General features: G+C 67.7%; 50 protein-coding genes, 1 tRNA gene and 1 pseudogene (2 of these 52 cut by a window edge). 32 read left to right on the top strand and 20 right to left on the bottom strand.

The features are described from left to right. Positions 1 to 26: the beginning of a formate--tetrahydrofolate ligase gene (locus tag AC50YM_RS04120; protein WP_494955728.1), read on the bottom strand. It extends 1735 nt beyond the left edge of the window; 26 of the gene's 1761 nt are visible here — the first part of the coding sequence; it begins with the start codon at positions 24 to 26; its stop codon lies off the left edge, out of view. Positions 27 to 73: 47 nt separating this feature from the next. Then, positions 74 to 1375: a D-inositol-3-phosphate glycosyltransferase gene (gene mshA / locus AC50YM_RS04115; protein WP_494955727.1), complete on the bottom strand. Its 1302-nt coding sequence runs from the start codon at positions 1373 to 1375 to the stop codon at positions 74 to 76. 202 nt (positions 1376 to 1577) lie between these two features. Here mshA and AC50YM_RS04110 point away from each other — a divergent pair, with 202 nt between their 5' ends. Further along, positions 1578 to 2123, top strand: coding sequence for a GNAT family N-acetyltransferase (locus AC50YM_RS04110; RefSeq protein WP_494955726.1), 546 nt, complete (start codon positions 1578 to 1580; stop codon positions 2121 to 2123). A gap of 40 nt (positions 2124 to 2163) precedes the next feature. Here AC50YM_RS04110 and AC50YM_RS04105 read toward each other — a convergent pair whose 3' ends face one another. Continuing rightward, positions 2164 to 3600 (bottom strand): family 4 glycosyl hydrolase, encoded by a 1437-nt coding sequence (locus tag AC50YM_RS04105; protein ID WP_494955725.1) that lies wholly within the window; start codon positions 3598 to 3600, stop codon positions 2164 to 2166. An 81-nt stretch (positions 3601 to 3681) separates the two neighbouring features. Between AC50YM_RS04105 and AC50YM_RS04100 the strand changes: the two genes are divergently transcribed. The 6 genes and pseudogenes from AC50YM_RS04100 to tsaD all read left to right on the top strand — a co-directional run bounded on the left by AC50YM_RS04100 (position 3682) and on the right by tsaD (position 9760). Then, positions 3682 to 4773 carry a PfkB family carbohydrate kinase gene (locus AC50YM_RS04100; protein WP_494955724.1) on the top strand — a complete coding sequence of 364 codons (1092 nt, stop codon included), beginning with the start codon at positions 3682 to 3684 and terminating at the stop codon, positions 4771 to 4773. Positions 4774 to 5366: 593 nt separating this feature from the next. Beyond that, positions 5367 to 6587 carry an alanine racemase gene (gene alr / locus AC50YM_RS04095; protein WP_494955723.1) on the top strand — a complete coding sequence of 407 codons (1221 nt, stop codon included), beginning with the start codon at positions 5367 to 5369 and terminating at the stop codon, positions 6585 to 6587. Next, complete coding sequence (gene tsaE, locus AC50YM_RS04090; protein WP_494955722.1) at positions 6584 to 7219, top strand: tRNA (adenosine(37)-N6)-threonylcarbamoyltransferase complex ATPase subunit type 1 TsaE; 636 nt, start codon at positions 6584 to 6586, stop codon at positions 7217 to 7219. Before alr ends, tsaE begins: the two co-directional genes overlap by 4 nt. Next, on the top strand, positions 7219 to 7890 hold the full coding sequence (gene tsaB / locus AC50YM_RS04085) for a tRNA (adenosine(37)-N6)-threonylcarbamoyltransferase complex dimerization subunit type 1 TsaB (protein WP_494955721.1): 672 nt from the start codon (positions 7219 to 7221) through the stop codon (positions 7888 to 7890). Before tsaE ends, tsaB begins: the two co-directional genes overlap by 1 nt. 137 nt (positions 7891 to 8027) lie before the next feature. Beyond that, positions 8028 to 8447: pseudogene (gene rimI / locus AC50YM_RS04080) on the top strand (ribosomal protein S18-alanine N-acetyltransferase); the annotation flags it as partial. Between the two features lie 164 nt (positions 8448 to 8611). Further along, the gene (tsaD, locus tag AC50YM_RS04075) at positions 8612 to 9760 is read left to right on the top strand and encodes a tRNA (adenosine(37)-N6)-threonylcarbamoyltransferase complex transferase subunit TsaD (protein ID WP_494955720.1); all 1149 of its coding nucleotides are present in this window, start codon (positions 8612 to 8614) and stop codon (positions 9758 to 9760) included. Between the two features lie 55 nt (positions 9761 to 9815). On the opposite strand, the gene AC50YM_RS04070 is transcribed toward tsaD, so the two are convergent. Continuing rightward, positions 9816 to 10967: a glutamate--cysteine ligase gene (locus AC50YM_RS04070; protein ID WP_494955719.1), complete on the bottom strand. Its 1152-nt coding sequence runs from the start codon at positions 10965 to 10967 to the stop codon at positions 9816 to 9818. A gap of 194 nt (positions 10968 to 11161) precedes the next feature. Between AC50YM_RS04070 and AC50YM_RS04065 the strand changes: the two genes are divergently transcribed. Next, a complete protein-coding gene (locus AC50YM_RS04065; protein ID WP_494955718.1) occupies positions 11162 to 11989 on the top strand; it encodes a shikimate 5-dehydrogenase in 828 nt (275 codons plus the stop codon). Between the two features lie 25 nt (positions 11990 to 12014). Here AC50YM_RS04065 and AC50YM_RS04060 read toward each other — a convergent pair whose 3' ends face one another. Further along, positions 12015 to 13256 (bottom strand): THUMP-like domain-containing protein, encoded by a 1242-nt coding sequence (locus AC50YM_RS04060; protein WP_494955717.1) that lies wholly within the window; start codon positions 13254 to 13256, stop codon positions 12015 to 12017. Between the two features lie 57 nt (positions 13257 to 13313). On the opposite strand from AC50YM_RS04060, the gene AC50YM_RS04055 reads away from it, so the two are divergent. From AC50YM_RS04055 to AC50YM_RS04040, 4 genes are all read left to right on the top strand, one after another. Next, positions 13314 to 13799, top strand: coding sequence for a hypothetical protein (locus AC50YM_RS04055; protein WP_494955716.1), 486 nt, complete (start codon positions 13314 to 13316; stop codon positions 13797 to 13799). 218 nt (positions 13800 to 14017) lie between these two features. After that, positions 14018 to 14311: a co-chaperone GroES gene (gene groES / locus AC50YM_RS04050; RefSeq protein WP_377992281.1), complete on the top strand. Its 294-nt coding sequence runs from the start codon at positions 14018 to 14020 to the stop codon at positions 14309 to 14311. A gap of 77 nt (positions 14312 to 14388) precedes the next feature. After that, positions 14389 to 15999 carry a chaperonin GroEL gene (gene groL / locus AC50YM_RS04045; protein WP_494955715.1) on the top strand — a complete coding sequence of 537 codons (1611 nt, stop codon included), beginning with the start codon at positions 14389 to 14391 and terminating at the stop codon, positions 15997 to 15999. 151 nt (positions 16000 to 16150) lie between these two features. Then, a complete protein-coding gene (locus tag AC50YM_RS04040) occupies positions 16151 to 17674 on the top strand; it encodes an ATP-dependent DNA ligase (protein ID WP_494955714.1) in 1524 nt (507 codons plus the stop codon). A 6-nt stretch (positions 17675 to 17680) separates the two neighbouring features. Here the strand turns inward: AC50YM_RS04040 and AC50YM_RS04035 are convergent, their stop codons facing one another. Both AC50YM_RS04035 and AC50YM_RS04030 read right to left on the bottom strand, forming a co-directional pair. Continuing rightward, entirely contained in the window at positions 17681 to 18649 is a 969-nt protein-coding gene (locus AC50YM_RS04035; RefSeq protein ID WP_494955713.1) for a DUF389 domain-containing protein, read from the bottom strand. A 44-nt stretch (positions 18650 to 18693) separates the two neighbouring features. Further along, positions 18694 to 18954 (bottom strand): hypothetical protein, encoded by a 261-nt coding sequence (locus tag AC50YM_RS04030; protein ID WP_494955712.1) that lies wholly within the window; start codon positions 18952 to 18954, stop codon positions 18694 to 18696. A 185-nt stretch (positions 18955 to 19139) separates the two neighbouring features. Between AC50YM_RS04030 and guaB the strand changes: the two genes are divergently transcribed. After that, positions 19140 to 20651: an IMP dehydrogenase gene (guaB, locus tag AC50YM_RS04025; RefSeq protein ID WP_494955711.1), complete on the top strand. Its 1512-nt coding sequence runs from the start codon at positions 19140 to 19142 to the stop codon at positions 20649 to 20651. Positions 20652 to 21132: 481 nt separating this feature from the next. After that, positions 21133 to 22974 carry an ABC transporter ATP-binding protein gene (locus AC50YM_RS04020; protein WP_494955710.1) on the top strand — a complete coding sequence of 614 codons (1842 nt, stop codon included), beginning with the start codon at positions 21133 to 21135 and terminating at the stop codon, positions 22972 to 22974. Between the two features lie 21 nt (positions 22975 to 22995). Here the strand turns inward: AC50YM_RS04020 and AC50YM_RS04015 are convergent, their stop codons facing one another. The 3 genes from AC50YM_RS04015 to AC50YM_RS04005 form a co-directional block, all read right to left on the bottom strand. Then, the gene (locus AC50YM_RS04015) at positions 22996 to 23418 is read right to left on the bottom strand and encodes a hypothetical protein (RefSeq protein WP_494955709.1); all 423 of its coding nucleotides are present in this window, start codon (positions 23416 to 23418) and stop codon (positions 22996 to 22998) included. Between the two features lie 194 nt (positions 23419 to 23612). After that, the gene (locus AC50YM_RS04010; protein ID WP_494955708.1) at positions 23613 to 24251 is read right to left on the bottom strand and encodes a hypothetical protein; all 639 of its coding nucleotides are present in this window, start codon (positions 24249 to 24251) and stop codon (positions 23613 to 23615) included. A 65-nt stretch (positions 24252 to 24316) separates the two neighbouring features. Then, complete coding sequence (locus tag AC50YM_RS04005; protein WP_494955707.1) at positions 24317 to 24859, bottom strand: hypothetical protein; 543 nt, start codon at positions 24857 to 24859, stop codon at positions 24317 to 24319. A 398-nt stretch (positions 24860 to 25257) separates the two neighbouring features. Between AC50YM_RS04005 and AC50YM_RS04000 the strand changes: the two genes are divergently transcribed. The 7 genes from AC50YM_RS04000 (at position 25258) to AC50YM_RS03970 (ending at position 36506) form a co-directional block, all read left to right on the top strand. Further along, complete coding sequence (locus tag AC50YM_RS04000; RefSeq protein ID WP_494955706.1) at positions 25258 to 26394, top strand: GuaB3 family IMP dehydrogenase-related protein; 1137 nt, start codon at positions 25258 to 25260, stop codon at positions 26392 to 26394. Positions 26395 to 26467: 73 nt separating this feature from the next. Continuing rightward, entirely contained in the window at positions 26468 to 28219 is a 1752-nt protein-coding gene (locus AC50YM_RS03995) for a glycerol-3-phosphate dehydrogenase/oxidase (RefSeq protein ID WP_494955705.1), read from the top strand. A gap of 69 nt (positions 28220 to 28288) precedes the next feature. After that, on the top strand, positions 28289 to 28777 hold the full coding sequence (locus AC50YM_RS03990; protein ID WP_494893106.1) for a PTS sugar transporter subunit IIA: 489 nt from the start codon (positions 28289 to 28291) through the stop codon (positions 28775 to 28777). A 151-nt stretch (positions 28778 to 28928) separates the two neighbouring features. Continuing rightward, the gene (locus AC50YM_RS03985; protein ID WP_494955704.1) at positions 28929 to 29822 is read left to right on the top strand and encodes an SURF1 family protein; all 894 of its coding nucleotides are present in this window, start codon (positions 28929 to 28931) and stop codon (positions 29820 to 29822) included. Continuing rightward, complete coding sequence (locus AC50YM_RS03980; RefSeq protein ID WP_494955703.1) at positions 29819 to 30328, top strand: DUF3817 domain-containing protein; 510 nt, start codon at positions 29819 to 29821, stop codon at positions 30326 to 30328. The genes AC50YM_RS03985 and AC50YM_RS03980 overlap by 4 nt, the downstream gene beginning before the upstream one ends. A gap of 201 nt (positions 30329 to 30529) precedes the next feature. Further along, complete coding sequence (gene guaA / locus AC50YM_RS03975) at positions 30530 to 32119, top strand: glutamine-hydrolyzing GMP synthase (RefSeq protein ID WP_494955702.1); 1590 nt, start codon at positions 30530 to 30532, stop codon at positions 32117 to 32119. A gap of 271 nt (positions 32120 to 32390) precedes the next feature. After that, positions 32391 to 36506, top strand: a complete 4116-nt coding sequence (locus AC50YM_RS03970) for an AAA family ATPase (protein ID WP_494955701.1) — start codon at positions 32391 to 32393, stop codon at positions 36504 to 36506. A 58-nt stretch (positions 36507 to 36564) separates the two neighbouring features. Here AC50YM_RS03970 and cpaB read toward each other — a convergent pair whose 3' ends face one another. From cpaB to AC50YM_RS03955, 3 genes are all read right to left on the bottom strand, one after another. Further along, entirely contained in the window at positions 36565 to 37164 is a 600-nt protein-coding gene (gene cpaB, locus AC50YM_RS03965; RefSeq protein WP_494955700.1) for a Flp pilus assembly protein CpaB, read from the bottom strand. Between the two features lie 391 nt (positions 37165 to 37555). Then, positions 37556 to 37813, bottom strand: coding sequence for an FmdB family zinc ribbon protein (locus tag AC50YM_RS03960; RefSeq protein WP_494955699.1), 258 nt, complete (start codon positions 37811 to 37813; stop codon positions 37556 to 37558). A gap of 146 nt (positions 37814 to 37959) precedes the next feature. Beyond that, positions 37960 to 38595, bottom strand: coding sequence for a 5-formyltetrahydrofolate cyclo-ligase (locus tag AC50YM_RS03955; RefSeq protein WP_494955698.1), 636 nt, complete (start codon positions 38593 to 38595; stop codon positions 37960 to 37962). A gap of 102 nt (positions 38596 to 38697) precedes the next feature. Here AC50YM_RS03955 and galU point away from each other — a divergent pair, with 102 nt between their 5' ends. The 5 genes from galU to AC50YM_RS03930 all read left to right on the top strand — a co-directional run bounded on the left by galU (position 38698) and on the right by AC50YM_RS03930 (position 42383). Then, positions 38698 to 39615 (top strand): UTP--glucose-1-phosphate uridylyltransferase GalU, encoded by a 918-nt coding sequence (gene galU / locus AC50YM_RS03950; protein WP_494955697.1) that lies wholly within the window; start codon positions 38698 to 38700, stop codon positions 39613 to 39615. Between the two features lie 5 nt (positions 39616 to 39620). Further along, positions 39621 to 40241: a GNAT family N-acetyltransferase gene (locus AC50YM_RS03945; RefSeq protein WP_494955696.1), complete on the top strand. Its 621-nt coding sequence runs from the start codon at positions 39621 to 39623 to the stop codon at positions 40239 to 40241. A 117-nt stretch (positions 40242 to 40358) separates the two neighbouring features. Then, on the top strand, positions 40359 to 41345 hold the full coding sequence (locus tag AC50YM_RS03940; RefSeq protein ID WP_494955695.1) for a hypothetical protein: 987 nt from the start codon (positions 40359 to 40361) through the stop codon (positions 41343 to 41345). Positions 41346 to 41463: 118 nt separating this feature from the next. Continuing rightward, the gene (locus AC50YM_RS03935; RefSeq protein WP_494955694.1) at positions 41464 to 42264 is read left to right on the top strand and encodes an SDR family oxidoreductase; all 801 of its coding nucleotides are present in this window, start codon (positions 41464 to 41466) and stop codon (positions 42262 to 42264) included. A gap of 46 nt (positions 42265 to 42310) precedes the next feature. After that, positions 42311 to 42383 (top strand) — tRNA-Ala (locus AC50YM_RS03930). A 103-nt stretch (positions 42384 to 42486) separates the two neighbouring features. On the opposite strand, the gene AC50YM_RS03925 is transcribed toward AC50YM_RS03930, so the two are convergent. From AC50YM_RS03925 to AC50YM_RS03905, 5 genes are all read right to left on the bottom strand, one after another. After that, a complete protein-coding gene (locus tag AC50YM_RS03925) occupies positions 42487 to 43185 on the bottom strand; it encodes a hypothetical protein (protein WP_494955693.1) in 699 nt (232 codons plus the stop codon). A gap of 37 nt (positions 43186 to 43222) precedes the next feature. Continuing rightward, positions 43223 to 43981, bottom strand: a complete 759-nt coding sequence (gene istB / locus AC50YM_RS03920) for an IS21-like element helper ATPase IstB (RefSeq protein WP_494955692.1) — start codon at positions 43979 to 43981, stop codon at positions 43223 to 43225. Next, the gene (gene istA / locus AC50YM_RS03915) at positions 43978 to 45222 is read right to left on the bottom strand and encodes an IS21 family transposase (RefSeq protein WP_494955691.1); all 1245 of its coding nucleotides are present in this window, start codon (positions 45220 to 45222) and stop codon (positions 43978 to 43980) included. The genes istB and istA overlap by 4 nt, the downstream gene beginning before the upstream one ends. Before the next feature lie 62 nt (positions 45223 to 45284). Continuing rightward, positions 45285 to 46415 carry a hypothetical protein gene (locus tag AC50YM_RS03910; protein WP_494955690.1) on the bottom strand — a complete coding sequence of 377 codons (1131 nt, stop codon included), beginning with the start codon at positions 46413 to 46415 and terminating at the stop codon, positions 45285 to 45287. Beyond that, complete coding sequence (locus AC50YM_RS03905) at positions 46415 to 48547, bottom strand: non-ribosomal peptide synthetase (protein WP_494955689.1); 2133 nt, start codon at positions 48545 to 48547, stop codon at positions 46415 to 46417. The genes AC50YM_RS03910 and AC50YM_RS03905 overlap by 1 nt, the downstream gene beginning before the upstream one ends. A gap of 617 nt (positions 48548 to 49164) precedes the next feature. Here AC50YM_RS03905 and AC50YM_RS03900 point away from each other — a divergent pair. The 6 genes from AC50YM_RS03900 to AC50YM_RS03875 all read left to right on the top strand — a co-directional run bounded on the left by AC50YM_RS03900 (position 49165) and on the right by AC50YM_RS03875 (position 55400). After that, positions 49165 to 49707, top strand: a complete 543-nt coding sequence (locus AC50YM_RS03900; protein WP_494955793.1) for a PadR family transcriptional regulator — start codon at positions 49165 to 49167, stop codon at positions 49705 to 49707. A gap of 4 nt (positions 49708 to 49711) precedes the next feature. Next, positions 49712 to 51424, top strand: coding sequence for an ABC1 kinase family protein (locus AC50YM_RS03895; protein ID WP_494955688.1), 1713 nt, complete (start codon positions 49712 to 49714; stop codon positions 51422 to 51424). A gap of 55 nt (positions 51425 to 51479) precedes the next feature. Then, complete coding sequence (locus AC50YM_RS03890; protein ID WP_494955687.1) at positions 51480 to 51947, top strand: GatB/YqeY domain-containing protein; 468 nt, start codon at positions 51480 to 51482, stop codon at positions 51945 to 51947. A gap of 255 nt (positions 51948 to 52202) precedes the next feature. Next, on the top strand, positions 52203 to 53357 hold the full coding sequence (locus AC50YM_RS03885; protein WP_494955686.1) for a methyltransferase: 1155 nt from the start codon (positions 52203 to 52205) through the stop codon (positions 53355 to 53357). Between the two features lie 83 nt (positions 53358 to 53440). Beyond that, positions 53441 to 55033, top strand: coding sequence for an ABC-F family ATP-binding cassette domain-containing protein (locus tag AC50YM_RS03880; protein ID WP_494955685.1), 1593 nt, complete (start codon positions 53441 to 53443; stop codon positions 55031 to 55033). 52 nt (positions 55034 to 55085) lie between these two features. Further along, a complete protein-coding gene (locus AC50YM_RS03875) occupies positions 55086 to 55400 on the top strand; it encodes a hypothetical protein (protein WP_494955684.1) in 315 nt (104 codons plus the stop codon). A 4-nt stretch (positions 55401 to 55404) separates the two neighbouring features. Here AC50YM_RS03875 and AC50YM_RS03870 read toward each other — a convergent pair whose 3' ends face one another. Continuing rightward, positions 55405 to 57105: an ABC1 kinase family protein gene (locus AC50YM_RS03870; RefSeq protein WP_494955683.1), complete on the bottom strand. Its 1701-nt coding sequence runs from the start codon at positions 57103 to 57105 to the stop codon at positions 55405 to 55407. A gap of 41 nt (positions 57106 to 57146) precedes the next feature. After that, positions 57147 to 57671, bottom strand: the 3' portion of a protein-coding gene (gene corA / locus AC50YM_RS03865; protein WP_494955682.1) for a magnesium/cobalt transporter CorA. 471 nt of this gene lie beyond the right edge of the window; 525 of the gene's 996 nt are visible here — the last part of the coding sequence; the start codon falls outside the window, past its right edge; its stop codon occupies positions 57147 to 57149.

The raw sequence follows: 57671 nt of genomic DNA, 5'->3' as shown, positions 1-57671 counted from the left end.
GTTCCGGGAATCGTCGATTCAGACATCGTTGTCCTTTTGGCTCGTGGCGCCGGTGGGTGTTCCGCGTCAGTGGTTACGGAGCCGATGCTACCGGCCCAGGGTTCCGGTTGCGGGCGTGTGGCCCCACCGGAATGGTCAGGTTTCCAAAGTACTGGCTCATGGCCGTGTGGTAGCTCTCCAGCGTGACCGCGGCGGTGCGCTGCCAGCCGAATTCCTCTGCGTGCAGGGACGCCGCGCGGCCCATGTCCGCGCGGGTCTCCGGATCGTCGTAGAGGGCCTCCAGGGCGTTGGCCCAGTCGCCGGCCTTATGGCCCTCGACGAGCAGCCCGGTCCGGCCGTCAAAAATGGCCCGGGACAGCCCGCCGACCCTGGTGGCGACCACCGGCGTGCCGCAGGCCTGGGCTTCGAGCGCCACGAGTCCGAAGGATTCGCTGTAGGACGGCATCACCACGACGTCGGCGGACCGGAACCAGCCCGCGAGCTTCGGTGCGCTGACCGGCGGATGGTGGGTGACGACGCCGTCCATTCCTTCGGCGCTGATCAGCGACTTCAGATCGAAGTCCTTGGAACCGCTGACCGCGCCGAGGATGGTCAGCTGAAGGTCGATATCCGGTCGCCGGGACCGCAGCAGGGCGGCGGCCTTCACCAGGACCTGCGGGCCCTTGAGCCGCTGGATCCGCCCGGCGAACAGCAGGTGGAAGCGGCCCGCGGGCACCCCGTGGTCAGCCCGGGCGCGGCTGCGGAAGGCCGGGGTGAAGACCTCCAGGTCCACGCCGGGCGGGGCCACATCGATGCGGTCGTTGTCCGCGTGGTAGTGCGAGACCAGTTCCGCCGCCTCGGTGCCGGTGTTGGCGATCAGCCGGGTGGCGCCGTCGACAATCCGCTGCTCGCCGTCCTCGCGCCGGCGCGGCTCGCGCTGCTCCCCGGCGACCAGCAGCAGGTTCTTCACCTTGGCCATGGTGTGCATGGTGTGGACCAGGGGCCGGCCCCACAGGCTGGCGAGCTCGAGCCCGGCCACCCCGGACACCCAGTAATGCGAATGGATCACGTCGTAGCGGCCATGCGGCTGGAGCTGCCGGATGCGGTCGATTTCGGCGACCATGCTGTGCAGCAGCTCGGGAAGCTCCTCCTTGGGCAGCTTCCGGGTCGGGCCGGCCAGGACGTTGTGGACGCAGACTCCGGGGGAGGGATGCTCGACGGCCGCCTGCCCGGCCGAGGTGGACCGGGTGAAGATCTCCACTTCGACGCCGGTCTCCGCGAGCGCCGCGGCGAGGGCGCGGATGTACACGTTCATGCCCCCGGCGTCGCCAGACCCGGGCTGCTCCATCGGGGAGGTGTGCAGCGAAAGGAAGGCCACGCGGCGGACCAGCGACATCAGTCTCCTCCCTCTCTGGACCACTCCGGACCACGTTCTTGTGGACGGTCCTGGCGGACATGTCCCGGCGAAGCGCTCCCGGCGGGACATGTCCCGGTGAAACCTGCCGGAACTGCACTTCGATAAAACACTACTCCTGAACTTCCCGCGGCCTCACAGGCCGGTCAGCGGCGCCGGTCACAACGCCGGGAGTGCTGCTAACGTGACGGCTGTGAGCACAAGCCAAGAAACAGATCCCGCCGCCCCCGGCTGGGAGATCCGCCCGGCAACCGGCGAGGACTGGCCGGCGATCTGGGAGATCCTCGAGCCTGTGATCAGGGCCGGGGAGACCTTCACCTGGGACCGGGACACCACCGAGCACCAGGCCCGGGAACGCTGGTTCAGGCAGGCCCCGGGTCAGACCTTCGTCGCGGCCGGGCGGGGGGAGCTCGACGGCGTCGTTCTGGGCACCGGCGAGCTGCACCCCAACCAGGGCGGCGGCGGAAGCCACGTCGCCAACGCCGGGTACATGGTCCACCCGGCGCACGGCGGCAAGGGCGTTGCCCGGGCGCTGTGCGCCTATTCGCTGGATGCGGCCCGGGCGTCCGGGTTCCGGGCCATGCAGTTCAACGCCGTCGTCGAAAGCAACGTCCGGGCCGTCGCCGCCTGGCAGTCCCTGGGCTTCGAGGTACTGGCGACCATTCCGGAAGCATTCCTGCACCCGCGCCTGGGCTACGTTGGCCTGCACCTCATGTACCGCAGGCTGTAGCCTTCCCCGCCGGCAGGTCGGTACCTGTGGCGCGGCGGGCTCAGTTCTCGCCGGACCAGAGCGTCGTCAAGTCCGGGAACGCCGACTCGTAGCCGGCCAGCAGCTTTTCGGCGAGGTCCCGCGAATCAACCAGCGGGTGCCCGGCGAAGGCCGCCAGCGCCGCTTCCCTCCGGTCCGGACCCGTGGTCCCGGCGCCGCGGCGGGTGGCCGTCACGACGAGCCGTTCGACGTCCTTGACCCGCCGGAGCAGGGCCAGCTGCGCGGGTGCCGGGCGCTGCTGCGGCAGGGGGACGACGCCGTCGGGTGTCACCCGGCAGGGAACTTCGACGACGGCGTCCGGCGGCAGCCCCGGAATCGCCGGCACCGCGGTGCCGCCAGGGAGGCTGGTGGAATTGGTCGTGTTCAGGATCAGCTCCGCCGGACCGCCGCCGGAGAGCGCGCGCATGACAGCGAGCGCGACCCGTTCGTAGCCGCCCCCGGCCAGGTCCGTCTCATCCCGGCGCTCGCCGGCGGTACGGGCCTCGGCGAGGTAGCCCTCTTCGCGGGACCGGCGCGCGTCGTCCCACAGCCGAAAGGCCTCGGGGCCGGCCGCCGCGAGCCGCGGATAGAGCTCGGACTGCTGCCGGTCGATGGACTCGCCGCGGGTTGTGGCCGCGGAGCGGATGCCGGCCAGGGCGCGCCCGGTCTCGTAGTAGTAATAGAGGTATTCGTTCGGCAGGCACCCCAGGGCTGCCAGGAAGGGCTGCGGAAACAGGCGGCCTTCCTCGAAGCCGGCCAGGGCGCCGGCGTCGGCCAGCAGACCGGGCAGCACGTCGCGGCCGCCGGACTCCAGCCGGTACAGCCAGCCGAGGTGGTTCAGGCCGTAGTAGCCCACGCCGTCGAGCCTGCCCTCGGGGAGGTCGACGCCGGCCGCGCGCGCCGCCCGGTGGACCAGCCCGCTGGCCGAATCGCAGATGCCCACCACTTTCTTGCCGAGCACCGGCACGAGGGCCTCGGTGACCATGCCGGCCGGATTGGTGAAGTTCAGCAGCCACGCGTCCGGGCAGCGGCGCCGCATCTGCTCTGCGAGCTCGAGCATGCGGGGAATGGACCGCAAGGCGTAGGAGATGCCGCCGGCACCCGTGGTCTCCTGGCCCAGCACGCCCAGGTCCAGGGCCACCCGCTCGTCGGCGGTGCGCCCGGCCGTGCCGCCGGGGCGGATCGCGGCGAAGACCAGGTCCGTGCCGTCCAGCGCCTCCGCCAGCGAGGTGGTGGCCCGGACCGCGGGAGGCGGAGCGGCGCCGGGCCGTTCTCCGGGCGAGGCGCCGGGCGGCTGTCCCGCGAGCGAGGCCAGCACCGCGTTGATCGCGGCGAGGCGGGCCGGGTCGACGTCGTACAGCACCAGCTCCCGGACCAGCCCGGCGAACGGTCCCGCGCACAACGCCCGGTAAACCAGCGGTACCCGGAACCCGCCGCCCCCGGCAATCATCAGCCGCATGCCGACAGTCTATTCACAGCCGCCCCGGACCGCCCGGCAGACGCCTATCCAGCGGCTCCCCGACGGCGTAATGTGCCATACATGGACGCGATGCCGACGCGGCGCTTTGACCCGCTTTCCGCCGTCCGGACCCCGACGGCGGACGGTTTCGACCTGCTGCTGACCGGGACCGTTTTCCAGGACATCATCTTCACCGGGCTGCCGCACGCGCCGGTCGCGGGCACCGAGATCTGGAGCGACGGGATGGGCAGCTGCCCCGGCGGCGTGGCCAACCAGGCCATCGCTGCGGCCCGGCTGGGGCTGCGGACCGGGCTGGCCGCGGCGTTCGGCGACGACGGCTACGGCGACTACAACTGGAAGATCCTGGCCGGGCAGGAACACGTGGACCTGTCGCTGTCCCGGCGCGTGCCGGGCTGGCATTCGCCGGTCACGGTGTCCCTCAGCGTGGAGAATGACCGGTCCATGGTCACGCACGGCCACCCGGCTCCCGTCAGTTCCAGCGAGCTGGTCGGCTGCCCGCCGCCGGCGCTCGCCGCCGTCGCTGAGCTCGGCGAGGAGCTGGAACCGTGGGCGATGGACGCCCACAAGGCCGGGGTCCGGCTGTTCGGCGACGTGGGCTGGGATCCCACCGGCGTCTGGTCCTCCGCGCGGCTGGACAACCTGCAGTACTTCCACGCCTTTATGCCCAACCAGCATGAGGCGATGTCGTTCACGGGGAACGACAACCCGTGGGCCGCGCTCTACGCACTGGCGGAAAAGGTGCCGGTCGCCGTCGTGACCCTGGGCGCGCAGGGGGCGATGGCCGTGGACTCCGAAACGGGCGAAGAGGAGTGGGTGCCGTCGCTGCCGGTGTCCGCCTACGATCCGACCGGAGCGGGGGACTGTTTCGGCGCCGCCTTCATCGTCGGCTGCCTGGCCGGCTGGCCGCTCGGGGACCGGCTGCGCTTCGCCAACCTCTGCGCCGCCCTTGCCGTGCAGGAGGTCGGCGGCTCGCTGGCCGCGCCTGGCTGGGGGGACATCGCCGACTGGTGGCAGCGCGCCAACGCCCGGAAGGAACGGCAGAGCAGCCAGTGGCTTCGCCGCTACAGCTTCCTCGAGGAAATCGTCCGCGATGTGCCGCCGGAAGCGCAGCGGCGGGCGACGGCAACCATCGCGCACCTCTCGGACGCCTGAGCGGGGCTTCTACCCGGACGCACCGGCCCGCTCCTCCCGGGGGACATGCCCTCCGCCTGGGCTGGCGAATGGACATGAGGGCATTGTGCCCAGCCGCGGGCGCGACCACTGGGCATGTACCACGGGCGGACAAGGGCGGGCATGGGTAAACAGGCTTGGCGGGGGACCTGGCTCGGGCCAAGGACCAGGTTGCCGCTGGACATGCCCTCCGCCCGGGCTGGCGAATGGACATGAGGGCATTGTGCCCAATCCCGCGCGCGACCACTGGGCATGTCCCCTTCGGGAAGGCTGTGGCGGCCGGGGAAGGACAGGGCTGGCGGGGACCTGGCTCGGGCCAAGGACCAGGTTGCCGCTGGACATGCCCTCCGCCCGGGCCGGCGAATGGACATGGTGGCATTGTGCCCAGCCGTTGGCGCGACCACTGGGCATGTCCCCTCGGGGAGGCTGTGGCGGACGGGGGAGGACAGGGCTGGCGGGAGCTGGTCCGGGGTGGCGGACGGGTGTGGTGCGGACGGACAGACTGTGGCGGTGCTGGAGGTGCCGGCGGGAGGCCTGAATTCAGCCCCGTGCGCTGCCACCACTAGAATCGTTAAGTGACTTACCCAGCAGCAACAGGTGACTTCCGGCCCGTCCCGGGGGCTCCGCACGCCTACGCCGAGGAACGCTCGGCAGTAATCGACCTCGAAGCCATCCGGCACAATGTCCGCCGCCTGGCCGCCGTGGCGTCACCGGCCCGGGTGATGGCCGTGGTCAAGGCCGACGCCTACGGGCACGGCGCCCTTCCCGTGGCCCGTGCGGCGCTCAGCGCAGGGGCCCACTGGCTGGGGACCGCCCACATTTCCGAGGCCCTGGCCCTGCGCGCCGCCGGCATCGAGGCGCCCCTGCTGGCCTGGCTGCACACCCCGGAAAGCAACTTCGCCGCCGCCGTGGCTGCGGGGATCGACGTCGGCTGCTCCGGCTGGGAGATGGAACGCATTGTGGCAGCCGCCCGCGAGCAGGAACGCCCCGCCCGCGTGCACCTCAAAGTGGACACCGGGCTGGGCCGCAACGGGGCCACCCTGGCCGCCTGGGACAGCCTTGTCGGCGAAGCCATGGAGTACCAGGACCAGGGCCTGCTGCGGGTGGTGGGCATCTTCTCGCATCTGGCCGTCGCCGACGAGCCCGAGCGCCCGGAAACCGACGACCAGCTGGCGGCTTTCCGCGAAGCCCTCGCGATCGCCCAGGACGCCGGCGTGGATCCGGAGGTGCGGCACATCGCCAACACTCCCGCCACCCTGTCCCGCCCCGACACCCACTTCGACCTGGTCCGCGTGGGACTGGGACTTTACGGACTCTCGCCGTTCGAGGGGCAGAGCTCGGCAGAGCTGGGACTGCGCCCGGCGATGACCGTCCGCACCATCGTGTCGCACTGCAAGGACGTCCCGGCCGGCCAGGGCGTGTCCTACGGCCTGAACTACCGCACCGGCGGCACCAGCACGCTCGGGCTGATCCCGCTGGGCTACGCCGACGGCGTCCCGCGGATCGCCACCGGCGGCCCGGTCCGCGTCGGCGGCGTGAACTACCCGGTGGTGGGACGCATCGCGATGGACCAGATGGTGATCGACCTCGGCCCGCTGAACGTTTCCGCCGGGGGCCCCAGCGTTCTCGGCGCCGAGGCGGTCCTGTTCGGCAACGGTGACGACGGCGGGCCCACCGCAGAGGACTGGGCCCGGGCCGCCGGGACCAACAACTACGAGATCGTCACGCGGATCAGCCCGCGGGTGCCGCGCCGCTACATCAATGAAGAGCCCGCCGCTGACGGGTCCCTGCCATGAGCGCGGCCTGGGAACGGACCCTGGACGTCCGGACCGCGGAGGAGACGCACAACCTCGCGGCCGGCCTCGGCGCCCAGCTTCGGGCCGGGGACCTGCTGGTCCTGACCGGTGAGCTGGGCGCGGGGAAGACGACCTTCACCCAGGGCCTGGGCGAAGGCCTGGGCGTCCGGGCGGGCATCATCTCCCCGACCTTCGTGCTGGTCCGCATCCACCCGAACCTTCCCGACGGGCCCCGCCCCGGCGGCCCGGACCTGGTGCACGTTGACGCGTACCGGCTGGGTTCGGTGTCCGAAATTGACGACATCGACCTGGAAAACACCCTGGACAGTGCCGTGACCGTCGTGGAATGGGGCCGCGGCCGGGTGGAGCACCTGAGCGAGAGCCGGCTTGAAGTCGACCTGGTCCGCAGCCTCGGTGGCGCCCCCGCCGCGGTCCCCACCGGGCAGGCAGGCCGCACCGCGGAAACCGCCGGGAACGTGCCGGCAGCAGCGGATGCCGAGGTGCTGGACTTCGATACCGACGACGACGACGAACCCCGCACGATCGTGATCCGCGGCTTCGGTCCCCGCTGGGTGGATCCGCCCGCACTGCCCGAGCCCGCAACCCCGCCCCGCACCCCGGAAGGGAACTGATGCTGATCCTTGCCATTGACACCTCGGCAGTGGCCAGCGCCGCGCTGGTCTCCGATGACACCCCGGAGTCCGTCGTGGGCAGCTTCGCCACCGAGGACACCCGGAGCCACGCCGAGGTGCTGGCGCCCGGGATCGAGGCGCTCCTCGCCGAGGCCGGCCTGAGCGGCGCCGACGTCGACGCGGTCGTCACCGGGGTGGGGCCGGGACCGTTCACCGGCCTGCGCTCGGGCATCGTCACGGCCCGCACCCTGGCCTTCGTCTGGGGCAAACCTCTGTACGGCCTGATGAGCCTGGACGCCATCGCCCTGGAAGTGGCGGAATCCACGGCGGCGGCGCCGGACTTCATCGTCGCCACCGACGCGCGGCGGAAAGAGGTCTACTGGGCCCGGTATGCCCTCACCGGTTCCCAGCTGCCGCATCTCCTGGACGGCCCGCATGTCGGGTTCGCCGCTGACCTGCCCGACCTTCCGGTCTACGGCGCCGGCGCCGGGCTCTATGCCGACGTCGTCAAGGCTGTCGCCGAATTCAGCTCGCGCCAACCGGAGGCCCTCTCGCTGGGCCAGTTCGCTCTCGCGCGGCTCGACGCCGGGGAACAGCTGCTCGATTCCACCCCGCTCTACCTGCGCGAATCCGACGCCCAGGTTCCCGGCCCGCGGAAGAGGGCACTGTGAACGCGGGGTCCGCGGGACAGAACACCGGCCAGAACACAGAACATGGCGCAGGACAGAACGCAGGACAGAACACAGGACAGAGCACAAGCCCCGCAGCCGTTCCCGCGAAGGTGCCGGCCGGCGTGGTCCTGCGGGAGATGACCCCCGCGGACATCCCCGCCGTGCACGAGCTGGAGCGCAGGCTGTTCCCGGTGGACGCCTGGCCGCTGCAGATGTTCGTCGATGAGCTGGCACAGGCCGAAACCCGGCGCTACGTCGTGGCCGAGAGTGCCGGAAGAATCGTGGGCTACGCGGGGCTGATGTGCATCGAGCCGATCTCGGACGTCCAGACCATTGCCGTCGTCCCGGAGCAGGAAGGCCGGGGGATCGGTTCGGCGCTGCTCACCGAGATCATCCGGGAGAGCAGGCGGCGCCGGGCCGAGGACGTGCTCCTGGAAGTCCGGGCCGACAACCCCCGTGCACAGCAGCTCTACCTCCGCTACGGCTTCGAACAGATCCACGTCCGGCCCCGCTATTACCGCGACGGCGTCGACGCGCTGATCATGCGGCTGCAGCTCGGCACCGCCCAGCTCGGCACCGACCATCTCGGCGCCGCCCACCCCGGCACCGACCACTCCGACACTGCCCAGCCAGGCGCCGCCCACCCCGGCACCGACCGATCCGACACTGCCCAGCCAGGCGCCGCCCAGCCCGGCACCATGCCCAGGGAAGCAGACCGCCCATGAACAGCGCCCAGCCCGACGGACCGCTGGTCCTCGGCATCGAATCCTCCTGCGACGAGACCGGCGTCGGGATTGTCCGCGGCACCCAGCTGCTGACCAACACCGTGGCCTCCTCGATGGAAGAGCATGTCCGCTTCGGCGGGGTGATTCCCGAGATCGCCTCCCGCGCCCACCTGGACGCTTTTGTGCCGACCCTCCGCGAGGCGCTGGCCGAGGCCGGGGTGACCCTGGACGAGATCGACGCGATCGCCGTCACCTCCGGACCCGGACTGGCCGGAGCCCTGATGGTGGGGGTCTGCGCGGCCAAGGCGCTCGCCGTCGCCACGGGCAAACCGCTGTACGCCATCAACCACCTCGTCGCGCACGTCGGCGTCGGGCTGCTCCGGACGGACGACGGCGGCCCGCAGGCTCCCGGCGGCGCCCCGCGGGACAAAGACCCGGATGCCGCCGCCCCGCAGGCACCGGCCCTGCCGGACAACCTGGGCGCCCTGCTGGTCTCCGGCGGGCACACCGAAATCCTGCGGATCCGGAACATCACCGGGGACGTTGAGCTGCTCGGCACAACGATCGACGACGCCGCCGGCGAGGCCTACGACAAGGTGGCGCGGCTGCTGGGCCTGGGCTATCCGGGCGGCCCGGCCATCGACAAGCTGGCCCGCACCGGCAACCCCAAGGCCATCCGCTTCCCACGCGGCCTCAGCCAGCCCAAGTACATGGGGACCGCGGAGGAACCCGGCCCGCACCGCTACGACTGGTCGTTCAGCGGACTCAAGACCGCCGTCGCGCGCTGCGTGGAGCAATTCGAAGCCCGCGGCGAGCCGGTTCCGGTGGCGGACATCGCCGCGGGCTTCCAGGAAGCCGTGGTGGACATCATCACGTCCAAGGCAGTGCTGGCGTGCCGGGAGAACGGCATCACCGACCTGCTGCTGGGCGGCGGCGTGGCGGCCAACACTAGGCTGCGCCAGCTCACCGAACAGCGCTGCAGCGCCGCCGGAATCCGGCTGACCGTCCCGCCGCTGGCCCTCTGCACGGACAACGGCGCCATGGTCGCGGCGCTCGGCGCCCAGCTGGTGATGGCCGGGATCGCGCCGAGCGGCATCGCGTTCGCACCGGATTCCTCAATGCCGGTCACCACCGTCTCGGCCTGAGACGGGTCCCGCGCGACGGGCTCCGGGCCCAAACTGCGGGCCCGGCCTCCCGGGCCTAAGCTTCGGGGCCCTTGCGCATCTGCTGGACCAGATCGAGTACGACGGCGCGCAGGTCGCCGCCGTGCTCTGCCGCGACGCGCCGCTGCCGCTGGTAGCCGGCGCCGCGCTCAATAATCTTCAGGACGTCGGCCAGTTCGGCGGTGCAGCCGAGTTTCACGGCGACGGGTTCGAGCCGGGCGACCGTCTCGCGGATGTGGTCGGTGACGAGCTGCTCGTTGCCCGCGGCGTCGAGGATGATGATGGCGTCCAGGCCGTAGCGGGCCGCCCGCCATTTGTTCTCCTGCACATGCCAGGGCGGCATGGTGGGGATGGTGCCGCCGTTGTCCAGGGTGGTGGAGAACTCGTCGACGAGGCACTGCGTCAGGGCGGCGATGGCGCCGACTTCCTCGAGCGATGCCAGGCCGTCGCAAATGCGCATCTCGATGGTGCCGAAATGCGGGACCGGCCGGATATCCCAGCGGATTTCCGAGAGCGAGTCGATCACGCCGGTGGTGAACATGTCCTGGGCGTAGGACTCGAAGTCCGCCCAGCTGGCGAACTGGAAGGGCAGCCCGGCGGTGGGCAGCTGCTGGAACATCAGGGCCCGCTGCGAAGCATAACCGGTGTCCTCGCCACCCCAGAACGGGCTGGACGCGGAGAGCGCCTGGAACTGCGGGAAGTAGTTCACCAGGCCGTCCAGGACGGGAAGGACCTTGTCCCGGCTGTCCAGGCCGACATGCACGTGGACGCCGTAGATCACCATCTGCCGGCCCCACCACTGGGTGCGGTCGATGAGCTTGGCGTAGCGCTCCTTGTCCGTCACCGGCTGGAGCTGCGGGGGGCTGAAGGGGTGGGAACCGGCGCAGAAGATCTCGACGCCCATCGGATCGGTGACGTCCCGGACGGCGGCCAGGGAACTGCTCAGGTCCGCCTTGGCCTCGGCCACGGTGTTGCAGATTCCGGTGACCAGCTCCACCGTGTTCAACAGCAGCTCCTGCTTGATATGCGGGTGCTCGTCGTCCTCGTTCAGTTCGGGATGCCGCGCGGCCACGCCGCGGAGGACCTCCTTGGCCACCGAGGCCAGCTCACCGGTCTCCCCGTCCACCAAGGCCAGTTCCCATTCCACACCAAGAGTTGATTGCCTGGATGAAGCGAAATCAATCTTCATGTGGTCCCTTCGATATTGTTTTGCTGTCCGTTTGCATTCCCTGCCCCGGCCGGCAACGTCATCGGCGGAAAGGCCGGACAATTGGCGGGGCAACGGTGGCTCAAGTCTAGTGCAGGGGCGGCCCGGTGCCGGTGGCCGGAGTGCCCCGGAAACGTGAAAGTGTTCACAGAACCGGCTTGGCGTTTAATGGAGTGGTGCCCATCCTGAATAAAGACATGACGCTCTGCATCTCGCTCTCGGCCCGGCCGAGCAACAACGGGACGCGCTTCCACAACCACCTGTATGAACAGCTCGGCCTGAACTGGATCTACAAGGCCTTCGCCCCCACGGATCTCGCCCAGGCGATTGCCGGCGTGCGGGGCCTCGGCATCCGGGGCTGCGCCGTGTCGATGCCGTACAAGGAGCACGTCATCGCGCTCGTGGACGTGATGGACCCGTCCGCGAAGGCGATCGACTCGGTCAACACAATCGTGAACGACGGCGGGACGCTCACCGCCTTCAACACCGACTACACGGCGATCGAGCAGCTGCTGCAGCGCAATGCCGTGCCCGCCTCGTATTCGGTGCTGTTAAAGGGCGCCGGCGGCATGGCGAAGGCCACCGCCGCGGCACTGCGCGACGCCGGCTTCCGGAACGTCACCGTGATCGCACGCAACGAGGAGGCCGGCCGGGCACTCGCCGGGCTCTACGGCTTCGCCTGGCGCGCCGACGTCGAGCCTTCCGGTGGCGGGTGGGCCGACATGATCATCAACGTGACCCCGGTTGGGATGGCGGGCGGCCCCGACGCCGAGGCCCTGTCCTTCCCGCCGGAGGCGATTGACGCCGCGACGGTGGTGTTCGACGTCGTCGCGCTGCCGGCCGAGACGCCGCTGATCAAGGCCGCCCGGGCGGCCGGCAAGACCGTGATCACCGGCGCGGAGGTGGCGACCATCCAGGCGCTGGAGCAGTTCGTGCTGTACACCGGGATCCGGCCCAGTGACGAGCAGGTCCGGGCCGCCGAGGAGTTCATGCGGGCCCAGTAGCCTCCGGGAATCCAGGTATCCGGCCTTAGACCGGCTGCACCGAAATGGCCACCCGCTCCTCGCCGATCCTGGTGAGGACCAGGGTGGCCGTCTTTTTCCCCCGGCTCTTGCCGCCGGACTTCCCTGCCGTCTTCCCGCCGGGGAGGAGCTCTTTGCGCAGTTCCTCCGGAGTGACCGAGGTGCCGCGCTTCTTGATGTCCAGCACACCGATGCCCTGGTCCTTGACCCAGGCCTTGAGCGCCTTGACGTTGTAGGGCATCACCTCCAGGACCTTGTAGGCCCGAGCGAAAGGGGTGTCCTGAAGTTCCGGGGCGCAGATGTAGGCGATGTGCTCGTCCACGAGGTGCCCGCCCAGCTGAAGGGCGACGTCGGCCACCAGCCCGGCGCGGATGACGGCGCCGTCGGGCTCGTAGAGGTAACCCTCGACCGGGCCCACCGGGGCGACCGGACCGCCGTCGAAGTCCTCGGCGCTGGTCAGTTCCGCCGCGCCCGCGGGGCCGAGCAGGAGGGCCGCGCGGCGGATCCCCGGACGCCGCACCGCGTTGAACCACAACGCCACCTCGGTGACGTCCCCGCCGACCGACACCCACTGGGCTTCGCAGCCTTTGGGCACAGAATCGTGGGGCATGCCGGGGCCCATTTTCACGCCCACCGCCATCCCGGCTCCGGCCAGGGTTTCGGCGAAGGACAGCGGCGGGGAAAAGTCCTCGGGATCCCAGAGCCGCTTGGTGCCCGAGGTGGAGGTGGTCCGTCGCGCCGGGTCGAGCCAGACACCGTCGATCCCGTCGAGCTCAAATGCCGTCGCATCGGAATGGACCACGGTGGCGTTCCGGAACGGAATCAGGTTCATCGTGGCGCAGGCCGCCGTCGTCTCATCCATTTCCACGGCCGTGACCTGGAGGTCCAGCGAGGCGAAGGCCATGGCGTCGGCGCCGAGGCCGCAGCCGAGATCCGCGACGTGCTGCACACCGGCTTCGGCGAAACGCTGCGCGTGCCGGGCCGCAACGGTGAGCCGGGTGGCCTGCTCCAGGCCCGCCTGGGTGAAGATCATCTGCCGGGCGAACTCACCGAACTTGGCCTCGGCCCTGGTCCGCAGCCGCGACTGGGTGAGCACCGCCGAAACAAGCTCGGGGGAGTGACCGGCCTTCCGGAGGGACGCATTGAGCCGGAACGCCTCGTCCTCCCGGTACGGCCCGAGCGACGCCAGCAGCTCCCAGCCCTCCGGGTTGAGAAGCGGGGCGATCTGGTCCTGCGGTGCGTCAGCCATGCAATCAAGCCTAGTTCAGGGCCGGGTTCACGCCGTGCGCCCGATAAGGTTGACGGCATGGATCACAGCGGCACGGCAGACAGCGGCACGGACGGAAGCCAGCGGCAGGACGGCGCTGCAGATCGGCCCGACGCCGCGCCGCAGGACGACCCCGGACAGCAGCCCGGCCCCGCACCGCAGGGCGCCGACGGCGGCGCTCCCGCACGCCAGGGCCTGGTCCGCTACGCCCGGCCGGCGCTCATCGCCGGCGGTGTGATCGCCGTCGTCTGCGTGGCGCTGCTGGTCATCATCTTCCTGCTGGACTCCTTCAACGCCACCGTCTATTCGGTTGGCGGCACGTCCGTCACTGACGCGACCGACGAGGCGAAGGCCATCCGCGAGAACTACGCCGGGGTCCGCGCGGGCGGCGTCATCTTCCTGGTTCTAGGAATGGTCCTGGCCGCAGCGGGAGCCCTGGTGCTGTACCGGCACCGGAACGAGGCCGGCTCCGACGACGAGGACAACGGCGAAGACGTCGACTTCGAGGACCTCGGCGGACGCTAGTCCCGCGCGGCCCAGCGTTCACCGGGAACGTAATTCTGGCACTCGCCTTGACCGAGTGCTAACTCCTTACATAGAGTCGTCATTAGCACTCTCCCTAGGAGGGTGCTAACACCTGAAGCTTTATCAGCCAGGCTGCTGCCGGCACCGCGACGACGGTCTGTATGCCTTGGCCCCACAGCTTTAATGTCCACGAATTTGCTGACGAAAAGGAGAGGTCATTGTCGGTCTCTATTAAGCCTCTTGAGGATCGTATTGTTGTCCGCCCGCTCGAAGCCGAGCAGACCACGGCTTCCGGCCTGGTTATCCCGGACTCCGCGCAGGAAAAGCCGCAGGAAGGCGAAGTTGTTGCAGTCGGCCCCGGCCGCTTTGAAGATGGCAGCCGCGTTCCTGTTGACGTAGCCGTTGGCGACGTCGTTATCTACTCCAAGTACGGCGGAACTGAAGTCAAGACCGGCGGCACCGAGTACCTCGTGCTCTCCGCCCGCGACGTCCTGGCGATCGTCGTAAAGTAACTCTCTTGGACCCCGCGCCGCCGATCCTTCTTTGACGGGTCAGTTGCGCGGGGTTCTGTCTTTGAAAGGACAAAACCATGGCAAAGCAGCTTGCGTTTAATGACGCTGCCCGCCGGTCGCTTGAAGCCGGCATCGATAAGCTCGCCAACACGGTCAAGGTCACGCTCGGCCCGCGCGGCCGCAACGTCGTGCTGGACAAGAAGTGGGGCGCCCCCACGATCACCAACGATGGTGTCACCATCGCCCGTGAAGTCGAACTGGACGACCCGTTCGAGAACCTTGGCGCGCAGCTTGCCAAGGAGGTCGCCACCAAGACCAACGACGTGGCCGGTGACGGCACCACCACGGCCACCGTGCTGGCACAGGCTCTGGTCAAGGAAGGCCTCCGCAACGTGGCGGCCGGCGCTGCCCCGGGCCAGATCAAGCGCGGCATCGAGGTCTCGGTTGAGGCCATCGCCGCCCGCCTGCTCGAAAACGCCCGCCCGGTCGAAGGCGACCAGGTCGCCAACGTCGCTGCGATCTCCGCGCAGAGCGACGAGATCGGCGAGCTCCTCGCCGAGGCATTCGGCAAGGTCGGCAAGGATGGTGTGATCACCATCGAGGAATCCTCCACCACGCAGACCGAGCTGGTCCTCACCGAGGGCATGCAGTTCGACAAGGGCTACCTGTCCCCGTACTTCGTCACCGACGCGGAACGCCAGGAAGCAGTCCTCGAAGACGCCCTGATCCTGATCAACCAGGGCAAGATCTCGTCCGTCCAGGACTTCCTGCCGCTGCTGGAAAAGGCGCTGCAGAGCTCCAAGCCGCTCTTCATCATCGCTGAAGACGTCGACGGCGAGGCACTGTCCACGCTGATCGTCAACCGCATCCGCGGCACCCTGAACGTCGTCGCCGTCAAGGCCCCGGGCTTCGGAGACCGCCGCAAGGCCATGCTGCAGGACATCGCCACCCTCACGGGTGCACAGGTTGTCTCGCCGGAACTGGGCCTCAGCCTGGACACGGTCGGCCTCGAGGTGCTGGGCACCGCCCGGCGCATCACGGTCACCAAGGACAACACCACCATCGTTGACGGTGCCGGTTCGGCAGAAGACGTCGCAGCCCGGGTTTCCCAGCTGCGCGCCGAGCTGACCCGCACCGACTCCGACTGGGACAAGGAAAAGCTGCAGGAACGCCTGGCCAAGCTGGCCGGCGGCATCGGCGTGATCAAGGTCGGCGCAGCCACCGAGGTCGAGCTGAAGGAAAAGAAGCACCGCATCGAGGACGCTGTGTCCTCGACCCGCGCTGCCCTTGAAGAAGGCATCGTCGCCGGTGGCGGCGCCGCCCTCATCCACGCCCTCAAGGCGCTGGACGAGGACCCCGCCGTTCAGGCCCTCGAAGGTGACGCGGCTGCTGCCGTCGGCATCGTCCGCCGGGCACTGACCCAGCCGCTGCGCTGGATCGCCCAGAACGCCGGCTTCGACGGCTACGTCGTCGTCGCGAAGGTGGCCGAATCCGCCAACAACCAGGGCTTCAACGCCAAGACCGGCGAATATGAAGACCTGATCGCTGCAGGCGTCATCGACCCCGTGAAGGTGACGCGTGCGGCCCTCCGCAACGCGGCGTCCATCGCGGCCTTGGTCCTCACCACGGAAACCCTCGTGGTCGAGAAGCCGGCCAACGACGACGAGCACGCAGGCCACAGCCACTAGGCTGCAGCTTTAGCGCAGGGGAGCCTGTGCACAGGAAACCGGTCCAGCCTCCGCTGGGCCGGTTTTTTGTGCTCAGGATGCCCCCGGTGGCCCGCTCTGCTTTCTGGCTGAGCGCACAGTCCGGCGTCGGCGGGCGTGGCAGACTGGTGCCATGCTGCTGGACGAGCTCGTAACAACCAGTGCTGCCGTCGCTTCGACCCGCTCCCGGCTCGCGAAGGTTGCTGCGCTGGCCGACCTGCTGCGGCGGCTGGAGCCCGCGGACATCGCACCGGCTGTCGGCCTGCTCATCGCCAAGCCGCGACAGGGCCGGGTAGGGGTCGGCTGGCGCGGCATCACAGCGGCCATGGGGGATCCGGCCGCCGAGCCGAGCCTTACTGTCGCCGACCTCGACGCCGCGCTGGAGCGGTTGCTCGTCACGGGCGGCGCGGGATCGGCTGCGGAGCGCGCCGCCACACTCCGGTTGCTTACGGCCGCGGCCACCGAGCGCGAACAGACCTTCATCGCCGGCGTGCTGCTGGGTGAACTGCGCACCGGTGCGCTTGAGGGGGTGCTGACTGATGCCGTTGCCCGCGCTGCGGACCGGGCCGTCGACGCCGTCCGCCGCGCGGCGATGCTCGCCGGCGATCTCGGCGAGACCGCCCTGCTGGCCATCACCGGCACGGCGGCCCAGCTTGACGCCGTCGGCCTTGTCGTCGGCCGTCCCGTGCACCCCATGCTCGCCGCAACCGCGGCGAGTCCCAGCGCGGCGCTTGCGGTCACGGGTGAGGCTTCCGTGGAATACAAGCTCGACGGTGCGCGGATCCAGGTGCATCGCGTGGGCGACGAGGTGCGCATCTTCACCCGCACCCTGGCCGAGGTGACCCATCGGCTGCCTGAGGTGGTGGAGGTGGTACGCGGAATGCCGGTGCGCGATGTGATCCTCGACGGCGAGACCCTCGCCCTGGGCGAGGACGGCGGCCCGCGGCCATTCCAGGAGACCATGGCGCGGTTCGGGGCGGACGCGGCGCGCGCCACGGTGCTGCATCCGTGGTTCTTCGACGTGCTGCACATCGACGGGCGCGACCTGCTGGACGAGCCGTTGTCAACGCGCCTTGAGGTGCTCGGACGCATCGCACCGGGGCACCGGATTCCCGGCGAGATCACGGCGGATCCGGCGGTCGCTGAGCGGGTATCGCGCGATGCGCTGGCCTCGGGCCATGAGGGCGTCGTTGTGAAGGCGGTCGGATCGGACTACGCGGCCGGCCGGCGTGGTTCGAACTGGATCAAGGTGAAGCCGGTGCTCACCTACGACCTGGTGGTTCTCGCCTGCGAGTGGGGGTCCGGGCGGCGTACCGGGCTGCTGTCGAACCTGCACCTCGGAGCCCTCGACCCGACCGGGGAGTTCGGCGAACCCGGCGGCTACGTGATGGTGGGCAAGACCTTCAAAGGCCTCACCGACGCCCTCCTCCGCTGGCAGACCGGGAGGTTCCAGGAACTCGAGGTGCGGCGCACGGCGGGCACCGTCTGGGTGGAGCCGGTCACCGTGGTCGAGATCGCGATTGACGGGGTGCAGGTCTCCCCGCGCTACCCGGGCGGAATCGCGCTGCGATTCGCACGTGTCAAGCGTTACCGCGACGACAAGACGGCGGCGGAGGCAGACACCATTCAGACCCTGCGCGGGCTGCTGCGCTCGTAGCCCCGGTCAGCCGCGCGTTCGCCGCAGCTGCCCCCCGAGCCGACGGGCAGTCTCTTCGGGCAACCGCCTGGTGACCAGCCGGTAGAAGATCAGCACGGCAACCGCGGCAGCCACGATTCCGACCAGGTTCAGTCCCAGCTGCAGGGCCGAGCCGGCCGCCTTCTGGTACTCGCCCAGGACCAGCGCCACCGCTACGAACCCGGCAGCCGGGACCGTCGTCACCGAGATGAAGACACCGATCAGCGCGGCGGACCGCCGGCTGATCACCGACAGCATCCCCGCGGTTCCGGCCAGCACGGCCACGATCAGCGAATAGGGTCCCGGGTGATAAATGAACTCGACCGCGGATCCGCCGTCGAGCACGTCAGCGGGAAAAAGTCCCAGCGGCACGGACAGCCACGCCGTGAACGCTGCCGCCAGCATGGCCACCGGGAAACCGATGCAGAGCGCCAGGGCCGCGCGGCGTCCGAGCTGCCACTGCCGCCGCACCAGCGATACGGCCAGGGCCGCGAGCGGGCCGAATTCCGGTCCCACGGCCATGGCCCCGACAATGGCGATGGTCGAATCGGTGACAATCCCGATGGCCGCCAGCTGGGTCGCGAGAATCAGGAAGGCCAGATAGCTCCACGTAAGCCGCGAGTCCTCGCCTGTCTGCCGGGACACCTCTTCCCAGATCACGGCGTCCGCTCCCTCGCCGGGGGCCTCGGCGGTGGCCTTGTCCGCCCGGTCCGAGAGCACCAACTCCGGCATCGAGACCGAGATCGACCCCTGCTGCTGGACATTCAGGGCCTGGAGTTTCTCCACCAGGCCCTCCACTGACTCCCGCGCCAGCAGGACGTCGATGATGTCCCCTGGCGGAAGGACCGCAGCACCAGGCTGGCGGGAAATTTCAGCGACGCCTACCTCGCCGCGGCAGCACTCCACCACGGCGGCGGACAATTCGTCCGGGACACAAATGCGCAGTTGTGCGATCACGAGCAGGCCTCCTCTTGCTCGTTACAGGGTAACGTCCGGGACGCTCAGCCCACGTCGCGGAGGTGCCGACGGGTCCATGCCAGCAGCCACTGCTCCAGGTCCCCGGCGTTTCGATCCGGGGCGCCGACCTCCACAAGCGGTTCCGGCGCGGCGACGGTATCGGCGTCGTCGCAGTCCGCGCGGAACGGGGTGATGACACCGCCCGCGTCAGGGGCGAACACGTCCTCGCGCAGCGGGTTCATGCCCCGTGTGCGGCACGCCCGGCCCGCAGGCGTGGTCGCCCACCGGTACCTGGGGTGCTGCATGCGGCGTACTCTACGTCACCGGGCTGGTGCCGTTGCTCACATTGGTGCCCCGGAATATGGGGATCGCCGCCAAGGTTCTACTATTTATTCAACACTTCTGCACAGGCCATGCCCGTAATGACGGGCTGGTCATCTGCTGCAACCCCTACCCGTGACACCCATAAACCAAGGTAAGAGGCGCACTCATGACCCAGCCCGAACACGATCCCTTCGGCTTCATCGGACTGACGTACGACGACGTCCTGCTGCTGCCCGGGCACACGAATGTCATCCCCTCCGAGGCCGACACGTCCTCCCGGATCTCCAAGCGCATCACGGTCCAGACGCCGCTGCTCTCCGCCGCGATGGACACGGTCACCGAGTCGCGGATGGCGATCGCCATGGCCCGCCAGGGCGGCCTCGGCGTCGTGCACCGCAACCTCTCCATCGCCGACCAGGCGGACCAGGTGGACCGGGTCAAGCGCAGCGAATCCGGCATGATCACCAACCCGCTGACCATCGGCCCGGAAGCCACACTGGCCGAGCTGGCCGAAATCTGCTCACACTACCGGGTCTCCGGCCTGCCCGTCGTGGACGAGGGCATGCGGCTGCTCGGCATTGTCACGAACCGCGACACGCGCTTCGTGCCGGAATCGGATTTCCCAATCCGGCTGGTCAGCGACGTCATGACCAAAATGCCGCTGGTCACGGGGCACGTGGGCATCAGCCGTGACGAAGCGGCGCACAAGCTGGCGACCAACAAGATCGAAAAGCTCCCGCTCGTCGACGACCAGGGCCGGCTCAAGGGCCTCATCACGACCAAGGACTTCACCAAGGCCGAGCAGTACCCGCTGGCCACCAAGGACGATGAGGGCCGGCTGCGTGTCGGCGCGGCCATCGGGTTCTTCGGTGACGGCTGGGAGCGCGCCATGACCCTGGTCGACGCCGGCGTCGACGCCCTCTTCGTGGACACCGCCAACGGCCACTCGCAGGGTGTCCTGGACATGATCCGCCGGCTGAAGTCGGATCCGGCGGCGGCGCACGTGGACATCATCGGCGGCCAGGCCGCCACCCGGGAAGGCGCCCAGGCGCTGATCGACGCCGGTGCCGACGGCATCAAGGTCGGCGTGGGTCCCGGGTCGATCTGCACCACCCGTGTGGTCGCCGGCGTCGGCGTCCCGCAGATCACCGCCATCTACGAGTCCGCCAAGGCCGCCATTCCGGCCGGCGTCCCGCTGATCGCCGACGGCGGGCTGCAGTACTCGGGCGACATCGGCAAGGCCCTGGTTGCCGGCGCGGACACCGTGATGCTCGGCTCCCTGCTCGCCGGCTGCGACGAGTCACCGGGTGACCTGATCTTCGTCAACGGCAAGCAGTTCAAGCTCTACCGCGGCATGGGCTCCCTCGGGGCCATGCAGACCCGCGGCCAGAACACGTCCTACTCCAAGGACCGCTACTTCCAGGCTGATGTCTCCGGCGATGACAAGCTCATTCCGGAGGGTATCGAGGGCCGGGTGGCCTACCGCGGCCCGCTCGCCTCGGTCGCGTACCAGCTGGTCGGCGGCCTCCGCCAGACCATGTTCTACACCGGCGCGCCGACCGTGCCGGAACTGAAGGCCCGCGGAAAGTTCGTCCGGATCACAGCGGCCGGGCTGAAGGAATCCCACCCGCATGACATCCAGATGACGGTGGAGGCACCGAACTACGGCACGCGCTAACTGCTGACGGCTGAACGCTACAGCGTCAGCAGTGCACACAGGCCACGGGGAACCCTCCCCGTGGCCTGTGTGCGTCCGGGCCCTCCAGACCCCCGGCGCCCTGCCCGGCTAGACCTATCGGGGCGTTGATGCTGCGTGGCGTGGTGCTGTGGCGGTGGTGAGCACATTCTCGCCCCTCACCGCGGCCGGGGAAAGAACCGCCCGGCCCCGGTGCGCCGGAAATCGCTGCGGTTTCGGACCTTTGCGCACCGGATCCCCGTCGCGCCGGTCTGAATGCGTAGCGGAATCGGCACACCGTCCGCCGCACGCACCGGCGGCCGGGGCTAATAGTCAGTCCGGGTCTCAGCCTGTGCCAGGTGGTGAAGGGCTGCAGCACGGGCCTCCCCGCCTGCGTCCGGGCCCTCGAGACCCCGGATCCCTCCCCGGCTGCGTCCGGGCCCTCCAGACCCCCGGCGGAAGTTCCGCAAACTAGGCTGGAGTCATGTCCGAACTCCTGCCCGCACGTGCGCCGAAGCGCAAACTGGCGTGGCGGCCGTACGCCCGCGCCGTGGCCCAGGTGCTGCGGGTGAGCTTCCGGGCCTCGCCCGCCGCCGTCGTAATGAAAGTGGCGGGCTCGCTGATCTCCGCGGTGCTGCCGCTGGTCACCACCTTCTTCGCGGCCCTGACCACCACGGCTCTCGCGGCCGCCTATGCCGGGAATGCCGCTGCCGGGCAGCAGGCGGTGGTCTACGTCATCATCACGGCCGCGCTGGGGCTGTTCTGGGGGGCCTTCAGCAGCGTGGACCGTTACATCCAGCAGCTGATGAGCTTCAAGGTCGGCGCGATCGTCGGCGACCAGATGTACGAACGGTTCCTGGCCCTGGAATTCTGGCGCTACGACGACAAGGAAACGGTCGACCTTTACGACCGGGCCAAGCGCTTCTCCGATTCCTACGCCCGGGTCCTGGACCGGATCGCCGCTATTTTCACCCAGCTGGTCTCGGTGATCCTCGCGGTCGGCGCGCTGCTGCTGGTCAGCTGGTGGATCGCAGTGATCGTCCTCGTGGCGATCGTGCCCAGCGTCTACCTGCAGTTCAAGCTCTCCCGCGAGCAGATCGCGCACTGGAACACCCAGATTGATTCACGCCGGCAGCGGCGGATGATCGAAACCAACCTGCTGCGGCCCCAGCACATCGCCGAGATGCGCCTCTATGGGATCGTCGGCTACCTGATGGACCTGCGGTCGCGGCTGCGCGACGCGGATGAACGAAGACGGCTCGATTTCCAGAAGCGGTACATCCCCAAACAGCTCGCCGCGGACGCCCTGCAGTACGGCGCGGAGGTCGTGTCGCTGATCTGGGTGGTCGGACAGATCATCGCCCGGGCGCAGCCGGTGGGTCAGTTCCTCTACGTCCAGCAGATCGTCAGCCGGGCGCTGTCCACCGCCAACAGCCTCGTCTCCTCGCTCAGCTCGATCGACGAGGACCTCGCGAACCTCAAGGACTACGAGCTGTTTATGGCCATGCCGGTGCACTCCGAGCACGCCCCTCCGCTGCTGCAGGCGCCGACCACCGTGGAGCTGCGGGACATCCGATTCACCTACACGGGCAGCGAACTGGAGGTCATCAAGGGCATTTCGATGACCATCCGCGAGGGCCAGCACATTGCGATCGTGGGCGAGAACGGCGCCGGCAAGTCCACCCTCATCCGGATCCTTGCCGGGCTCTACCGCCCGGACTCCGGTCAGGTGATGCTCGACGGCGTCGATCTCGCCGCCGTCGACGTGAAGTCCTGGCACCGCCATCTGGCGGTGCTCAGCCAGGAGTTCCTGAAGTACGAGTTCGCCACCGCGGCGGAGAACATCTTCTTCGGCGACGTCGATGCACCGCGCGACGACGCCCGGATCCGCCGGGCCGCGGCCGACGCCGAGGCCCTGGAGTTCATCAGCAAGCTGCCCAACGGCCTGGACAACCACGTCAGCAACTGGATGGAGGATCCACGCGGGCGGAAGGGGAGCGGGCTGTCCGGCGGGCAGTGGCAGCGGCTGGCTATGGCCCGGAACTTTTACCGGGACGCCGCGTTCATGGTCATGGACGAGCCGACGTCGGCCATTGACGCCCTCGCGGAGCACCGGATCTTCACCCGGCTTTTCGCCGACCGCAGCAGCACGATCATCGCCATCAGCCACAGGCTGGCCACGATCGAGAAGGCGGACATTGTCTACATGCTCGAGGACGGCCGGATCGTGGAGCAGGGCACCCACAAGGAACTCGTGGCCCTGCGCGGCCGCTACTTCCGGATGTTCGAATCCCAGCTTGCCGTGGACGAGGCCGAAGGGGTCTGACGGGGGAACGCCGGCCCGGGTTTAGCTTCGTTCCCGCCACCGGGCATAGAGACTGGCGCTGTTCATCATGAGCCGCCGGGTGTGGGCCAGCCCAGCGGACAGGCCCAGCGGCCAGACCACCAGCATGCCCAGCAGCGGCAGGGATTCCGGTGAGCCGCCCTGGGGTGTGAAGAGCACCAGCGCGGCAACGCCCAGCGAGCTGGCGATCAGGACGCTCCGGATCATGACCGGAGTGGTCCGGATTCCCTGTTCCACCCGCGGGATATCCGATGCGGGCCTGGGTGGTTTGCGGCCGAACCGCGGCCCGGCCGTGAGGGCCCAGCCCAGGGCTGCGAGGACCGTTCCCAGGATTGCCAGGACAATCCCGGTTTCCGGGCTCTGGCCCAGCGCCAGGGCGAGCCCGGCATAAACGGCCCGGAGACGGCCAGCACCGCGGGGTACCACCAGGCGGAGAAGACCCAGGACCGGCGCTGGGCGAAGCCGAACGCCGTAGCGTCGGGAACCACCCCGGTGGCCGGGCTGGTCATGCCCGTACGGGCACCGGTGCCGGTTCCATGGAAATGTGGCTCCACCTTTTCCCCCAAGTTGATTCTCCGTGCAGGATGCCGAAGGACTCGATCCAACCTAGATCATCCCCGTCAGTTTCGCGATGGGGACCCGTCCCCATCGGCTGGCGCCTGAACCACTGTGGTCCGGACCCGCGCCAGGCTTGGCTGCGGGGGAACGCTGCTGAAGCCAAAGGTGACGGCGGGCCGGATCGCGGACAGTTCGCCGGCGTCCCCGCCGTTCCAGCCCACGTTTGCCCCGTCGATGTTGTGCAGGTCAGTCACGCCGTAATACTCCTGCCGCCCGCCCTTTGCGGCGCCCGCGGTGCGGGCTCCGGGGCTGAGCCGGGCCGCGAGCGGGCTGATGGCCCGCAGCCACTGTGGATGCACCGCCACCGGCCGGGGGACCAGCCGTACCATACTGCCCAGACGGGTCCTGGCGCCGACGGCGGCCCGGATCCGGAGCGGGCCGGCGTCCACCCTGAGCTCGCGGGCACCGTAAGACGCCGCGACGTCCAGCACCCGGGTCTCGTCAAAGTTGTAGACCGCAGCAATGAATTCGCCGATTTCGGCGGTCGGGGCGAGCAGGATCCTGTGGCCGGAGGGCAGTTCCACCATGGCGTCAGCGAAGGATCCGAAGGGGGACTGCTGCCAGAGGCCCACCACAGCGCGCAAACCGGATTCCGTTCCGATGCCTGCAATATGACCGTCGAAGACCCAGCGTTTACCCATGCCGCCAGCGTACCGGCCGGGGAGAAAGTGCTGCGCACCAGCATCCGGGCCTTGCCTGCAGCCCTCTACAGGGGGCCGTAACCCGCGTTGCCGTGGGGGTCGCGCCACATGGCCAGATCGCTTTCCACCACTGTGCGGAGCCCCGGGTCCGTCTGGATCCTGCGCCGGAAGGACTGCCGGGCCCGTCCCAGGACTACGGACGGGATGAGGATAAAGGCCGCCAGCAGAGCGACAAGGAGTACATACGCGCCGCTCACCGCGACCAGCGTCGCGGTTCCCCGCGGGGCGATCCCGGGGAAAGCCGTGGCCAGAATACCGCCCGGAATGATGGCCAGCACGGACACCATCATGACCCCGCCGCGCGCCGACCCCGGGCCACGGGCGATGAGGAGCCTCCTGGTGTTCGGCAGTGTGCCACGTACCCGCTTCCAGGAGACCAGGCCCAGCACCGTCAACGCAACGCCCAGCAAGCCGAGGATCAAGGTCCAGGCGGGGTTGCCTGACATGGCCGAGACGAAGCCACCGGCCAGGAGCAGGAGGGGCCCGGATCCGATGGCGCTGCTCCAGGCTGCAGCGAGGGTGCCCTGGGCATCAGCCAACTGCAGCAAACGGGAGGCTGCGTTGGGTGGACTGACCCGTGCAAGTTCCGAAGAAGTCCAGTAGTCAAGAGGATGCGCGGGCTGGCCTGCGGGGAGGGGAGTTGGAACGCTCATGTCGGACTACAACCCCGGCCCGCTGTGAAGGCTTTGTTCCAGGGCCCGGAAGCGCGCCGCGTCGGCGCCCTTCCATGCAGAGCCAGAGAGGCCAGGGGCCATGGGTGGTTCTCCTGGGACTAGGGCAAGGGCGCTCGGCGAGGCCCGGTTTCCTCAGGTTATGGGATTCTGTGGGCGGCTGCCATGGGCACCGCTGCCCATGGACGCTCCCCCCGCTGCAGTCCCGGGCACATTCCGGCTCCACGGTCCTGCCGGGTCCGTGGCCGGTGCCGCGGCTGGGATAACCTAGAGCAGTGACTTACGAGATTGAGATTGGCCGTGGCAAGCGTGGGCGTCGTGCCTACTCCCTGGATGACATTGCGATCGTCCCCAACCGACGTACCCGTGACCCCAAGGACGTGTCGGTCGCCTGGCAGATCGACGCCTACCAGTTCGACATGCCGGTCATCGCAGCGCCGATGGATTCGGCCATGTCGCCGGAAACCGTGATCGCCCTGGGCCGCCTCGGCGGACTCGGCGTCCTCGACCTCGAAGGCCTCTGGACCCGCTATGAGGACCCGCAGGCCGTCCTGGACCAGATCGGCGCCCTCCAGGACGAGACCAACAGCCCCGCCGTCACCCGGCGCATGCAGGAGCTCTACCAGGCCCCGATCCAGCCGGAGCTGATCACCACCCGGCTCGCGGAAATCCGCGCCGCGGGCGTCACGGTTGCCGGCTCCCTCACCCCGCAGCGGACCCAGGAGCACTACAAGACCGTTGTGGCCGCCGGCGTCGACATCTTCGTGATCCGCGGCACCACCGTCTCGGCCGAGCATGTCTCCAAGGACCACGAGCCGCTGAACCTTAAGCAGTTCATCTACGAACTCGACGTCCCGGTGATCGTCGGCGGCGCAGCCGGCTACACCCCGGCCCTGCACCTCATGCGCACCGGCGCCGCCGGTGTGCTGGTCGGCTTCGGCGGCGGCGCCACGAGCACCACCCGCCGCGCCCTCGGCATCCACTCGCCCATGGCCTCCGCCATCTCCGACGTCGCCGCGGCCCGCCGCGACTACATGGATGAGTCCGGCGGACGGTACGTCCATGTGATCGCCGACGGCGGCATGGGATCCTCCGGCGACATCGTCAAGGCCATCGCCATGGGCGCCGACGCCGTCATGCTCGGCAGTGCCCTGGCCCGCGCCACCGAGGCCCCGGGCAAGGGCTGGCACTGGGGCCAGGAAGCCCACCACCTTGAACTTCCCCGCGGTGACAGGGTCAACGTCGGCACCGTCGGAACCCTCGAGGAGGTCCTCTTCGGGCCGGGCCACCACACCAACGGAACGTCCAACCTGATCGGCGCACTGCGCCGTTCCATGGCGACCACCGGGTACTCGGACCTGAAGGAATTCCAGCGCGTCGACGTCGTCGTCTCGCCGTACGCCGGGAACTGACGACCCCTGCCCATCCGGGGCACTTGGAAGTAGTGTGGTGCACTACGAGCTGTGATCCGGATGGAGGCGTGACATGAACAGATTTCCCGGCGGTTCTCCCAAGGCCGGCGGTGCCCTGGGGCCCGCGGAACGTGAAGCGTCAATTGCGGTACTCAGGGGCACCACGGAACCGGGCCAGGAACTGGACATCCTCATTGTCGGCGGAGGAATCGTCGGCACCGGAACCGCCCTGGACGCAGTCACGCGCGGCCTGAGCGTCGGGATCGTCGAGGCCAATGACTGGGCCGCAGGCACCTCCTCCCGCTCCTCGAAGCTCATCCACGGCGGCCTGCGCTATCTGGAGATGCTCGACTTTGCCCTGGTCAAGGAGGCGCTCCACGAACGCGGGCTGATCCTGTCGTCGCTCGCCCCGCATCTCGCCCGGCCGGTTCCCTTCCTGTATCCGCTCACGAAGCCCTTCTTCGAACGGCCCTACGTCGGCGCCGGCATCGCCCTGTACGACGCCATGTCCATCTCCACCGGACAGCGCCGGGGGGTGCCGTTCCATAAGCACCTGAGCCGCCGGGGGACGCTTCGGGCCGCGCCCAGCCTCAAGGACGACGCCTTCGTCGGTTCCATCCGGTACTACGACGGCCAGGTCGACGACGCCAAGTACACCGCCAACCTGATCCGCACCGCTGCCCACTACGGGGCCCACGCGGTGAACCAGATGTCCGTCGTCGACTTCCTGCGGGAGGGCGAACGAGTGGTGGGCGCCAAAGTGGTCAACCATGAGGATGGTTCCACGTTCAAGATCAGAGCCAAGCAGGTCATCAACGCCACCGGGGTCTGGACCGACGAAACCCAGGCGATGGTCACCGACCGCGGCCAGCTGAAGGTCCGCGCCTCCAAGGGCATCCACCTCGTGGTCCCGCGGGACCGGTTCCAGTCGACTGTGGGGCTGATCCTGCGGACCGAGAAGTCCGTCCTGTTCGTGATCCCCTGGGGCCGGCACTGGATCATCGGCACCACCGACACCGACTGGCATCTCGATAAAGCCCACCCGGCCGCGTCGAGCAAGGATATCGACTACCTGCTTGAGCACGTGAACAAGGTCCTGAAGCGCCCGCTTACCCGTGAGGACGTCGAAGGCGTCTACGCCGGGCTGCGCCCGTTGCTGGCCGGAGAAAACGACTCGACCGCCAAACTGTCCCGCGAACACATCGTGGCCCACCCGGTCCCCGGACTCGTTGTGGTGGCAGGCGGCAAATGGACCACGTACCGGGTGATGGCCAAGGACGCCGTCGACGAGGCGACCCGGAGCATGGATGAACGCGTCCCGCCCAGCTGCACGGAGTCCATTCCGCTGCTGGGCGCCAGCGGATTCAAGGCCGCGTGGAACAGGCGGAACCGGATGGCCGAGGAGACCGGTGTCCACGTGGCGCGGATTGAGCATCTGCTCAACCGCTACGGAGCCATGGCCCCGGAGGTGCTGGCTCTCATCACCGGGAACCCGGAACTGGGCGAACCGCTGCCCGGCGCGGACGACTACCTTGCCGCCGAAGCGGTCTACGCCGCCACCCATGAGGGCGCCCGCCATGTCCAGGACGTGCTGACCCGCCGGACCCGGATTTCCATCGAGGCCTGGGACCGCGGTGTGTCCGCCGCGCCGGTAGTCGCTAAACTGATGGGAGATGTTCTCGGCTGGAGCGATGCGCAGCGCGAGGGCGAAATCAAGCACTACCTGGCCCGGGTCGACGCAGAACGGCTCAGCCAGGAGCAGCCGGACGACGAATCCGCTGATGCTGCACGATTGGGCGTCGAGGACATCGTTCCGCTGCGTTGACGGAAGCGTCCGCCGGCAGCCTCAACCCGAGCCTGCCGGCGCACTGACGCCACTTCGAAGGGATGACTCTTGGCGGAACCATTGGACCGGTATGACGCCGAGCTCACCACCCCCGAAATGGTGATCCTTGAGATGGACGCCGCCGACAAGGTCGACGCTGCCACCCAGTTGGCGGAACGGATGCACGCCGCCGGGCGCATTTCGGATCTTGAAGGATTCCTCAAGCACGTCAACGCCCGCGAACACCAGCTGGCCACCGGCCTGCCGGGTGGCATCGGACTGCCCCATGCCCGCAGCGAGTTCGTCTCCCGCACCTCGATCGCCGTCGGCGTCACGAAATACGGCAGGGCGCTGGACTTCGGCGCCGCCGACGGGCCCGCGACGGTGGTCCTCCTGATCGCGACCCCGGCCAGTTCCTTCTCCGAGCACCTCGAAGTGCTGGCGACCCTGGCCCGCTCCCTGTCCAAGGAATCGTTCCGCGAATCGCTCCGGCGTGCCTACGACGCCGAAGTGATCGCGGAACTCATCAACTCCAGCCTGGTCTTCTTCGACCACTGAGGACTGGGGCAGGCCCTTTCGTGTCGGATCCATTACCCGCAGAGACCCGGTGTCCCACTCGGAACCCCGGTGCCCCGCTCGGACCCGCAGTCCCGCCCGGGTCCTGGAAGCCGTTTCGTTGTTCTACATGCCGACGAAGTACGGTTAAGGGGTGCTGAAAACTGCCCTTAAACCCCGCTGGATCGCAGGACTGGTGTTCGCGATCGTCGTTTCCGGGGTGTTTGTGCTGCTCAGCCAGTGGCAGTTCGGCCGCTCGACGCAGCCCGAGGTCACGGTCTCCACCACGACCGAGGAACCCAAACCGCTCGTCAGCGTGCTCCGGCCCGGGGAGTTCCTGCCGGGCTCGGTCGCCGACCAGGTCGTCACCGCCACCGGCAGCTACGACCCGCAGAAACAGGTTCTGGTGCCGGGCCGTCTGAACGACGGCGCCATGGGCTACTGGATCGTTTCGGCCCTGGCCCTCAAGGACGCCCCCGTCCTGACCGGAGCCGCCGCGTCGCCGCAGACCTGGATCCCGGTTGCCCGCGGCTGGATCGCCGACCCCGCGGACGCTTCCGCCCCGCCGTCGGGCACCATTGAACTGACCGGACGGCTGCTGCCGTCCGAAGCGCCGCTGCCGGGCACCGACGCCGGTCCCGGACGGGCCAGCGCCGTGTCCGTGGCGGAACTCATCAACGTCTGGGAAATCAGCAGCTACCCCGGCTTTGTCGCCGCGAGCTCCGAACTGTCCGGGGGCACGGATGTCAGCGCCGCCGCGTCCGGCGGCAAAATCAAGGCCCTGAACATCGGGCCGCAGCCCCCCGCAGAGAAGGTCAACTGGCTGAACCTCTTCTACGCCGCGGAGTGGGTCGTGTTCGCCGGCTTCGCCCTGTTCATCTGGTGGCGCCTGGTCAAGGACGACTACCGCCGCGGGCTGGAAGACGCCCTGGACGAAAAGCACGACGCCGAGGCGCGGCGTCACCTGGAACCTGACCCCTCCGAACCGCACCCCTCCGAACCGCACCCCTCCGAACCGCACCCCTCCGAACCGAAAGTGCAATCATGATCGAGCCCCAGCCGGCTGTCCGGCAGCAGTCCAGCGCAACCGGAAACCCGCGCGGCAAGAAGCGGCGCTTTGGCGGAACCGAGGCCCAGATCCGGTCGGCGTTGAAGTTCTACAAAGTGCTCGCCTACATGACCGGCGGGATGCTGCTGCTCCTCTGCGCCGAACTGATCGCCCGGTACGCCTTCGGCCAGTACCTCTTCGCCGGCGGAACCAACGCCGTCACCGGTGAAAACTTCGGCTTCGGATTCGCCGACGCCGAACCGCCGGGGGTCATCGGCGGGGTGAACCTCTCCGTCGCGGTCCTGATCGTGCACGGCTGGATGTACGTGGTGTACCTGATGTCGAACTTCCGCCTGTGGTCGCTGATGCGCTGGCCGTTCGCGAAGATGATCCTCCTGGCCCTCGGCGGCGTGGTGCCGTTCCTGTCCTTCTTCGTGGAGAGGAAGTTCCACGCCGAGGTCGAGGCCGAACTCACCGCCAACCCGCAGGCCCCGCAGCGTTATTGAGCGGCACGCAGCGCTCGGGAGCGCGCGTAGCGTCACTGAACGGCTCGCAACGCCACCAAGCCACCCTGATCTGCCCACGCGTGGGGCCGCCGCCCGGCCGGCGTCGTTCCCCGTGTGAGTTCGCTTACCCGGCGGCCGTTTCGGGGCCGGGGCGGTCGTCTCAAGGTGCGGGCAAACGGTGCCGCAAAGTAGGCTAGGACGGTGACTACTCCCACTTCATCCCAGACGTCCCACAGGCCCGTGCTGGTTGTTGACTACGGTGCCCAGTACGCGCAGCTGATTGCCCGCCGCGTCCGGGAAGCGAATGTGTATTCGGAAGTGGTTCCGCATACCTACAGCACCGAGCAACTGCTGGCCAAGAACCCCACCGCGATCATTCTCTCCGGTGGTCCCTCCAGCGTCTACGCCGAAGGCGCCCCCAGCGTCGGCGCGGAGCTGTTCGAAGCGGGCGTGCCGGTCTTCGGCATCTGCTACGGCTTCCAGGCCATGGCCAACGCCCTTGGCGGCAAAGTGGCCCAGACCGGACTCCGCGAGTACGGCGCCACCGAGACCACCACCATCGGCGAGGGCCGCTCCATCCTCGACGGCATGCCCCAGCACCAGAGCACCTGGATGAGCCACGGCGACTCGGTGCACGAGGCCCCCGAAGGCTTCGAAGTCCTTGCCACGACCGCCGGAGCCGACGTCGCCGCCTTCGCCAACGAGGAAAAGCACCTCTACGGCGTGCAGTGGCACCCCGAGGTGAAGCACTCCGCCTACGGCCAGCAGGTCCTGGAGAACTTCCTGTTCAAGGGCGCAGGGCTGGAGCCGAACTGGACCGCGGGCAACATCCTCGAGGAGCAGGTCGAGCGGGTCCGCGAACAGATCGGCGATGCCCGGGTCATTTGCGGCCTGTCCGGCGGTGTTGACTCTGCCGTAGCCGCCGCCCTCGTCCAGCGCGCCGTCGGCGATCAGCTGACCTGTGTTTTCGTGGACCACGGACTGCTGCGAGAGGGCGAAGCCGAACAGGTCGAACGCGACTTCGTGGCTGCGACCGGCGTGAAGCTGTATGTCGCCAACGAGCAGGAGCGTTTCCAGACGGCCCTCGCCGGCGTCAGCGACCCGGAGACGAAACGCAAGATCATTGGCCGCGAATTCATCCGGGCCTTCGAGGAGGCGGAGCTGGCGATCATCGCCGAGGCGGCCGCGCACGGGGAAAAGATCAAGTTCCTCGTGCAGGGCACCCTGTACCCGGACGTCGTCGAATCCGGCGGCGGCGAAGGTGCCGCAAACATCAAGAGCCACCACAACGTTGGTGGCCTGCCGGAAGACCTGCAGTTCGAACTCGTTGAGCCGCTGCGCGCCCTGTTCAAGGACGAGGTCCGCGCCGTCGGCGCCCAGCTCGGCCTGCCGCAGGAAATCGTGGGACGCCAGCCGTTCCCCGGACCGGGCCTGGGGATCCGGATCGTCGGCGAAGTCACCAAGGAGCGGCTGGACCTGCTGCGCAAGGCGGACGCCATCGCGCGGGCGGAACTGACCGCTGCCGGGCTGGACAACGAGGTCTGGCAGATGCCCGTGGTCCTGCTGGCCGATGTCCGCAGCGTCGGCGTCCAGGGCGATGGCCGCACCTACGGCCACCCGATCGTGTTGCGCCCCGTCTCCTCCGAGGACGCCATGACCGCAGACTGGTCGCGGCTGCCCTACGATCTGCTGGCCAAGATCTCCAACCGCATCACCAACGAGGTGGACGGCGTGAACCGCGTGGTGCTGGACGTGACCAGCAAGCCGCCGGGAACCATCGAATGGGAATAGTCCGCTAACGGGCTAGCCAGTGGCCGGTCTCCGCGAGAGACCGGCCACTTTGCGTCTGTCGGGCCATCCCCGCCGGGGAACTGTTCGGCCGCCTGGGCGGGGCTTGTGATCCGGTGAATTCGCGTCGAATTTGGGCCCCGCCAGTGTTGCGGACTCTCACCGGCGACGGATTCGGGCTACCCTCGAAAGCATGCCGGTATGGTCCAGAACGTCCCGCGCGAGCACTAAAAACGTGAGCAGAGAAAACGCGAGCACAGAAAAGAAGGCAGCAGTGTCAGTTGGTCAAGGCCACCCCGAGGGCTCCGAGGAGCTCAGGAAATGGCTGTCGGGGCTCAAGCCCGTCACCGGAGCAGATACCATGCTGCGGTTCACCAAAACGCCCGAAGGCTCCATTGACCTGACCCATGCCCATCCCTCCGGCCTGGCCCAGCTGATGGCCGGCCGGCGCACCAGGCTCTCCACCCTGATCCGTGACCACCAGCAGTACGTCGTCGCCGCGCGGGCATCCCGCAACCTGCGGTCCAAGATCTTCGAACTCACCAACGACCGCGGCATCGATGCAGGATACTTCTCGGCCGGCACCGTCGTCTGGACGTCCGCCGTCGGGGGCAAGCCGCAGCGCATCTCCGCCCCGGTCATGCTGACCGCCATCTCCCTTACGGTCCGCCCCGGTGAGGACGACTACGAACTCCAGCTGACCGAACAGGCCAAGATTAACCCCGCCCTGGTCCGGCACCTGAAGACCGTCCACGGGATCGTCTTTGACGTCAACGCTGTCACCCGGATGGCCTACAGCACCGCCCGTTTCGATCCTCAGCCGGTCCTCGACCGCCTAGGCACGCTCATCCAGCCGATCCACGGCGCCGAGGTCGAACACAACCTGCTGGTCTCCACCTTCGCTGACCTCTCCGGCAGCCTTGAGGACCCGTGGATCAACGAGAACCATCCCCTCGTGGCCGCCCTGGCGCGGGCCGCCGGCGGCGCGGCGGCGGAGGTTCCCGAGCTCAAACCCGGGCGCTTCCCGAGCACCGACGATCGGGATCCCGCCGATGAACTGCTGCTGCTCGACGCCGACACCGACCAGCAGTTCGTCGTCGACGCCGTCCGTGCCGGCGACTCGCTCGTCGTCAGCAGCCCGCCGGGCACCGGCCAGACCCAGACCGCCATCAACACCATCGGTGCCCTCGTCGATCAGGGCAAAACCGTCCTGGTCGTGGGGGACCGGCGTGCCAGCCTGGCCGGGATTTCCGCGGAGCTGGACACGCTGGGGCTGGACTCCATCCTCTTCCAGCTCGCGGGCAACGCCACGCCCCTGCAGCTGAAGGGTCAGCTGGTCCGCGCCATCGTGCGGAACGAGAAGTCCCTCGAACCCCAGCTCAGCAACCTGCACACCACGCTGATCGAGCACCGCCACGCCCTCCGGGACCACGTTTCGTCGCTGCATGACATCCGCCAGCGCTGGGGCTGCTCGCCGTATGAGGCCATGCAGTCGCTGGCCGAACTGACCTCCATCCAGCCCGCACCGGCCACGACCGTCCGGCTCAAGCGCAGCGTGCTGGACAGCATCCGCGACCGGGAGGAACTGGCCGGGCGGCTCCGCCGGGCGGCCGAGCTGGGAAGCTTCAGCCGCGCCTCGACGACGAGTCCCTGGCACGGCGCCCGACTGCTTACCCGCAAGGAAACCCAGGAAGCCCAGCAGGTCGCCCGCTCCGTCGCCGGGAAGCTGCCGGAATTGCGGGACCTAATGAACGGCGTCGCCGAACACGCCGAGATCCGACTGGGCCGCACGTTTGCCGAGTGGGGCGACCAGATCGAGCTGCTGGTCGCGGTGCGCGAAAGCCTCGACAAGTTCACCCCGGACATCTTCGACCGTCCGGTCCACGACCTGATCTCCGCCACCGCCGCATCCTCCTGGCGGCGCGAACGGAACATTGAGATGCCGTCCATGCAGCGCTCCCGCCTGCGCAGGGTTGCGAAGGAATACGTTCGGCCGGGCGTCCACATCGCCGACCTGCACAGCTCCCTCGCGCTGGTGCAGGAGCAGCGGTCAGCATGGTCCGACTACGCCACGACGCAGCGCCATCCGGCGGTCCCGTCCGGCCTCGGAGAAATCATTTCCCTGTACCGCGAACTGGAATCTGAGCTGGCCGAGCTGGGCCAGGCTGTCCGGCACACCGCGGCAGGCGGCGAGTTGCACCGCACCCCCTACGAAGAACTCATGGAACGCCTGGGACGGCTGGTGGCGGACACCGGGACACTCGAAACCCTGCCGGAGCGGACGCTTCTCGTGGAGGACATGCGCGAGCACGGCCTCGGCGAACTCCTCTCCGACCTTGCCCGGCGCGAGGTGCCCGCCGAATCGGTGGCGGCCGAACTCGAGCTCGCCTGGTGGCAGTCGGCGCTGGAAGCCATGATCAGTGGGGACGACTACCTGGCCATGTCCGACGGCGACGCCCTGCGTCAGCTGGAAGCCGAGTACCGTCTCGCGGACAACGCCCACATCGCCAGCGGTGCGGCCCGCCTGCGTTGGACGCTTGCCGAACGCTGGCGGGCGGCAGTCGCCGAGCACCCGCGCCCGGCCGAGCTGCTGCGCAGCCTGCTCAAGGACGGCCGGGTGACGCTTTCAGCCCTGTCAGGCCAGGCCGCGGAACTGCTGCCGATGCTGGTGCCGGTATGGTCGGTCAGCCCGTATCTCCTGACCGCGGTTTTGCCGGTGGAGCAGCGGTTCGACGCCGTGGTCATCCTCGATGCCGAGGCAACTTCGCTGCAGGCCGTCCTGCCGGCCATCGCCCGCGCCCGTCAGGTCATCGCCTTCGGCGACGACCGGATCGCCAGCCCGCGGACCTTCACGGTCAGTGTGGAACGGCTTGCCGCCGGCGAGAGCTCCCACCAGGGGGTGGAGAGCGCCTTCAAGGCGCTGGCCGCCGTGTTGCCCGCCTGGCACCTGCGGACCATCTACCGCGCCGTTGATGAAGACCTCGTGCGCCAGCTGAGCCGGAGCTTTTACGACGGCGGACTGCGCCGCCTGCCGGAAGGCCAGTCCGCCACCGGGCTGGACCGCGCCCTGACGGTGGAATACCTGCCCGACGGCACCGGACTGCCCAGCGCAGACCAGGACGGCGTCGAATCGGTGGTCGCCGAAGTGAACCGGGCAGTGGAGCTCGTCTTCGAGCACGCCCGGCTTCGGCCACGCACGTCGCTGGCTGTCGTCACGGGCAGCCTCCGGCATGCCGCGCGGATCGGCGAGTCCATCCGGCTGCAGCTGCCGAACTACCCGCTGCTGGCCAGCTTCTTCACCGCCGGCGACGAGTCCTTCCGGGTGGTGGACCTGGAACGCGCCCAGGGTTTGGTCCGCGACCACGTGATCTTCTCGCCCGGCTACGGCCGCACACCGCACGGACGCGCGCTGCACAACCTGGGCCCGCTGTCCGCGGAGGGCGGGCGGGCCAAATTCGCCCTCGCCATGACCAGGGCACGCCGTTCCCTGCACGTGCTGAGCTGTTTCCGTCCCGAAGATCTGGACGTGACCCGGCTGAGCCACGGCGCGGTCGACTTCTACGAGCTTCTGGACCGCGAAATCGCGGGCAACTCCGATCTCGGCAGCCCGGCATCGCGGGCGGCGGCCAGCGAACAGGCCCTCGGAGCTGACCCGCTCGTGGCGGACCTCGGTGACCGGCTGCGGGCCAGGGGTGCCCGGGTCTGGCACCAGTACGACGGCGCCCTGAACATGGTGGCCGCCGCCGATCCTCTGAGCACGCTCGGGCAGGACGACGCCGAGATTCCCCGGCCGGTGGCGATCGAGTCCGACGGCACCGAGCAGTACCGCCGGCTGACTGTCCGTGAACGCAGCAGGCTCCGCCCGCAGCTCCTGGAGCGACTCGGCTGGCGCTACATGCCACTATGGACAATAGAGGTCTTCACCGATCCTTCGGCCTGCGCCGACCGCATCGGCGGATACCTTGGCCTGGAGAAACCGACCGCCTCGCACCGGAAGCCGGCGTCACCGGGTTTCTTCGACGACGACGTTGAGAACCTGGCCGTCAATGCAGCGCAGGCCTCGGCGGGGCCGGTCCCGTCCGGAGATCCGCACGGTACGCCGGTCAGCGCGGAACACGACAGAACAGATCAGGGCAGTAAGGAGGCCGGAGGCATGAACGCGGACGGTGGCACCCGGAACAACGGCGAATCGCAGAACAGCGGCGAATCCCGCCGGGGCAGCCAGGACGGCCAGGACGGAGCACCCCTGGGGGCAACACCGGCGGCGGTCCCGGCCGGTGTCCTGCCGAACAAGGCCGCCGAAGACGATCCGCGGCGCTGGGGCGACGAGCCCGGCGGCTACGACCACGACTCCTGGCTGCAGGAACAAAAGCCCCCGCACTGGGGCTAGGACCATCCGGGCCGCGCACCGCGCCGGGGGGGCGGAACCTCGTGACCGGGCGAACCTCCTAACCGGGGGCGGCCCCCACTAGAACGAAGAACAGCTTTCCCTGCGTGGAGGCACCGGCGAGACGACGCGCCTGTTCGGCGTCAGCAGCCACGACCAGAAGTCCGTCGGTCTCCCCGGTCGCCAGCCAGGGGCCCGCCCCATCGCCGTGCCCGGAGGTCCACAGCACCGGCACCGCGGCCGCCAGCAGCTGGGAGGCTGCGGGCTGGTCAAAGCCGCTGCCATTCGTCAGCACCACGTTGACGAGCTGTCCCGGGGAGAGCAGCTGGATTGAAGCGGGATCCGCCATCCGGAGCGGCACGGCAGCGGATCCGGGAGGGCTTCCCGCCAGCAGGCCTGGTCCCAGGAGCTGGGATTCGGAGAGCAGTTGGCCTTTGCGCAAGCCCACGGCCAGTTGCTGACCCTGCAGGGATTCGGTGCTCTCATAGCTGCCCGCCGGAACGAGTCCGCGGGGGACCTTCAGTACGCTCAGGTCGTCCGGGGCGAGTGTCTTTCCTGCTGGAAGGTCCCGTGCCGCGGCGAGGGCAGGGACGGTGTCAGCAGGGGCCGGCGTCAGCTCCTGCACCGTGAGACCGGCGGCCACGCATAGCAGTAGTGCCACCGCCAGCCGTCGGTGCCGGGTCAGCCACCGGCCCAGCCGCCTCCGGTAAGGCGGCCGGACGGTGCGTCCAGGTCCGTGCGGAGGGCTTCCGGAGTGGGGCCGTCGTGGGCGGCGCTTTACGGAACGCCCAATGCCAAGGACCGATGGAGGTCGCAAGGCGCCGCGAAAGAGGATAAGAACGGAAGCCGTGGGGATGATGCCAAAGGGCGGCCCGGACGCTGAAAGTGTGGCCATACTGCGAGGCTAGGCCTGAAGCGGACACTTTGCGGACGCGGTTTCGGCTATGTGGAAAACCACCGAGACCGAGCGCCTTGAAGGCAGTCCTGGCTGGCGGAAATGCCGCCGTTACCGCGTGTACCGGGTTTGCGGAAGCGGACCCCGAAGAATTCGCCTAGCTGGCGGAAGCGGCGGCGGGTGCGGGAGTTGCTGCCGGCGCGGGAGCCGGAGCCGGCGAGACTGTGCTGCCCTTGGCGTCGCGGGAGTCGTTCCGGTAGAACCCGGAACCCTTGAAGACGACGCCGACGCTGTTGAACTTTTTGCGAAGCGTCCCCTGGCACTCGGGGCAGGACGTGAGGGAGCTGTCGGTGAACGACTGCACAATCTCGAAGGCGTGGCTGCAGTCCTTGCAGGCGTATGCATACGTGGGCACTGGAAATCCTCCTCTGGGACAAACGAGCAGGTCCCGGGCTGTCCGGTCAGGATCGCTGCCGATCTGGTGACCGGCGGATCCTTCCCTTAGCAGTCGCAGGGCCTGAGTGCTAATTCTATCACCCCGGCCAGGGGGCCCCACGAGCCCTATGGCTGCAGCCGCAGCAAACCCCCCGGGGTCAGGGCGGCCGCCACCTTCCGGTCGTAAGACTGTGCCGGGATGCTGCCGGCGGGCAGCACCTCTGAGTCGTACACGATGGCGGCGGTTGGCAGGGAAGGCAACGGCCCGCCGTCGGGCGCCCCGGTCCTGGCAGGAATGACATCCGCCAAAGCAGCCAGAAACGTGTCGTAGTAGCCGCCGCCCTGTCCGATCCGGTTGCCGGAAAAGTCGACAGCGGTGGCCGGCAGAAAGATGCCGGCGGTGTGTTTCATGACAATGGTGTCGTGGCGTTCCCCTGCGGGCTCCTGGATCGGAGCGTAGCGGCTGCGCGCGAATTCGGAGTCAGGCGTCCAGTACACCCAGCTCAGCACCAGATCGGGTTCGCAGACCGGCAGCAGGATCCGGTGCCCCGCCCCGTGCAAAGCTGCCAGCAACGGAAGCGTGGGAGGCTCTGCACCCACGCCAAGGTAGGCCGCGAAGGTGCCCCGGCCGCCACCGGTAAGTCCCGACGCCCAAGCGAGTCCATGCCGGGCGATGCCGGCCCCGGCGCCGTCCAGCGAAGCCCGTGTCAACGCGGCACGCCTGGCCCGATGACTGGCCCGGATCTCTTCCTTCGACGCCATAATGACCCGTCCTTTCGAATGATGTGACGGGGCCCGGGGAGCAGCGGTCCCGGACGACCCGAATGATTACGCAATGTTTGGTCCCTCCGTTAGATTAGACGAGTGACTACACCCAACGCTCCCGTCCGCAAGGCCGTCATTCCCGCAGCCGGCCTCGGAACCAGATTCCTTCCGGCCACGAAGGCGATGCCCAAGGAAATGCTGCCCGTCGTCGACAAGCCGGCCATCCAGTACGTCGTGGAGGAAGCCGTCAAGGTCGGGCTCAACGACATCCTGATGATCACCGGACGCAGCAAGCGCGCGCTGGAAGACCACTTCGACCGCGTCCCCACCCTGGAAGCCACGCTGGCCGCCAAGGGCGACACCGCCAAGCTGGAATCCATTCAGGCCGCCAGCAACCTTGGCGACATCCACTACGTCCGCCAGGGCGATCCGATGGGCCTGGGCCACGCCGTCCTCCGCGCAAAGCAGCACGTGGGCTACGAGCCGTTCGCTGTCCTGCTGGGTGATGACCTGATCGACGCCCGGGACGAACTGCTCAGCACCATGATCGAGGTCCAGGCGAAGACCGGGGGATCGGTGATTGCCTTGATTGAGGTCGAGCCCTCCGAGATCAGCGCCTACGGCTGCGCCGACATCGAGTCGATCGATGGCGAAGAATACGTCCGGATCAAGCACCTCGTCGAGAAGCCCGACGTCAAAGACGCCCCGTCCAACCTCGCCATCATCGGCCGGTATGTTCTCCACCCCGCGGTCTTTGAGGTGCTGGAACACACTGAGCCCGGACGCGGCGGCGAAATCCAGCTCACCGACGCGCTGCAGGAACTCGCCGCCGGCGACAAAGAAGGCCATGGCGTGTACGGCGTGGTCTTCCGAGGCCGCCGCTACGATACCGGTGACAAGCTCAGCTACCTCAAGGCTTGTGTCCAGCTCGCCTGCGACAGCGAGGACTTGGGCCCCGGCCTGCGGGAATGGCTGCCGGGATTCGCTTCGAGCCTCGCTCCCAGCCTGACCAAGTAGTTCCGGTGGCGGGCGGCTTCAGCTGGCCGGTCACGCTGGAAAGCGGCGACCTCGTGTTGCGTCCCATTCGGTACCGGGACCGCAAAGAGTGGACCGACGTCCGCTCCCGCAATCAGGAGTGGCTCGCCCCCTGGGAAGCGTCCAACCCTGATCCCGGGGGCGGGCTTCCCGACTATCGCGCGATGGTGCGCTCCCTCAAGTCCCAGGCGGCCCTGGCGACGGCCCTCCCTTTTCTGATCACCGAGCGGACCCCGGGCTTCCGGGATCCTGTGATCGTGGGACAACTGACCGTGTCCTCCATTGTGTGGGGCTCGGCAATGATGGCAACCCTGGGTTACTGGGTGGACAAGGGCCGGGCCGGCCGGGGCATTGCCCCGGCTGCCGTGGCGCTGGTGACGGACTATTGTTTCCAGACCCTCGGGCTGCACCGGATGGAGATCAACATCCGCCCAGAAAACGGTCCCAGCCTGCGGGTGGTCGAGAAATTAGGTTTTCGTGACGAAGGTTACCGGCCGCGGTTTCTCCATATCAACGGCGAGTGGGCAGATCACCGGACCTTTGCGCTGACCGCAGAAGAGGTTCCGGAAGGGCTGCTGGCGCGGTGGCAACAGAGCCGTCCGGAGTGAGCCCCCGGGCCCTCCTGACCAGCGCTTTCGTACTAAATCCAGTCAATAGTGAGTTCCCGCCGCGACACACCGGGGACAATGCGGCGCCGCGCCGCGCATTGCTCATACGGTTTTGATGTGGACTTCCCCCTTAGCAGCTCTGTGATCCTTGTCATTGCTGTTGCGCTCTGGATTGTGTGGGTTGCACCCTACATTCTCCGGAACGGACGCCACCACCTGCAGCCTGTGGGCGAGCTCGCGGCGGACGTCATCGATTTTGAAACAACAGCCCCGCAAGCCGGGAACGTCATGAAGATGGCGACCCAGCAGGAGAAACCCATGACCAGTACCCAGCGCACTCCGTCCGTCTCGGGGGCCACCATGCTCGACGGCGGCGCCAAGCCTTCAGCTCCCGTTCCGGCTTTCAAGATCCGTTACGGCAGGCTGGCACTAGCGCTGGCCGGTCTGCTCTCGCTGCTGACTGGTGTCGTGTCGGCAGCCCTGCGAATCTTCGGCCTCGGTTCGGTCTGGCTGCCCGTCGTCGCGCTGCTTACCACCGTGGCCGCAGTCTTCACCCTCCGCTGGCTAGCGGTCCGGGACCGCCGCCGCCGCCTCAACGCCGCGTTCCGCGATGCCATGAGCGCACCGGCACGACCGGCCCGGTCCGCCCCCGAGCGCATGCCGCTGCGGGAACCGGTGGAGGAGCCCCGGGAACGGGCCGAAAGCCCGCTCTTCGACGCCCAGGCAGAGACAGCAGAACGCCGGCCGGCACCCAGGCCGCTGACCGCCCAGGAACTCCGCCAGGCAGCCCTGGCGGAAGCCGTGGCCTCCGGCGACACTTCCGTCCGCGGCACGCAGGACTTCGGGAGTGCTGAAGGATCCAGCTGGGAACCGGTAGAGGTCCCCAAGCCCACCTACGTGGAAGCCGCGAAGGCCGAGCGGGCAGCACCCCAGCCTCTCGACCTGCCGGAAGCCCCCAAGGCCGTCGGAAAACCCTCGCTCAAGCAGGGCCTGTCGCAGACACCGGCCGGCAGCCCCAGCGCGGACAGCGACCCGAAACCACTGGGCAAAGCGCAAAGCGCCCTGAGCAACCTGGACGACGTCCTGCAGCGGCGCCGCGCCTAAGCCACATCCCTGCAAAGCCCCGGGCCGCCATGGCGCCCCGGGGCTTTTGCGTCCGCCGGAGCGCGCGGCTGCGGTCCGGCGGGGAGCATTCAGGCGCTCAGGCCGGTAGCCTCAGGGCATGACACGAATTTGCGTTGCCGGAGGAACCGGCCAGGTGGGCCGTGAAGTCGTGAGGCAGGCGGTCGCGGCCGGGCACGAGGTCGCAGTTCTCAGCCGGCATCCGCCGCCCGCCGGGGCGCTGGTCCGGACCGAGGGTGCGGAGTACTTCGCGGCCGACGTCTCCACGGGGGAGGGGCTGGCCGCGGCGCTGGCCGGGGCCGACGTCGTGATCGACTGTTTGGAGGGACGCTCCGGCAGGGCTTTGAAGAACTTCGCCGACAGCGGCGCCCGGCTGCTCGCCGCAGCCCAGGACGCCGGCGTGGCCAGGGCCGTAGTGCTGTCCATCGTTAATTGTGATCGGAGCACCTTCCGCTACTACGTCTCCAAGGCTGCCAAGGAACGCATCTACGAGCAGTCGGGACTTGAAACAGCCGCGCTCCGGGCGACCCAGTTCCATTCGCTGCTTGCCGCGATTTTTGCCTCGGGTTCCAGACTACGGATCATCCCGGCGGTGAAAGGCGCCCGGTTCCAGCCGATTGCGCCCGCCGATGTTGCCGCGGCCTTGCTTGCGGCTGCGCTCGAGCCGTCAGCGGGCGGGCGGCACAGCGTGCGCACCATCGGCGGCCCGGAGATCCAGGACATGGCCGAACTCGCCCGGCAATGGAAGACGGCCACCGGATCGCGTGGACGTCTGGTGAGGATTCCATTGCCCGGAGCCATGGGCAAATACCTGCGTGCCGGGCTGAACCTCGTTCCGGAGGAACGCTGCGCCGGCGACACGTTCAGCGGCTGGCTGGCAAAGAAGGCGGATAGTTTGTAGCCTAGGGACACCGGCAACGCCGTTCCTTCGGGAACGGCGTTGCTTCGGGGCTATAGCTCAGTTGGTAGAGCGCTTCGTTCGCATCGAAGAGGTCAGGAGTTCGAATCTCCTTAGCTCCACATATTGCAGGGGTTATTGAACCCTTGAATGCATCGAATGAACACAGGGACAGTTCGTGACGTGACGTTCGCTGAACACCTGCTGGATTTCCGGGGGTACGTTCTAATCATGTGGTCCGGGGTGTGGCGGAGTCCAGATGCGGAGAGGATTGCCAGCCCATTTACTGTCAGCCGGAATGGCCTCGGAACGCATGACCAGTGAGGCTGCGCCGACTGTCGCTCCGGCGCCGAGGCTGCTTCCTGGGAGCGCGATGCTATTGGGGCCAAGTGTCGAATTCATCCCCAGATCGATTTCGTCCATGCGCATGATTCGGTCATGGAAGAGATGCGTCTGGAGAACGCATCCTCTGTTGATGGTGACGCCGTCGCGGAGCGTAATGAGGTCAAATTCTGGAAGCCTGCGCGTCTCGCACCATACCCGACGTCCGACCTTCGTTCCCATGCCGCGAAGCCAGAGGTTAATAATGGGCGTGCCTACACTCATGCCGATGAGTTCGCCAGCGAGTGATTCGGTGAAAACATCGGCCAGTTCATTGCGCCAGACGAACGAGCTCCACAGGGGATGCGCAGAGGGCCGGCACCGTGCAACCAGTGCCCATTTGGCCACCACAGCGATAAGGCACGAAACCACTGCCGTGCACAAAAGCACTGGGCCAGAGAGCAGAATCGTGATCATTAAGCCCGACTGCGAATATATTGAGACGAGTATGTAAAGAGCGGCCAGCACGAGCCATGCCGTGATGATGGATGGCACGATCCGGCAGGCCTCCACCGTGTTAACGCCAACCGAAAATAGGGCCATTAGTGCCATTTGAAAACGGGGCCACGGGGTTGTGGTTCTATTGTGCCGTACTGGCGGCGGGTTGGTGTTTTTTGAGCCGGTAGCTGTTGCCTTTGAGGCTGATGACGTCGGCGTGGTGGACGATCCGGTCGATCATGGCCGAGGCGATGGTCAGGTCCCCGAAGACGTTGCCCCAGCGGGCGAACGGGAGGTTGGACGTCAGAATCATGGACGCGTGTTCATAGCGGCTGGAGACCAGCTGAAAGAACAGGTTCGCGGCGTCCTGGTCAAACGGGATATAGCCGACTTCATCGACCACCAGGAGACTGTAGCGGCGTAGTTTCACCAGTTCCTGGGCGAGTTTCCCGCGGGAATGCGCCTCCTGCAGGCGGGCGACCCAGCCGGTTGCGGAGTCGAAGAGGACCCTGTGGCCGGCCTTGGCTGCCTTGATGCCGATCCCGACCGCGAGGTGGGATTTGCCGGTGCCGGGAGGCCCGAGCAGGACCACGTTTTTGGCTTCGGAGATGAACACCCCGGTGCCCAAATGCGCGATGAGGTTCCGGTCCGCGGAGGGTTGGTGGTCGAAGTTGAACTCCTCGAGGTCCTTGTGCGCGGGAAACCTTGCGGCCTTGATCCGGGTCGCCGCTCCGGAGGCTTCGCGTTCGGAGACTTCACGGGAGAGGACCGCTGCCAGGTACTCCTCGTGCGACCAGCCGGCGTCCCGGGCCTGGTCGCCGAGACGGCGGAACCCGTCGCTGATCCGTGGTGCGCGCAGGGCCCGGGCGTAGTACTCGATCTGTGACGGTGTCCCGGTCATGACGCCGTCTCCAGCAGCCCGGCCGGCTGTTGGCCGAGGTCGATGCCGAAGATCTCGTCATAGGCGGCCAGATCCCGCACCTGCACAGATTCTGGCGGTTCGGGGCGGCGCACCCGCTGGGTCCGGAAGTCCCGGCGCATCACCGCCGCGCGGGCCACGTGGGCCGGATCGGTCACCACCAGATGCCGGGCCCAGGCCCGGTCGTGGGTGGCGATGATGACGCCGTCATGGGTGACCCAGACGGTGTCCAGATCAGCGACGACATCCACGATCCGCCCAATGAACGACGGGTCCACGGAATAGTCGTTGGAGAACACCCGCACGTAGTAATCCCGCGGCAGCCGCACCGCGTTGCGGAACATGGTCTCCGGGCTCACCGGCGGCAGTTCCCGCATCCTCTCCCGGTCCAGGACGATCAGCTCGTCAGGACGTCCGTGTCGGGACCGGGAGTACCGGTGATTGGCCTTGGGCAGCCAGTCCTCCAGCTGGCCGTTGAAATCCGCCGGTGAACGGAAGTCCCGGCCCGGCATGAAGCGTTGCCGGAAGAACCTGTTCATCCGCTCGACCATGCCCTTGGACTCCGGATCCCGCGGCGGCAGCAGCTTGATCTCCAACCCGAGGGACCCGGCGAACGCGGCCACCGGCTCCGTGGGCCGGCGCCTGCCGATGCCGGACTCGTTGTCCCACAACAGCCGGGACGGAACCGCCTGCGCATCCTGGAGCAGAGTCCACATTCCGCCCAGAAGGTCCGGCGTCGTCCGCGACGGCAGCATCCGTGCCTGGATGAATCCCGAGAACGCCGAAGTCATCACCAGTACCGGTGGCGTGTCGTTCTGGCCTGCACCGACGGGCAGCGGCTCGTGCGGGAACCAGAGATCGCACTGGACCTGGAACCCCGGCTCGTGGACCAGTCGGTCGGCCGGATCCGGCGGCGCGTATTCGGGCCGGATGGCGGCGACCTTCGCCCGGAACAGCGACGCGGAACCGGACCAGCCCACCCGCTCGGCGAGCGTTGCGGCCGGCATCGTCGGTGTCTTCACCAACAGCTCCCGCACCCTGGGAGCAAACGCATCAAAACTCGACACTCCGGCCGCCCGCTGATACCTCGGCGCCCGGTCCGACTCCAGCGCCCGGTCAACCGTTCCGCGGGAAACCCCCACGATCCTGCCGATCTCACGCTTCGAGTGCTTGCCCGTCGAAAACAGGTGGCGTATCTCAGCCCAATCATCCAAATTGATCACCTTCCATAATGGTCGGTGGCCCTATTTTCAGTTGGCGTTCCTGGCCCTATTTTCGGTTGGCGTTAACACACCGCCCCGCGTGCGGCGAGAAGGCGGCGCGGTGGGTTGTATGTCCGGGACGGATCGCTGTGGTCCACCGCGCGGATCAGCCTACTGGGCGGGCGGCCGAACCATGACGTTCCTTCCGGCATACTGTCCGGAGCCGAGGACAAGACCGCGATCAACGATCTATCAGGCACACGGTGACCGGGGCCAATAACTGCGGAGTTACCGAGGAACGACCTTTCTCCGACGCTGGCCTGGCCAAATTGCAGCCAGCCTCCGCGGACGCGCTTGAAGGAAACCAGGGAGTGGTCCGCAAGGAAGGAGTAGTCAAGAAATCTTGTTAGGTGGGGCATGGTTTCCACAGTTGATATTTCAACGCGCTTGCCAACTTCGGCGCCGAGCAGTCGCATCCATCCGGGGGTGAATAGGCTTGCGTAGATGGCATAGGCCAATTTGCGTGCCCTCGTGAGCAGCAGCTCCGTTAGCCACGAAGCCCAGGCCGCCCGGCCTGCCGCTGGATGGAACCCGGGTGCAATCAGGCGGCTTAGTACACGGACAAGCCCGGCCGTAATGAACAAGTAGGTCATTGAGGTGAAAATGACGGCCAGGGGTGTCCACGTAGTAACCGTTCGGAGCGTGTTCTCAAAGTCTCGGCTGCCGCGGCTGGCCACGAAAATCAGCAATTCCGCGGGCAGCGCTGACAGGGTCATGATCAGGCCCAAGCCGACCAGCGAGAGCGGGTACCGGAGCGCCCCGGCGCTTTCCGAGTGCCGGGGGGCGGGCGTCTCCGGCCATCCTTTACCGGCGACGCCGACGTGGCGCATCGGTGAACCGGTCCAGTGCTGTCCGTCCGGAACGAATCCGCTGACGCACGTTCCCGGAGCAATTTCAGCCGCGGTTCCGATGCGGGTGCCGGGCAGAAGGGTGGATCGGGCTCCCACTGTTGCATGGCAGCCTATGTCGATGGGCCCAATTCTGAGTACGCCACCGTCGATCCAGTAGCCGGCCATGTCAACACCGCGTTCAATGGACGCATTTGGCCCGATTACCGCCATCCCCGTCACCGGCGGCAAGGCATCAAGGTGTACGCCCTTACCGATGTGGCACCCCACGGCCCGCGCGTACCAGAACACAAAGGGTGTTCCCATCAGGGAATCGAGCGCGCAGTAGGAGACGATGCGCTCCGCGGCCCACAGCCGAACATGAACCAGGCGTCCCGGGGAAAGCTGCCCGGGCGAATTCCATGCGTCAGGAGGCGGGCGCATCCCGCGGAGATGGCCAGGCGGGATGGGGCGCTGAAGAGTACGAACCACGCCGCCACGGTCGGCAGCAGCGGGGGGTCGGGGGCCCACGCAGCACCGGCCATCCGGAGGATCAAGCTGGCGATCGCCAGTCCGGTGAGGTACTTCAGGCCACTGACGTAGTACAGGCCCAGGATCAGCGGCAGCTGAAGCAGGCCCGTCCAAGTCGGTGTTGAAGTGGTTTCGCGCTTGTCCCACGTGGGAGCGGCCAGGCCGTCGAAGTGCCCCGCCATGGGGCCGAGACTCGGGATGGCGTAAATATCTTCGATGGACGCCTCAGGGTGCCTGATTCTTACTAAGGAGATCAGCTGTGCCGCGGCGATGCTTCCTCCGCCAAGGGCGAAGAAATCGCTATGCATTGTGAGGGGCGCGGGCCCGAGAACCCTATTCCACTGCTCTGCGAGCCATGCGTAAGCCCCGGTAAATTCGAGTGCTGACTCTGCGGGCAGACCGCCGGGCAGCGGCCAGGGGAGAGCCTTTCGATCGACCTTGCCCGAGGCTTTGATCGGCAGCGATTGAACCACCCCCAACGTGGGCACCAGCTGCGCCGGTAGCACCTCCACAAGCCGGGAACGAGCCGCCAACAGGTCTATGGCTGTTCCAGCTGCTGGTACAAGGTAACCTGCAAGAACTCGATTGCCGCTCGAGGTGGAGCGGACGGCGCTGGCCGCTGCTGCGACGTTTGGGAGGCGCGTCAGCGCTGCGTCGATCTCACCCAGTTCCACCCGGCGTCCCGCAAGCTTCACTTGATCATCCGCCCGACCTCGAAAGACCAGACCACGGGGGTCCGCTAGCACCAAGTCACCACTGCGGTACGCGCGTGACCAGCTTAAACCGGCCATGGGAGCATATTTCGCAGCGTCCTCGGTCGGGTCGAGATATCGGCCGAGCCCGACGCCGCCGATGACCAGCTCGCCTTCTTCCCCCCAGCGGACCGGATTTCCGTCAGTACCCACCACTGCAAGATCCCAACCCTGCAGCGGGAGCCCGATCCGATTCGGCTCCGTGCCATCAAACATCGCGCCGCAGGAGATCACAGTGGCTTCTGTAGGCCCATAGGTGTTCCAGAGCTCCCTTCGTGAACCGGCCAGACGGCCCATCAGTGCCGCAGGGCAGGCTTCGCCACCAAGAATAAGGAGCCGGATACCGTCGAGGGCATCTGCGGGCCACAGAGCTGCCAGTGTGGGCACCGTCGATACCGCCGTAATGTGACGCTGAACGAGCCAAGGTCCGAGATCCGCGCCGGAACGGACCAAGGTTCTTGGTGCCGGGACCAGACAGGCGCCGTTTCTCCAGGCCAGCCACATTTCCTCACAGGAAGCGTCGAAGGCCACGGACAACCCCGCAAGGACTCTGTCACCCGGGCCCAACGGGCTGTCCCGGCAATACATGTCAGCCTCCGCATCGACCCAGGCCGCGGCGGACCTGTGTGTAACGGCGACGCCTTTTGGCTTGCCGGTTGATCCGGACGTGAAAATGATCCACGCGTCATCCTCTGGATGCGGCTCTCGAGGGTGGCCCCGTGCCCGGCGCACTGGGGCCAAGGTGATTTCAAGATGCCCTCCGATCATCGCGCAGACACCCGCTTCGGACCACACAGTCTCCGCGCGGTCATTTGGTTCGTCTATGTCGACAGGGACGTAGACCGCGCCGCAGGCCATGATGCCAAGAATGGCGATGTAAAGATCCGACGATCCTGATGGCGCCCGGACGCCCACCCGGTCACCGGCACCGATGCCCAGCGCCCAAAGGCGCTGGGCGAGGGCTTTCATCCGCGAGCCAAGCGCTCCATACGTCAGACAGGCGGTTCCGTCGTCCACGGCCGGCGAATCGGCGTAGGCAGTGATTGTTTCGCGAATGACGTCTATCAGGGTGCGGGCCTTGTGAGCCTGACTGCTTGGGAAAACCGCGGCATCGGGGGGAAAATTTGGATCTTCCTGTGGCGGATCTCCTTGTTGAGAACGCAGGTACTCGTTCAACGGCCACCCCTAAAAATCCATTCGGTTGCTCAGCCGAGGCCCGCCCGAGAACCGACTTTGACATGGGCCCTGCTAACCCGGTGGGCCATCGATCCAACCATGGCGGCAACAGTCAGGGTCTTACGGTCAACGCAGCGAATGCCGCAAGGAACGTGTTATTAGTTGCAGGAAAGCACGACCGACGCTCTCGAAATCGACAGAATACGTTTGGGGCGTCGAGTCTCCGTGTGTCCGTGCACGAAGCGAGGTGGTTCATGGTTCATGGCTTCTCCAACGACACACTGCTGGAAGCCGACTGCCTGACCTCCCCTTAACCATAGGGAGAAAAATATCGGCGGACAATGACTGCCGGCCGCGGCGACGCGGTCCTTGCACGGCCCGCCAACTGCCGCCGCTGCCTGAAACGGAGCACGCGGCGTCCCTCGGGCCCCTGCCGATCCATCCATTCAAGAGCCCGGGGAACCGCCTGGACGGTCCGCGTACCGTGGGTTTGCGTCGCCGGGACCGTCGCGTGTTGCGTCCCGTTCCATCGGCTCCCAGCACTGGTATCTCGTGACTACCGAGATGTATCGTTGAGTATCGTTGTATATCGTTCGCGACTCATTGAGGAGAGCATGATGCGTAATTCATACCCGGCAGGCGGCTTTCGAGGCAGCAACGTCGACGGCATGTGGCAGGCCGTTGAGGAGTTGCGTTCAAGGTTTGAGAAGCGCTCGGGCACCCGCGCCGGTCGCGGCGAGGTGCGGTCAGCGGTGCTGGCGCTGCTCGCGGAACGGCCGATGCACGGCTACCAGATCATCCGTGAAATCGAAGAGCGCAGCGGCGGCAGCTGGAAGCCCAGCGCCGGCTCTGTCTACCCAACGCTGCAGCTGCTGGCCGACGAGGGGTTCATCAGCGCCGAGGAATCCAACGGCCGCAAGATCTACTCGCTGACCGAAGCAGGCCGGGAGGAAGTCGCGGGTGCCGATGCCTCGGCGCCCTGGGAGCCAACGGATCCGGCGTCGGGCACCGGCTTCGCGGCGCTGCCCAAGGCGGGCGTCGAGCTCGCACAGGCCGCGGCGCAGGTGGGACGCACGGGTTCCCGGGAGCAGATACAGGAGGCCGTGAAGGTCCTCGACGACGCACGCCGTCGGCTGTATTCGATCCTTGCGCAGGGCTGACGTTGTGACGTCGGCCCGTCGGGACCGGGCAGATCCGGTTCCCGGCGCCGGGGACACCCGTGCCCGCTACCGTCGCATCCTGCGCTTCGCCGCCTGGCATCTCGCGGTGACCTGGTGGTTTGAGCTGTTCCTCCCGCGCCTCGGGCTGGTCAGAATCGCCGAGCGTACCAGGGCTAAAAGGATGCAGGGCTTTGCGCAGCGCTTTCATGTGCTCGCGGTGGAACTTGGCGGTCTCATGATCAAAGTCGGCCAGTTCCTGTCCTCCCGGCTCGACGTGCTTCCGCCCGAGATCACCAAGGAACTTGAGGGACTGCAGGACGAGGTGCCCCCGGTTTCGTTCTCCGCGATCCGCAGCCTGGCCGAGGCGGAGCTGGGTGCGCCGCTGGAGCAGATGTTCGCCTCGGTCGAGGAGACGCCGATCGCAGCAGCGTCCCTCGGGCAGGCGCACCGGGCGAGGCTCCTTCCGGGCGATGCCGCAGACACCGGGCTCGACAGTGTCGTAATAAAGGTTCAGCGACCGGGCATCGACCTCATTGTCGACGTCGACCTGGCGGCCCTGCGCAAAGTGGGTGGCTGGCTCAGCCATGTGCGGCTGGTGTCCGATCGTGCCGACATGCGCGCCCTGGTCGAGGAGTTTGCGCAGATTAGCCTTGAGGAGATCGACTACCTGAACGAGGCGGCGAATTCGGTCCGGTTCGCTGCTGATTTCGCCGACGACGACGCCGTGAGTGTTCCCGACGTCGTATGGGAGCGGACCACCCGACGCGTGCTTACCCTCGAGGATGTCACGGCGATCAAGATCACGGACGCGGAGGCGCTTGCCGCGGCGGGCATCGATCCGGCCCAGGTTGCCCCGGTTTTCGCGGCGGTCATGTTCGACCAGTTGTTCACGAACGGCTTCTTCCACGCCGATCCGCACCCGGGCAATATCTTTGTCACTCCGGTTACCGGTTCGTCCGCGGAGCGCCCGTGGAAGCTGACGTTCATCGACTTCGGCATGATGGGCGAGGTCCCGGCGAGAACGCGCAGCGGCCTGCGGAAGCTGCTGATCGCGGCCGCTTCGCGTGACGGGAAGGGGATGCTGACCGCGATCAGCGACGTGGGCGTGCTGATGCCCTCAGCCGACACGGTCGAACTCGAGCGGGCGATGACGCATCTCTTCGCCCGCTTCGGCGGAATGGGCTTCGCCGAGCTTCGCGAGGTGGACCCGAGGGAGTTCCGTGATTTTGCGGTGGAGTTCGGTGACGTGGTTCGCTCGTTGCCGTTCCAGCTGCCGGAGAACTTCCTGCTCATCATCCGGGCGATGTCACTGACGTCCGGTGTGAGTAGCTCGCTGGACGCCCGGTTCAATCTGTGGGACTCGGTCGAACCCTATGCCGCGCAGCTGCTGCGCGACGAGCGTGGCAACATCGTGCAGGATGTGGCACAGCAGGCGTTCGACGCCGCCGGGCTGGCACTGGGTCTGCCGAAACGCCTGGATGGGCTTCTCACCCGAATCGAGGACGGGTCCCTGCCGGTTGCCAGTCCGCGCCTCGAGCGGCAGCTGGCACGGCTTCACCGGACAGCGCAGCGATCGGCATCGGCACTGATATTCGGCGCCCTGCTCATCGCAGGGTCCGTGGTCCGGGCTGACGACACCGTGCTCGGCAATGTACTGATGATCGCGTCGGTGCTTCCTTTACTGCATGGGCTGTGGGCGGGGCGCAGCGGCCTCTGAGTGAACCCGCGACTCCGCGTAGCCCGATATCCTGTCCAGTGAGACGAGGAGAATCATGACCACCCTGAAAGAACGCCTGCACGCCGACGTCGTTGGCCACATGAAGGACCGCAACAAGGTCGCACTCACCACGGTGCGCAACGTCCTGGGAGAAATCGAAACCCGCGAGAAGTCTGGCAAGACCCCGATCGTGCTGGACGACGCGCAGGTGACGTCGCTGCTGCAGAAGGAAGCCGCCAAGCGCCGCGACACCGCCCGCATCTACACCGAGGCGGGAGAGTCCGAGCGGGCCGCGGCGGAAATCGCTGAAGCCGAAATCATCGAGGCCTACCTGCCGAAGGCACTGACCGCGGCTGAGGTGGAGGCCATCGTCGACGACGTCGTCGGTGACCTCACCGCCGACGGCACCGAACTGACCATGCGCCAGCTGGGCGCAGTGATGAAGCCGGTGACCGCCAAGGTCGCCGGACGCTTCGACGGCAAGGCCGTCAGCGAGATCGTGCGCAGCCGCATCACGCAGTGACAGCTGGTCCGGCGCCGGACCTCCCAGGCTTGGCGGACGGCTGCCGGCGCCCGCCTGTATCCTGAGAAGGAACGTCAGATGGCAGCACCCGCCATCCTCAAGCGCGGTTCGTGACCGGACGGCTGTCCGCGAAACCCTGGACCCGATCGCCTGGGCATCACCGAATCCCGCCGCAACCTTCAGCCTCCGCCCTCGGATTCTGGGATTGGAACTCTTATCGCCACCGCAGTGCCGGGCCGCCCCCTGGAAACCCCGATGCCGACCGGCACGTCCCCGCAGGCACCCGCCGTTGACGGGCCCGCCGTCGTGACGTGGGACGACGGCGGTCAGCGCAGGTCGGCACTCTGGCGGTCAGCGAACGGAAGACCAGCACCGGCGCGAGTCGAGGTGGTCACCGACGCCCTGACCGCCGATGACGCGAACCGGATGGCCTCCCAAGGCATCGCCATGCTCTGGCAGGGCGATTTCCACAACGCCCGGCAGATTCTCAACGCCTTGGACCGGCGTCTGGGCGCCGGGAAGAAAAAGGTCGCGGACACCCCGGCCGATGAGTTCTACCGGCACCGCCAGTCCCGCTCGCATCGCGCGCGTATTCTCGGCCTGCTGCTGATTCCGCTGGACCCGGGCCCGGTGGTGCCCCTGCGGCGCGCCCCGGACATCCAGGCGGCCGCCGCGGAGGCGTACGGGGACATCGCCGAACCGTCGGTGGTATCCCTGCACGAGCTTGTCGGGGCCATCGGCGCCCATGAATGGCGGCGGAACGGCGTCTATGTCGAGGCCCTGCAGGGTCGCATCCATCCGCACTACGGCACCTTCTTCCCGACCCGCAGCGAGTACGTTGACCTGCTGGCGGCCGCGCCGCTGCCGACGGACGTGCTGGCGTTCGACGTCGGGACGGGCACCGGGGTGCTTGCCGCCGTTCTGGCCAGCCGCGGAGTCCGGCACGTGGTGGCGACGGACAACGAACCCCGCGCGGTTGCGTGCGCCGTCGAGAATTTCCGGAATCTTGGGCTCCAGGACCGCGCCGAAGCTGTTTTGGGCGACATGTTCCCGCCCGGCCGCGCACCCCTGATCGTGTGCAACCCGCCCTGGATTCCGGCCACGCCGCATTCCTCCCTGGACAACGCCGTCTACGACCCCGGCAGCCGGATGCTGTTCCGATTCCTCAACGAGGTCTCCGACCACCTGGAGCCCGGCGGTGAAGCCTGGCTGATCCTCTCGGACCTCGCCGAGCACCTCGGCCTGCGGACCCGGAACGAACTGCTGGGCGCCATCGAGGCGGCCGGGCTGAAGGTTCTGGAACGGTCCGACACCAAGCCAACCCACCCCAAGGCCTCCGACCGCAACGATCCGCTGTACGCGGCCCGCGCGGCAGAGATCACCTCGCTGTGGCGGCTCGCACCCCGCTAGTCCCGCGCTGCTTCGCCAGCGCGCACGCCTGCTGCGCCACCCGGCCCCCGCCGTTTCGACCCACCACCGAGAGTGAAATACCCATGAGCCTGATCCGGCTGCAAGACGTCAGCGTGCGCTTCGACAACACCCAGATTCTCCGGGAGGCCTTCTTCCGCCTCGAACCCGGCGACCGGGTGGGCCTGATCGGCAAAAACGGATCCGGCAAGACCACCATCCTGAAACTGGCCCTGGACCAGGTGGCGCCGGATACCGGCACGGTCACCGTGGAACTCGGGACCAAGGTGGGCTACTTCTCCCAGTTCTCCGAACTCAACGGTGAAGCCACGATTCTTGAGGTGCTCGACGCCCTGTTCATCGAGATCAAGGCGGTGGAGGCCGAACTGGCCAGCATCGACGCATCGATCGCCGCCGATCCCGCGGAAGCCGAGCTCGACCGGCTCATCAGCCGCCAGGCGGAGCTCTTCGAGGACATGGACCGGCTCGACGGCTGGGACTACCCGCGCCGCATCGACACCGTCCTCACCACCCTGGGCTTCGACGAGGCCCACCGCAGCTGCGCGATCGACGAGCTCTCCGGCGGCTGGCGCAACCGCGCCGCCCTGGCCAAGATCCTGCTCGAAGGCCCCGACGTGCTGCTGCTGGACGAGCCCACCAACTTCCTGGACGTGGCCGGCGTCGAATGGCTCGAGAACTGGTTCCGGGACTTCAAGGGCGCCGCGATCATCGTCTCGCACGACCGGAAATTCCTGGACGCCGTCGTCACCCGGATCATCGAAGTGGAGAACTTCCACCTGCACGAATACCCCGGCAACTTCGCCGAGTACGTGGTGCAGAAACAGTTCCGGCTGAAGACCCTCGAGCAGCAGTTTGTGCACGAATCCGAGCTCCTGGCCTTTGAAGCCGAAGGGATCGCAGACCGCCGCGAGGCAGCCAAGGCGGAGAGCCGCGGGCTGGGCAACCAGCTGGCCAAGATCAAGAAGTCCCGCACGCCCAGGCCCGTCGACCAGATCGTCACCGAGATCTACGGCGGCCTGCACGTCAAGGACGTCCTCTGCCGGGTGGAGGGACTGGGCAAGGCCTACGGCGAGAAGCTGCTGTTCGAGGACCTGTCCTTCGAGATCCGCCGCGGCAACCGGATCGTGGTCCTCGGCTCCAACGGCAGCGGCAAGTCCACTCTTCTGAAGGTGCTGACCGGCGAGGAGCAATCCGATTCCGGTGGAGTGGCCTGGGCCAAGGGTCCCGGCTTTGTCTCCTACAACCAGATGCTCGAGGACCTCGACGACGCCGACACGGTGTCCCACGCGGTCAATGCACTGCCCGGCAGCCTGGCCTTCAGCGCCACCAAGAAATCCGTCAACCGCTTCCTCGCGATGTTCCAGTTCTCCGAGGCGGACCTCAAGCAGAAGATCGGGAACCTTTCCGGCGGGCAAAAGGCGCGCGTCGCGATGGCACAGTGCCTCCTCTCCGGGGCCTCCGTGCTGCTGCTGGACGAGCCGACCAACCACCTGGACATGTCCAGCACCCAGGTCATGGAACGGGCGCTGGTGCACTTCCCCGGAGCCGTCGTCGTGGTCAGCCACGACCGGTTCTTCAGCGAAAAAATCGCCAACCGCCATCTGGTGTTCGGCGCCGACGGCGCGGCCCCCGGCGAAATCGACGTCCGCGTCGCCTGACTGCCGGAAACCGGAACCCCGCAAACCGCCGTCGCCGCGGGATAATGGAAGCATGACCGAACAGGATCAGGCCCGCGACCCGTGGGAAGAATTCGACAGGCTCACGCCGGCCGGACCCGACCGCGTGGCCGGTTACCCCGGAGGTGAACCGGTGGGCTTTGGCTTCCGAACGGGAGTCCGCAGCGCGAAGGTCGCCATCGGTTTCGCCGTGTACGCCCTGATTCTGGGCACCGTCCTGGTGGTGACCGGGGCGGTTGTCTTCATCGGCGAAAGCCAGTGGCTGCTGCTCGGACTCATGGTGCTGATCGAGGCAGTGTTCGTCTTCGCGTTCAGCCGGCTGGTCGCGCAGGCGCGGCAGCGCCGCTGACGGTCTACTTCCGGTGCCGGGCGGTGAGCGCCAGGTAGGCGCCCAGGACGCCCACACCGCCGATCCCCGCGGTGAAGAGGGTCTTGGGCCAGTTGCGCCAGCGGTCGGGTTGGACCGACACGAGGTCCCCGACGGCGTTGATCAGGGCGGCGGTGATCAGCCCGGCGACGATCCGGTTCCCGGTCCGGTCTGCCTTGTCCATCAGCCGGTCCAGCTCATCGGCCCGGAAATGGATGTCGATGCCGCCCCGTTCCAGGACGTCCACAACCCGGCGGAGGATCTCCGGCGCGTCCGTCCCGAGGCGCAAAGCTTCACGGCCGAGCTTCTTCAGCCGTTCCGCCAGGGCCTCGACCGACAGCGAACCGAGGATGATCTTCTGCGTGAAGGGAGCCAGTTGGGCGGTGAGCTCGAATCCCGGATCCAGCTGTTTGCCCAGGCCGTCCGCCATCACGAGCATCTTCAGCATGAGGGCCGTCTCCCGCGGTAGCCGGAGCCGGTGTTCGCGCAGCAGGCCCGCGAGTTCGGTCAGCACCGCCACAATCGGAATCTCCCCGAGCGGCCGTCCCGCGTAGCGGTCCACCATCCGCGCCAGTGCGCCCTGCAGCCCGGCGAAGCCGCCAGCCGTTTCCGCGCCGCACATGCGGACCAGGGCAGTGGTCAGCTGGGCGGCGTCCTGCTCAACGATGGCCAGGAGCATCCGGACCAGCTGATCGCGCGTCGTATCGCTGATCTGGCCGACCATTCCGAAATCGATGATGCCCAGACGGCCGTCTGCCTCCACGAAGAAGTTTCCCGGATGGGGGTCTGCGTGGAAGAAGCCGTCCTCGAACACCATCTTGAGCAGGATGTTGCAGGCCCGCCGGGCCAGCAGCCCGGCGTCGATCCCGGCTTCCCGGAGCGCGGCCGCGTCGTTGACCTTGATGCCTCGGATGCGCTCAAGCGTGAGGACCCGGGACGTGGTGGTGTGCCAGAACACCCGGGGGATATGGACGCGGAGGTCACCGGCGAAGTTCGCGGCGAAACGTTCCGCATTCCGGGCTTCCTGGAGGTAGTCCAGTTCCGCGCGGAGGGTCTGGGAAAACTCATCCACGAGCGCCGCCAAGTGGACGCCGGCGGCCCGGCTGGAGGCCCGCTCCGCCCGTTTGGCCAGCTCCGCCATGATCTCCAGGTCCTCATTGATTTGGGCCACCACGCCGGGCCGCCTGACTTTGACCACGACGTCGATGGGCTGCCCTCCGCCGGCAGCGCCACCGGAGACCCCTGATGCGGCGGACTTCCCGTCCGCGATCCGGCCGCAATGGGCCTGGCCGATGGACCCGGTCGCAAGGGGAGTGTCATCCAGCGAACGGAGCAGCAGGTCCGAGGCGGCGCCGAGCTCCTCGGCGATCACGGCACGGACCTCGGCGGCAGTGATGGGAGGGGAGTCATCCTGGAGCTTCGCGAGTTCGGTGGCATACTCCGGCGGAAGTACGTCGGTGCGGGCGGACACGATCTGGCCGAACTTGATGTAGACGGCTCCGAGATCTTCCAGGGCGAGCCGGATGCGCACCGGCAGGCTCGCGCCCCGGGGCGGAAGCCGGTGCTGCCCCAAGGTCCCGTCGTCGGGCATCAGCCCGTCCAGTCCAAGGTTGCCCAGTGCGAAACCCAGGCCGTGCCTCGTCAGGGTCTCCACGATGTCCCGGAACCGGTCCCGCCGCGCGCTCATGACGCCAGACTACACGCGGGCCCTTCCGCCGGACGCGACCGCTAGAGCCAGCCCTTCTTCTTGAAGATGCCGTACATCAGCGTGGCGGTGGCGGCCATCATCCCGATGGCCATCGGATAGCCGAAGCTCCAGTGCAGCTCGGGCATCCGGTCAAAGTTCATGCCGTAGACGCCGGCGACAAAGGACGGCGCGAAGAAGATGGCCGCCCAGGATGAGATCTTCTTGACCTGCTCATTCTGCTCGGCGCTGGCCTCGTTCTGGCGGGTGGCCGTCAGCGTGCCGTCGAGGGTGAGGGCGTTCTGCAGGATGTCCCGGAAGGAATCGGCCCGTGAGATCAGCCTTTCAATGTGGTCTTCGACATCGCGGAGGTTGTGCTGGAGCTCCGATTTCACCTCGTACTTTTCAAAGCCGCGCCGGAGCAGCTGGATCATCGCGGGGAGTGGATGGATGGCGCGCTGGAACTGGATGACCTCGCGGGCCAGTTCGTAAATCCGCCGGGAAACCGCCGGGTCGCCGCTGAACAGCTGGTCCTCGATCTCGTCGATGTCGTTTTCCAGACCCGCGAC

The organism is Pseudarthrobacter sp. RHLT1-30-1, from assembly GCF_059383415.1.
The sequence above is the reverse complement of the archived record's forward strand: the minus strand, read 5'-3'. Positions and strand labels throughout refer to the sequence as shown.

Bases quoted from the DNA above. Each gene is read 5' to 3' on its own strand.
- AC50YM_RS03995 (WP_494955705.1), top strand. From the start codon at position 26,468: ATGAACAGATTTCCCGGCGGTTCTCCCAAGGCCGGCGGTGCCCTGGGG.
- groL (WP_494955715.1), top strand. From the start codon at position 14,389: ATGGCAAAGCAGCTTGCGTTTAATGACGCTGCCCGCCGGTCGCTTGAA.
- AC50YM_RS04040 (WP_494955714.1), top strand. From the start codon at position 16,151: ATGCTGCTGGACGAGCTCGTAACAACCAGTGCTGCCGTCGCTTCGACC.
- guaB (WP_494955711.1), top strand. From the start codon at position 19,140: ATGACCCAGCCCGAACACGATCCCTTCGGCTTCATCGGACTGACGTAC.
- AC50YM_RS03955 (WP_494955698.1), bottom strand. From the start codon at position 38,595: ATGGCGTCGAAGGAAGAGATCCGGGCCAGTCATCGGGCCAGGCGTGCC.
- AC50YM_RS04030 (WP_494955712.1), bottom strand. From the start codon at position 18,954: ATGCAGCACCCCAGGTACCGGTGGGCGACCACGCCTGCGGGCCGGGCG.
- tsaB (WP_494955721.1), top strand. From the start codon at position 7,219: ATGCTGATCCTTGCCATTGACACCTCGGCAGTGGCCAGCGCCGCGCTG.
- AC50YM_RS03880 (WP_494955685.1), top strand. From the start codon at position 53,441: ATGAGCCTGATCCGGCTGCAAGACGTCAGCGTGCGCTTCGACAACACC.
- AC50YM_RS03925 (WP_494955693.1), bottom strand. From the start codon at position 43,185: ATGGCCCTATTTTCGGTTGGCGTTAACACGGTGGAGGCCTGCCGGATC.
- AC50YM_RS04105 (WP_494955725.1), bottom strand. From the start codon at position 3,600: ATGCGGCTGATGATTGCCGGGGGCGGCGGGTTCCGGGTACCGCTGGTT.
- AC50YM_RS04020 (WP_494955710.1), top strand. From the start codon at position 21,133: ATGTCCGAACTCCTGCCCGCACGTGCGCCGAAGCGCAAACTGGCGTGG.
- tsaE (WP_494955722.1), top strand. From the start codon at position 6,584: ATGAGCGCGGCCTGGGAACGGACCCTGGACGTCCGGACCGCGGAGGAG.
- AC50YM_RS03900 (WP_494955793.1), top strand. From the start codon at position 49,165: ATGCGTAATTCATACCCGGCAGGCGGCTTTCGAGGCAGCAACGTCGAC.
- AC50YM_RS03980 (WP_494955703.1), top strand. From the start codon at position 29,819: ATGATCGAGCCCCAGCCGGCTGTCCGGCAGCAGTCCAGCGCAACCGGA.
- AC50YM_RS03875 (WP_494955684.1), top strand. From the start codon at position 55,086: ATGACCGAACAGGATCAGGCCCGCGACCCGTGGGAAGAATTCGACAGG.
- AC50YM_RS03910 (WP_494955690.1), bottom strand. From the start codon at position 46,415: ATGGGAACACCCTTTGTGTTCTGGTACGCGCGGGCCGTGGGGTGCCAC.
- AC50YM_RS03885 (WP_494955686.1), top strand. From the start codon at position 52,203: ATGCCGACCGGCACGTCCCCGCAGGCACCCGCCGTTGACGGGCCCGCC.
- AC50YM_RS03890 (WP_494955687.1), top strand. From the start codon at position 51,480: ATGACCACCCTGAAAGAACGCCTGCACGCCGACGTCGTTGGCCACATG.
- tsaD (WP_494955720.1), top strand. From the start codon at position 8,612: ATGAACAGCGCCCAGCCCGACGGACCGCTGGTCCTCGGCATCGAATCC.
- AC50YM_RS04070 (WP_494955719.1), bottom strand. From the start codon at position 10,967: ATGAAGATTGATTTCGCTTCATCCAGGCAATCAACTCTTGGTGTGGAA.
- AC50YM_RS04100 (WP_494955724.1), top strand. From the start codon at position 3,682: ATGGACGCGATGCCGACGCGGCGCTTTGACCCGCTTTCCGCCGTCCGG.
- AC50YM_RS03935 (WP_494955694.1), top strand. From the start codon at position 41,464: ATGACACGAATTTGCGTTGCCGGAGGAACCGGCCAGGTGGGCCGTGAA.
- AC50YM_RS04060 (WP_494955717.1), bottom strand. From the start codon at position 13,256: ATGGCTGACGCACCGCAGGACCAGATCGCCCCGCTTCTCAACCCGGAG.
- AC50YM_RS04055 (WP_494955716.1), top strand. From the start codon at position 13,314: ATGGATCACAGCGGCACGGCAGACAGCGGCACGGACGGAAGCCAGCGG.
- mshA (WP_494955727.1), bottom strand. From the start codon at position 1,375: ATGTCGCTGGTCCGCCGCGTGGCCTTCCTTTCGCTGCACACCTCCCCG.
- istB (WP_494955692.1), bottom strand. From the start codon at position 43,981: ATGACCGGGACACCGTCACAGATCGAGTACTACGCCCGGGCCCTGCGC.
- AC50YM_RS04010 (WP_494955708.1), bottom strand. From the start codon at position 24,251: ATGGGTAAACGCTGGGTCTTCGACGGTCATATTGCAGGCATCGGAACG.
- AC50YM_RS03870 (WP_494955683.1), bottom strand. From the start codon at position 57,105: ATGAGCGCGCGGCGGGACCGGTTCCGGGACATCGTGGAGACCCTGACG.